At 64.9% G+C, this 57,072-nt stretch carries 50 protein-coding genes and 1 pseudogene (1 of these 51 only partly in view); 28 read left to right on the top strand and 23 right to left on the bottom strand.

Annotated elements, in window-relative coordinates; all coding sequences use genetic code 11:
• The 3 genes in view from AC0L20_RS34935 to AC0L20_RS34925 are tightly spaced (at most 25 nt apart) and all read right to left on the bottom strand, a layout consistent with a single transcriptional unit that may run on beyond the window.
• On the bottom strand, positions 1-700 hold the 5' portion of the coding sequence (locus AC0L20_RS34935) for an MBL fold metallo-hydrolase (RefSeq protein WP_473294977.1). Its footprint begins 260 nt before the window's first position; only the first 700 of its 960 coding nucleotides appear in the window; its start codon is at positions 698-700; its stop codon lies off the left edge, out of view.
• Between the two features lie 25 nt (positions 701-725).
• On the bottom strand, positions 726-953 hold the full coding sequence (locus tag AC0L20_RS34930) for a DUF2783 domain-containing protein (protein ID WP_247396352.1): 228 nt from the start codon (positions 951-953) through the stop codon (positions 726-728).
• 13 nt (positions 954-966) lie between these two features.
• Positions 967-2,595: an FAD-dependent oxidoreductase gene (locus AC0L20_RS34925; RefSeq protein WP_473294976.1), complete on the bottom strand. Its 1,629-nt coding sequence runs from the start codon at positions 2,593-2,595 to the stop codon at positions 967-969.
• Between the two features lie 110 nt (positions 2,596-2,705).
• Between AC0L20_RS34925 and AC0L20_RS34920 the strand changes: the two genes are divergently transcribed.
• The gene (locus tag AC0L20_RS34920) at positions 2,706-3,248 is read left to right on the top strand and encodes a MarR family winged helix-turn-helix transcriptional regulator (RefSeq protein WP_354210684.1); all 543 of its coding nucleotides are present in this window, start codon (positions 2,706-2,708) and stop codon (positions 3,246-3,248) included.
• Here AC0L20_RS34920 and AC0L20_RS34915 read toward each other — a convergent pair whose 3' ends face one another.
• Positions 3,249-4,055: an N-acyl homoserine lactonase family protein gene (locus tag AC0L20_RS34915; protein ID WP_473294975.1), complete on the bottom strand. Its 807-nt coding sequence runs from the start codon at positions 4,053-4,055 to the stop codon at positions 3,249-3,251.
• A 373-nt stretch (positions 4,056-4,428) separates the two neighbouring features.
• On the opposite strand from AC0L20_RS34915, the gene AC0L20_RS34910 reads away from it, so the two are divergent.
• The 6 genes from AC0L20_RS34910 (at position 4,429) to AC0L20_RS34885 (ending at position 11,657) form a co-directional block, all read left to right on the top strand.
• On the top strand, positions 4,429-5,937 hold the full coding sequence (locus AC0L20_RS34910) for a caspase family protein (protein ID WP_473294974.1): 1,509 nt from the start codon (positions 4,429-4,431) through the stop codon (positions 5,935-5,937).
• A 146-nt stretch (positions 5,938-6,083) separates the two neighbouring features.
• Positions 6,084-6,755 carry an OmpA family protein gene (locus tag AC0L20_RS34905; RefSeq protein WP_247363157.1) on the top strand — a complete coding sequence of 224 codons (672 nt, stop codon included), beginning with the start codon at positions 6,084-6,086 and terminating at the stop codon, positions 6,753-6,755.
• A 158-nt stretch (positions 6,756-6,913) separates the two neighbouring features.
• Entirely contained in the window at positions 6,914-7,843 is a 930-nt protein-coding gene (locus AC0L20_RS34900) for an efflux RND transporter periplasmic adaptor subunit (protein WP_456766715.1), read from the top strand.
• Positions 7,843-10,992 (top strand): efflux RND transporter permease subunit, encoded by a 3,150-nt coding sequence (locus AC0L20_RS34895; protein WP_473294973.1) that lies wholly within the window; start codon positions 7,843-7,845, stop codon positions 10,990-10,992. Before AC0L20_RS34900 ends, AC0L20_RS34895 begins: the two co-directional genes overlap by 1 nt.
• A gap of 63 nt (positions 10,993-11,055) precedes the next feature.
• A complete protein-coding gene (locus AC0L20_RS34890; protein ID WP_456766717.1) occupies positions 11,056-11,295 on the top strand; it encodes a DUF433 domain-containing protein in 240 nt (79 codons plus the stop codon).
• Positions 11,292-11,657 (top strand): DUF5615 family PIN-like protein, encoded by a 366-nt coding sequence (locus AC0L20_RS34885; RefSeq protein ID WP_473294972.1) that lies wholly within the window; start codon positions 11,292-11,294, stop codon positions 11,655-11,657. The genes AC0L20_RS34890 and AC0L20_RS34885 overlap by 4 nt, the downstream gene beginning before the upstream one ends.
• A 3-nt stretch (positions 11,658-11,660) precedes the next feature.
• On the opposite strand, the gene AC0L20_RS34880 is transcribed toward AC0L20_RS34885, so the two are convergent.
• Positions 11,661-12,335, bottom strand: a complete 675-nt coding sequence (locus AC0L20_RS34880; RefSeq protein ID WP_007599026.1) for a Crp/Fnr family transcriptional regulator — start codon at positions 12,333-12,335, stop codon at positions 11,661-11,663.
• A gap of 235 nt (positions 12,336-12,570) precedes the next feature.
• On the opposite strand from AC0L20_RS34880, the gene AC0L20_RS34875 reads away from it, so the two are divergent.
• From AC0L20_RS34875 to AC0L20_RS34865, 3 genes are all read left to right on the top strand, one after another.
• A complete protein-coding gene (locus tag AC0L20_RS34875) occupies positions 12,571-14,649 on the top strand; it encodes an AsmA family protein (protein ID WP_473294971.1) in 2,079 nt (692 codons plus the stop codon).
• Between the two features lie 273 nt (positions 14,650-14,922).
• Positions 14,923-17,370 carry an adenylate/guanylate cyclase domain-containing protein gene (locus AC0L20_RS34870; protein ID WP_473294970.1) on the top strand — a complete coding sequence of 816 codons (2,448 nt, stop codon included), beginning with the start codon at positions 14,923-14,925 and terminating at the stop codon, positions 17,368-17,370.
• A 248-nt stretch (positions 17,371-17,618) separates the two neighbouring features.
• Positions 17,619-18,446: a hypothetical protein gene (locus AC0L20_RS34865; RefSeq protein ID WP_473294969.1), complete on the top strand. Its 828-nt coding sequence runs from the start codon at positions 17,619-17,621 to the stop codon at positions 18,444-18,446.
• On the opposite strand, the gene AC0L20_RS34860 is transcribed toward AC0L20_RS34865, so the two are convergent.
• Both AC0L20_RS34860 and AC0L20_RS34855 read right to left on the bottom strand, forming a co-directional pair.
• On the bottom strand, positions 18,447-19,736 hold the full coding sequence (locus AC0L20_RS34860; protein WP_473294968.1) for a Spy/CpxP family protein refolding chaperone: 1,290 nt from the start codon (positions 19,734-19,736) through the stop codon (positions 18,447-18,449). It lies immediately after the preceding gene.
• Between the two features lie 261 nt (positions 19,737-19,997).
• Positions 19,998-21,005 (bottom strand): LysM peptidoglycan-binding domain-containing protein, encoded by a 1,008-nt coding sequence (locus AC0L20_RS34855; RefSeq protein WP_473294967.1) that lies wholly within the window; start codon positions 21,003-21,005, stop codon positions 19,998-20,000.
• A gap of 183 nt (positions 21,006-21,188) precedes the next feature.
• Here AC0L20_RS34855 and AC0L20_RS34850 point away from each other — a divergent pair, with 183 nt between their 5' ends.
• From AC0L20_RS34850 to AC0L20_RS34820, 7 genes are all read left to right on the top strand, one after another.
• Positions 21,189-21,890 carry a hypothetical protein gene (locus AC0L20_RS34850; RefSeq protein WP_473294966.1) on the top strand — a complete coding sequence of 234 codons (702 nt, stop codon included), beginning with the start codon at positions 21,189-21,191 and terminating at the stop codon, positions 21,888-21,890.
• Positions 21,891-22,029: 139 nt separating this feature from the next.
• Positions 22,030-24,693, top strand: a complete 2,664-nt coding sequence (locus AC0L20_RS34845; RefSeq protein WP_473294965.1) for a bifunctional diguanylate cyclase/phosphodiesterase — start codon at positions 22,030-22,032, stop codon at positions 24,691-24,693.
• A gap of 334 nt (positions 24,694-25,027) precedes the next feature.
• Positions 25,028-25,987 carry a helix-turn-helix domain-containing protein gene (locus AC0L20_RS34840; protein WP_473294964.1) on the top strand — a complete coding sequence of 320 codons (960 nt, stop codon included), beginning with the start codon at positions 25,028-25,030 and terminating at the stop codon, positions 25,985-25,987.
• A 98-nt stretch (positions 25,988-26,085) separates the two neighbouring features.
• Positions 26,086-26,376 carry a hypothetical protein gene (locus AC0L20_RS34835; RefSeq protein WP_473294963.1) on the top strand — a complete coding sequence of 97 codons (291 nt, stop codon included), beginning with the start codon at positions 26,086-26,088 and terminating at the stop codon, positions 26,374-26,376.
• Between the two features lie 101 nt (positions 26,377-26,477).
• Complete coding sequence (locus AC0L20_RS34830) at positions 26,478-27,683, top strand: NAD(P)/FAD-dependent oxidoreductase (protein ID WP_473294962.1); 1,206 nt, start codon at positions 26,478-26,480, stop codon at positions 27,681-27,683.
• Positions 27,684-27,775: 92 nt separating this feature from the next.
• Positions 27,776-28,693, top strand: a complete 918-nt coding sequence (locus AC0L20_RS34825) for an MBL fold metallo-hydrolase (RefSeq protein WP_473294961.1) — start codon at positions 27,776-27,778, stop codon at positions 28,691-28,693.
• Between the two features lie 202 nt (positions 28,694-28,895).
• Positions 28,896-29,255, top strand: coding sequence for a hypothetical protein (locus AC0L20_RS34820; RefSeq protein WP_473294960.1), 360 nt, complete (start codon positions 28,896-28,898; stop codon positions 29,253-29,255).
• Between the two features lie 70 nt (positions 29,256-29,325).
• On the opposite strand, the gene AC0L20_RS34815 is transcribed toward AC0L20_RS34820, so the two are convergent.
• Both AC0L20_RS34815 and AC0L20_RS34810 read right to left on the bottom strand, forming a co-directional pair.
• The gene (locus AC0L20_RS34815; protein WP_018456612.1) at positions 29,326-29,448 is read right to left on the bottom strand and encodes a hypothetical protein; all 123 of its coding nucleotides are present in this window, start codon (positions 29,446-29,448) and stop codon (positions 29,326-29,328) included.
• 95 nt (positions 29,449-29,543) lie between these two features.
• A complete protein-coding gene (locus AC0L20_RS34810) occupies positions 29,544-29,720 on the bottom strand; it encodes a hypothetical protein (RefSeq protein WP_473294959.1) in 177 nt (58 codons plus the stop codon).
• A gap of 138 nt (positions 29,721-29,858) precedes the next feature.
• On the opposite strand from AC0L20_RS34810, the gene AC0L20_RS34805 reads away from it, so the two are divergent.
• The 3 genes from AC0L20_RS34805 (at position 29,859) to AC0L20_RS34795 (ending at position 32,456) form a co-directional block, all read left to right on the top strand.
• A complete protein-coding gene (locus AC0L20_RS34805; protein WP_354127119.1) occupies positions 29,859-29,990 on the top strand; it encodes a hypothetical protein in 132 nt (43 codons plus the stop codon).
• Between the two features lie 121 nt (positions 29,991-30,111).
• The gene (locus AC0L20_RS34800; RefSeq protein ID WP_473294958.1) at positions 30,112-31,236 is read left to right on the top strand and encodes a lactonase family protein; all 1,125 of its coding nucleotides are present in this window, start codon (positions 30,112-30,114) and stop codon (positions 31,234-31,236) included.
• Between the two features lie 332 nt (positions 31,237-31,568).
• Positions 31,569-32,456: an efflux RND transporter periplasmic adaptor subunit gene (locus AC0L20_RS34795; RefSeq protein WP_473294957.1), complete on the top strand. Its 888-nt coding sequence runs from the start codon at positions 31,569-31,571 to the stop codon at positions 32,454-32,456.
• Positions 32,457-32,692: 236 nt separating this feature from the next.
• On the opposite strand, the gene AC0L20_RS34790 is transcribed toward AC0L20_RS34795, so the two are convergent.
• Entirely contained in the window at positions 32,693-33,541 is an 849-nt protein-coding gene (locus AC0L20_RS34790; protein WP_473294956.1) for a caspase family protein, read from the bottom strand.
• Positions 33,542-33,966: 425 nt separating this feature from the next.
• Here AC0L20_RS34790 and AC0L20_RS34785 point away from each other — a divergent pair, with 425 nt between their 5' ends.
• From AC0L20_RS34785 to AC0L20_RS34775, 3 genes are all read left to right on the top strand, one after another.
• Positions 33,967-35,694, top strand: a complete 1,728-nt coding sequence (locus tag AC0L20_RS34785) for a hypothetical protein (RefSeq protein WP_473294955.1) — start codon at positions 33,967-33,969, stop codon at positions 35,692-35,694.
• Between the two features lie 193 nt (positions 35,695-35,887).
• Positions 35,888-36,628 carry a thermonuclease family protein gene (locus AC0L20_RS34780; protein ID WP_473294954.1) on the top strand — a complete coding sequence of 247 codons (741 nt, stop codon included), beginning with the start codon at positions 35,888-35,890 and terminating at the stop codon, positions 36,626-36,628.
• Between the two features lie 107 nt (positions 36,629-36,735).
• A complete protein-coding gene (locus AC0L20_RS34775) occupies positions 36,736-37,923 on the top strand; it encodes a pyridoxal-phosphate-dependent aminotransferase family protein (RefSeq protein ID WP_473294953.1) in 1,188 nt (395 codons plus the stop codon).
• 108 nt (positions 37,924-38,031) lie between these two features.
• Here AC0L20_RS34775 and AC0L20_RS34770 read toward each other — a convergent pair whose 3' ends face one another.
• Together AC0L20_RS34770 and AC0L20_RS34765 are read right to left on the bottom strand one after the other, a co-directional pair.
• Entirely contained in the window at positions 38,032-39,144 is a 1,113-nt protein-coding gene (locus AC0L20_RS34770; RefSeq protein ID WP_473294952.1) for a hypothetical protein, read from the bottom strand.
• Entirely contained in the window at positions 39,144-40,580 is a 1,437-nt protein-coding gene (locus tag AC0L20_RS34765; protein ID WP_473294951.1) for an MBOAT family O-acyltransferase, read from the bottom strand. The genes AC0L20_RS34770 and AC0L20_RS34765 overlap by 1 nt, the downstream gene beginning before the upstream one ends.
• Before the next feature lie 333 nt (positions 40,581-40,913).
• Here AC0L20_RS34765 and AC0L20_RS34760 point away from each other — a divergent pair, with 333 nt between their 5' ends.
• Entirely contained in the window at positions 40,914-43,019 is a 2,106-nt protein-coding gene (locus tag AC0L20_RS34760) for a S9 family peptidase (RefSeq protein ID WP_473294950.1), read from the top strand.
• A 193-nt stretch (positions 43,020-43,212) separates the two neighbouring features.
• Here the strand turns inward: AC0L20_RS34760 and AC0L20_RS34755 are convergent, their stop codons facing one another.
• Genes AC0L20_RS34755 through AC0L20_RS34735 form a run of 5 tightly spaced genes read right to left on the bottom strand, consistent with a single transcriptional unit; the run spans position 43,213 to position 48,328 of the window.
• Positions 43,213-43,932, bottom strand: coding sequence for a ribonuclease activity regulator RraA (locus tag AC0L20_RS34755; RefSeq protein WP_473294949.1), 720 nt, complete (start codon positions 43,930-43,932; stop codon positions 43,213-43,215).
• Positions 43,933-43,942: 10 nt separating this feature from the next.
• Positions 43,943-45,682 carry an L-arabinonate dehydratase gene (araD, locus tag AC0L20_RS34750; RefSeq protein ID WP_247284746.1) on the bottom strand — a complete coding sequence of 580 codons (1,740 nt, stop codon included), beginning with the start codon at positions 45,680-45,682 and terminating at the stop codon, positions 43,943-43,945.
• Positions 45,679-46,536 (bottom strand): ABC transporter permease, encoded by an 858-nt coding sequence (locus tag AC0L20_RS34745; protein ID WP_473294948.1) that lies wholly within the window; start codon positions 46,534-46,536, stop codon positions 45,679-45,681. Before AC0L20_RS34745 ends, araD begins: the two co-directional genes overlap by 4 nt.
• A gap of 11 nt (positions 46,537-46,547) precedes the next feature.
• Entirely contained in the window at positions 46,548-47,309 is a 762-nt protein-coding gene (locus tag AC0L20_RS34740) for an ABC transporter ATP-binding protein (protein ID WP_473294947.1), read from the bottom strand.
• A complete protein-coding gene (locus AC0L20_RS34735) occupies positions 47,309-48,328 on the bottom strand; it encodes an ABC transporter substrate-binding protein (RefSeq protein WP_473294946.1) in 1,020 nt (339 codons plus the stop codon). The genes AC0L20_RS34740 and AC0L20_RS34735 overlap by 1 nt, the downstream gene beginning before the upstream one ends.
• A gap of 95 nt (positions 48,329-48,423) precedes the next feature.
• Between AC0L20_RS34735 and AC0L20_RS34730 the strand changes: the two genes are divergently transcribed.
• The 3 genes from AC0L20_RS34730 to AC0L20_RS34720 all read left to right on the top strand — a co-directional run bounded on the left by AC0L20_RS34730 (position 48,424) and on the right by AC0L20_RS34720 (position 53,339).
• A complete protein-coding gene (locus AC0L20_RS34730) occupies positions 48,424-49,140 on the top strand; it encodes a GntR family transcriptional regulator (protein ID WP_473294945.1) in 717 nt (238 codons plus the stop codon).
• Between the two features lie 199 nt (positions 49,141-49,339).
• A complete protein-coding gene (locus tag AC0L20_RS34725) occupies positions 49,340-49,768 on the top strand; it encodes a response regulator (RefSeq protein WP_473294944.1) in 429 nt (142 codons plus the stop codon).
• Complete coding sequence (locus tag AC0L20_RS34720) at positions 49,746-53,339, top strand: PAS domain S-box protein (RefSeq protein WP_473294943.1); 3,594 nt, start codon at positions 49,746-49,748, stop codon at positions 53,337-53,339. The genes AC0L20_RS34725 and AC0L20_RS34720 overlap by 23 nt, the downstream gene beginning before the upstream one ends.
• Before the next feature lie 122 nt (positions 53,340-53,461).
• On the opposite strand, the gene AC0L20_RS34715 is transcribed toward AC0L20_RS34720, so the two are convergent.
• A complete protein-coding gene (locus AC0L20_RS34715; RefSeq protein WP_007604420.1) occupies positions 53,462-54,097 on the bottom strand; it encodes a response regulator transcription factor in 636 nt (211 codons plus the stop codon).
• 185 nt (positions 54,098-54,282) lie between these two features.
• On the opposite strand from AC0L20_RS34715, the gene AC0L20_RS34710 reads away from it, so the two are divergent.
• Positions 54,283-54,537 carry a hypothetical protein gene (locus AC0L20_RS34710; protein ID WP_473294942.1) on the top strand — a complete coding sequence of 85 codons (255 nt, stop codon included), beginning with the start codon at positions 54,283-54,285 and terminating at the stop codon, positions 54,535-54,537.
• Positions 54,538-54,586: 49 nt separating this feature from the next.
• Here the strand turns inward: AC0L20_RS34710 and AC0L20_RS34705 are convergent, their stop codons facing one another.
• From AC0L20_RS34705 to AC0L20_RS34685, 5 genes and pseudogenes are all read right to left on the bottom strand, one after another.
• Positions 54,587-55,090 carry a response regulator gene (locus AC0L20_RS34705; protein ID WP_473294941.1) on the bottom strand — a complete coding sequence of 168 codons (504 nt, stop codon included), beginning with the start codon at positions 55,088-55,090 and terminating at the stop codon, positions 54,587-54,589.
• 140 nt (positions 55,091-55,230) lie between these two features.
• Entirely contained in the window at positions 55,231-55,545 is a 315-nt protein-coding gene (locus AC0L20_RS34700; protein ID WP_456766748.1) for a PilZ domain-containing protein, read from the bottom strand.
• 2 nt (positions 55,546-55,547) lie between these two features.
• Positions 55,548-56,429, bottom strand: a complete 882-nt coding sequence (locus tag AC0L20_RS34695) for a CheR family methyltransferase (RefSeq protein ID WP_473294940.1) — start codon at positions 56,427-56,429, stop codon at positions 55,548-55,550.
• Between the two features lie 60 nt (positions 56,430-56,489).
• Positions 56,490-56,876: a response regulator gene (locus AC0L20_RS34690; protein ID WP_007598955.1), complete on the bottom strand. Its 387-nt coding sequence runs from the start codon at positions 56,874-56,876 to the stop codon at positions 56,490-56,492.
• A gap of 31 nt (positions 56,877-56,907) precedes the next feature.
• Positions 56,908-57,072, bottom strand: a pseudogene (locus AC0L20_RS34685) (chemotaxis protein CheW); the annotation flags it as partial.

Genomic DNA, 57,072 nt, shown 5'->3' with positions numbered 1-57,072 from the left:
CAATGGCTTCGCGCACGGTGGCGACACCCTTCAACGCATCCCCGCGGCCCGGCGCGATCGCCTTGGGATTGAAGTTGCGGATCTCGTTCAGCGTCAGCGGCCATTCGCGCAAATGCGCGTCGCCGCAATAGCAGGCCGAGTGGTATTCGATCAGGTCACCGGAGAACATCACCTCGGCATCGGGCACCCAGGCGACGATGTCGCCGGAGGTGTGGCCGGCGCCAAGCTGCATCAGGCGCACCTCGCGCTTGCCGAGATAGATCGACATCTCGCCTTCGAAGGTCAGAGTCGGCCAGGTCAGGCCGGGAATGCTCGATGCGTCCTGAAACAGGCGCGGAAAGCGGCCATATTCGGAATCCCAATCCTGCTGGCCACGCTCCTCGATCAGACGATAGGTCTCCTGCGAGGCGACGATGCCCTGCGCCTTGTAGGCGGATGCACCGAGCACGCGCACGGCGTGATAATGCGACAGCACGACATATTTGATCGGCTTGTCGGTGACGGTACGGACGCGCTCGATCACCTTATTGGCCATCGCCGGCGTTGACTGCGCGTCAAACACCAGGCAGCCGTCGTCGCCGACGATGATCGCGGTGTTCGGATCGCCCTCCGCCGTGAAGGCGTAGAGATCGGTGCCGATCTCGGAGAAGGTGATCTTCTTCTCGGAAAGATCGCCGGTGGATGCGAAGTTCTTCGCCATCAATTCATCCTTCAAGACTTTGGGGCTATTGTTGTTGCTGTTGTTGCTGCTGCTGGCCGTCGATCATGCGCCGCTTGGCGAGCAGGATCGCCTCCCGCAGCACGTCGATATCGCCGATATGGTTGGCAAGGATCAGCACCAGCGCCGCGTCGAAGTCCGCGCTTTGCTCGTCGGTGAAGCCACGATGCGCCTCCACGATGGCGCGAAAGGCGTCGTCGGGCCGCGCGAAGTTGGAGCTGGTGGAGAGCGGCATGCGAATCCTCAATTCAATTCAAGCCCTGCGCGCGTGACAGCGCTGCCGCGACGCCAGCGCGCGTGGGGTGGCGGAAGCGCGCCGCGACATAGCCGTCCGGCCTGAGTAAGTAGGCTGAGCCGGGCTCCGCGTCATAGCGCTTTGCGGTGAGCCCCGCCGGATCTGCGAGCCCGTCCTCACCGCCGATGCAGATGTCCTTCACACCAACAGGCGCCTCGATCGCCGCGCCATTGCTGAACGACAGCAAGGTGAAGTCCGTTCCACCCTTGCGGAACGCATCCGTCAAATAGGCTTGCTCGCCCGCGCGGGTCGTAACGGGAGCATCGAGCATCGAGCAACCCGGGAGCGGGCCAGCGCTCCACGCATCCGCATCGGGCGACGACAGCGGCGAGTCATAGCTGCACGGCACCGAGAGCCGTCCGCCATTGACCATGCGCTTGCCGAACTCCGTCTCCTTGGCCAGCGACAGCACCGCCTTGCGTAGCCGCGCTTCCTGATGCGAGTTCGGCGCCATGAAGTCGGTCGAGCGGGTGGATTCACGGATGTTCTCGTCGGCCGCCAGGCTGCGCTCGACATGATAACTCTCGAGCAGGCTCGCGGGTGATGCGCCGCGCAGCACGCGGTCGAGCTTCCAGGACAGGTTTTCGGCGTCCTCGAGTCCCGAATTGGCGCCGCGCGCGCCGAACGGCGAGACCTGGTGCGCGGAATCGCCAGCAAAAATCACGCGGCCATGGACGAAGCGATCCATCCGCCGGCACTGGAATTTGTAGAGCGAGATCCACTCGAACTCGAACTTGTCGTGGCCGAGCATGCGCGCAATCCGCGGCCGCACGTTCTCGGGCTTCTTCTCGACGATGGGGTCGGCATAGCGATTGAGCTGAAGGTCGATGCGCCAGACATCGTCAGGCTGTCGGTGCAACAGCGCCGAACGTCCCGCATGAAACGGCGGATCGAACCAGAACCAGCGCTCGGTCGGGAATTCCGCGGTCATCTTGACGTCAGCGATCAGGAACTGGTCCTCGAACACCTGTCCCGCGAAGTCGGCGCCCACCATCTGCCGCAGCGAGGAGCGCGCGCCGTCGCAGGCGACGACATATTGCGCGTGCAGGCGATAGGCGCCCTCCGGCGTCTCGATCGTCAGCGCGACGGAATCGTTGCGGCTCTCCAGCGCCGTCACCTTGTTGCGCCAGCGCAGATTGATCTCGGGCAGATCACCGATGCGGTCGACCAGATAGGCTTCGGCGTAGTACTGCTGGAGGTTGATGAAGGCCGGCCGCTTGTGACCGTCGTCCGGCAGCAGATTGAACTGGTAGAGCTGCTGCTCGCCGTGGAAGATGCGGCCGACGCTCCAGACCACGCCCTTGTCGACCATGCGGTCGCCGACGCCGAGCCGGTCCCAATATTCCAGCGACCGTTTCGAGAAGCAGATCGCGCGGGAGCCCTCGCCAATGCGGTCGGCATCATCCAGAAGGACGACGCGCTGGCCGCGCTGGGCAAGGTCGATCGCCAGCGACAGCCCGACCGGGCCCGCTCCGACGACCACCACGGGATGCTCGGCCGCGCTCGGGCCGGGACGATCCTGATCGGGGTGGCGGCGATAGCCGAACTGGGTTTTGGCCTGATGCGTATCGGCCTTCGCCATGCGCTAACCTCGGCTCTGGTCAGGAGAGGCCTGATCTGCTAGATAGTCTCACGTGCAACTATTTTGGACCGGAGCCGGCCGGCCGTCAACTGGAATTCGGAGCGCTCTCCTTGGCGAGGACATCCAGCGACATCGCGCTGAAGACACGCGAGGCCGATGAGGCTTCAGCGCGGCCAAAAACACGGCTGGACCTGTTCAGGTTCGTGCCGTTCCGCCTCAACCGGCTCGCGGCGGAGGTCAGCGCCGCGCTTTCGGTCGAATATCAAGAACGTCACGGCCTCGACATCCCGGCCTGGCGCGTGATCGCGACGCTCGGCTTCCGCAACGATGCCTGCAGCGCGCAGTACGTCGCGCAATGCACCCGCACGCACAAATCCACCATCAGCCGCGCGGTGACCATGTTGCTGCAACAAGGTTTGATCGAGCGCGTCGAGAACGAAGCCGACCGCCGCGAATTCCGCCTGCGACTGACAAGGAAAGGCCGCACGCTCTACGAGGAGCTGTTTCCGCAATTGCTGCGAAGGGAAGACGAGATCCTCGCCTGCCTCTCCGCGCAGGAACGCAAACAGCTGTCGACGCTGCTCGGCAAGATCGAACAGAGCCTCGATTTGATCCAGACCAGCGAAGAGGCCGACGCCAAGCAGGCGTATTGATCACTTTGCAAACGATCGCGACGGCGGCAAATGCAGCGCCCAGACATCGCCCTCGTCGCCGGCGCGCGGATAGATCTCGGTCACGATCGGATCGTGGCCGGGAATGAACCGGTCGGGATGGCCGGCGAGACGCTCGATCGTCTCCCAGCCGGCCGCCATGTCGCCGACGTTGTAGACGATCGGGAAAGGGCTCCTGCGCTGGAGATTGGCGTAATAATGCGCGGCATCGGACGCCAGCACCACGGGGCCGCGCGCGGTCTCGACCCTCACCACCTGCAAGCCGTCGGAATGGCCGCCGACACGGTGCACGGTGACGCCGGGCGCGACCTCGCCGTCGCCGGAATAGAAATTGACGCGCTCGCCATAGACATGGCGGACCATCTGGGTGACGTGCTCGACCGAGAACGGATGTCGCAGCAGTCCGTTGCACATGCAGCGCCCCGTCGCGTAGGCCATCTCGCGCTCCTGGATATGGAAGCGCGCGTTCGGGAAGCGGTCGAGATTGCCGGCGTGGTCGTAATGCAGATGCGTCACGATGATGTCGCGAATGCTCGACGCCGCGACACCAAAGCGCTCCAGCGCGTCGACCGGGTTGAGCGTCAGCTTGCGGGCCCGCGCGGACGCTTCCTCGGCATTGAAGCCGGTATCGACCAGGATGTCGCGGCCGTTGCCGCGGATCAGCCAGACGAAATAGTCGAGATCCTGCGCCGCGCTGTCATGCGGGTCGGGCGCGAGGAAGTTCATTTGGGGCGTGCGAGGCGACATCGTCGCATAGCGCAGTGCGTAGATTTCGTAGGCGTTTCCCATGATTTTGATCTTGCTCTTTTGTGGATGCACCTTGAGGGGCGATCGACCGCACCAAGCCATCGTCCACCGCAAAGGTCAAACACCTGAGGTTGCGAAGGAGGCCCGTCCGCAATGTGAGACCAATCACATTGTTGTCGCCATGGCTGCCCTAATGTGCAGCCGCAATGACAACCAGAATGCATCGCGTGCAATCGTGACCGCCCGTTTATTCCCCCCGCAACATGCCCATGCGTCGCGGTCAATTGTCGCGATAGCGCCGAATCCGCAAGCGGTTGACGCCCTCCTTCCCCGGTTTGATAATGCACATTGCGTAAGTTAAGGTCGCCGCGGCGCAAGCTGGAAACGGCGCCTTTTTGGCTGGATCGCGCTAATTATGAAAATTCGCTTGTTTTTCGTTCTGTCCTTGCTCGTGTCGCTCATCCCGACCGCTCCGTCACTTGCGGCCGGCGATCGCTTTGCGCTGGTCATCGGCAACGCCAAATACCCGGACGCCGACGCGCCCCTGAAGGAACCGCTCAACGACGCGCGCGACGTCGCCGACGAGCTCAAGCGCGACGGCTTTTCCGTCGAGACCGGTGAGAACCTGACCGGTGACGGCATGCGCCGCGCCTTCGACAAGCTTTACGGCAAGATCAAGCCGGGGTCGGTGGCACTGGTGTTCTTCAGCGGCTTCGGCATCCAGTCCGCGCGGCAGAGCTATTTGCTGCCGATCGATGCGCAGATCTGGACCGAATCCGACGTGCGGCGCGACGGCATCAGCCTCGAAACCGTGCTCGGCGAGCTCAACACCCGCGGCGCCGGCGTCAAGATCGCGCTGGTCGACGCCTCCAGGCGCAATCCGTTCGAGCGCCGGTTCCGCAGCTTCTCGGCCGGCCTGACCCCCGTCATCGCGCCGAACGGCACGCTGGTGATGTATTCGGCGGCGCTGGCCTCGGTGGTCTCGGACGCCGGCGGCGAGCACAGCCTGTTCGTCCAGGAACTCCTCAAGGAAATCCGCGTCCCCGACCTGATGGCCGAGGAGACGCTGAACCGCACCAAGATGGGCGTCACCCGTGCCTCCCGGGGCGAGCAGGTGCCGTGGATCTCCTCGTCGCTGGCCGAGGATTTCTCGTTCATTCCAGGGGCCGGCGGGTCGCGCCCAACAACGGCTCCGCCTCCCGCGCCGCCGCCGGTCGTCGCCAACAACCCGCCGCCGGCCCCGCCCGCGCCACCGCCACCTGTGCTGCCGAAACCGGCCGACACAGTGGCCGCGCCCGCTCCGTCACCGAAGCCGCAGGTCGAGGCTGCCTTGCCACCGGCACCGCCGCCGCCACCACCGCCTGTGCTACCGGCCGATCCCGTCACCGCTCCGAGCATGGAAAGCGGGCCGAGTGCCGCCGTCCTGGCCGAGGACCCCACCATCAAGGGGCTGACCGCCAAGATCGCGGCCAATCCGGATGACGTGAACGCGCTTTACCGGCGCGGTCAGGTCTATGCCAGCAAGGGCGCCTACAGCCTGGCCATCAAGGATTTTGACGAGACGCTCCGGATCAACCCGAAGGACGTCGAGGCGCTGAACAACCGCTGCTGGACCCGCACCGTCGTCGGCGACCTCCAGGGCGCGCTGAAGGATTGCAACGAGGCCCTGCGGCTGCGGCCGAACTTCGTCGACGCGCTGGACAGCCGGGGGCTCGTCAATCTGAAATCGGGAGCGGTGAAGAACGCCATCGCCGATTTCGAGGCCGCCCTGAGGATCAATCCGCGCCTGACCTCCTCGCTGTTCGGACGCGGGATCGCCAAGCAGCGCAACGGCTCGGCGCAGGAAGGTGCGCTCGACATCGCCAATGCCAAGGCGATGGACCCGAACATTGTTCAGGAATTCGCAAGCTACGGAGTGCGTTGATATTTTTTTGAATCGGGGCCGATGTGCCTCGAACCCGCGACGGCCCGGCGAAGACTAATTGAACGGATGCCGCCGCCCGCCTTTTCGGGGCGGCTTACTGCAGGATTTTCGAACCGCGCCAGCTGGCTGCGCAGGAGGGACTGGCTATGAGATTGGCTGCAAAGGGACTTACCGCAATCCTGTCCATCATCACCGTCGGCGCCGCGCTGTCGCTGACGATCCCGCTGGCATTCGCCGGCGACGACGGCAACAGCAAGAACGTCACCGAGGACGAGATCGTCCGCGCGCTGGCGCCGCCGCCGAAAAAGCCCCTGACGCGCGGCCTCTCGATCGCTCCGCAGGCCGATCCCGCACCGAGTGCGGCTGAGTCCAAGCTGATCCAGTCCGTGCGCGGCCGCTCGACGCGCTCGCTTTCGTCGGTCGAGCGTGAAGAAATCGCGTCGGCGGCCAAGGACAAGCCGAACATCGATCTGGAAATCACGTTCGACTACAACTCGGCCAATATCAGCGCAAAATCGCTTGCCTCGGTCCAGGCGCTCGGCCGCGCGCTGACCAGCCCCGACCTGAAGGGCTCGACCTTCGTGGTCGCCGGCCACACGGACGCCGCCGGCGGCGAGAGCTACAACCAGGATCTGTCGGAGCGCCGCGCGGATTCGATCAAGCGCTATTTGGTCGACAAATACAGCATCTCCGCGACCGACCTCGTCACGGTCGGCTACGGCAAGAGCAAGCTGAAGGACCCGGCCCAGCCGATGGCCGAGGTCAATCGTCGCGTGCAGGTCGTCAACATGGAAAACAAGACCACCGCATCGAAGTGAGCACGACGTAATCCTTTGAAGTGACAAGTCGTGATGTGGTGTAAAGTCTCGCTTCCAGCGCGCGTCCCGCAGCCTTGCGGGACGCTGCTTCATTTCAGGGAAACGCTCTCCATGGGCCGCGCGCGGATGGCCGTGAGCCAGGCCAGGACGATCCGGCGATGAACCTCTCCCAATATCTCAAGCCGGCCGGAACAGTGGTCTTCGTCGTCGCACTCGGCGTCGGCTATTATCTGTTCGAGCACCGGCATCGCGCCGAGCCTAAGGAAACGCCGAGCGAGGCGCTGGTCATCGTGACCAAGTCGACCAATGCCTGCTTCTCCGACCTGGTCCGGGTGACCGGCTTCTTCGTGCCGCGCCGCGAAGCCGTGGTCGTCGCCGACCAGGAGGGATCCAGGGTCACCGACCTCTTCGTCACCGAGGGCACCCTCGTTACCGACAATCAGGAGCTGGCGCGTCTGACCGCACCGCCCCAGATCCCGGGCCAGCCGCCGCGGCCCGGCCCGCAAGGACCGGTTTCGCTGAAAGCCTCTGCTCCCGGCCTCGTCACCGAGGTCCGCACCATCGTCGGCGCGCCGGCCTCGCCGCAGGCCGGCCCGATGTTCCGTATCGCCGTCAACAACGAGATCGAGCTGGATGCGCAGGTGCCCGCGGTGCACATGGCCAAGCTCAGCTCCGGCGCGACCGTTCGCATCAGCCGCGACGACGCGCCCGATCTGATCGGCCGGGTCAGGCTGGTCGCGCCCGAAATCGATCGCGCCACCCAGCTCGGCCGCGTGCGCATCAGCGTCACCAACAATCCCTCGCTGAAAGTCGGCGTGTTCGCCCGCGCCTCGATCGACGCCAAGCGAAGCTGCGGCGTCGCGGTTCCAAAGACCGCGATCGACCATCTCACCGTGCAGGTCGTCAAGGGCAACATTGTCGAGACGCGCAAGGTACGGGTCGGGCTGTCGTCGGACAGCGCGACGGAAATCCTGGAAGGCCTCAACGTCGGCGAGATCGTCGTCGCCGACGCCGGCTCTTCGCTGCATGACGGCGACCAGATCAAGACCATGTTCGCCGATGAACTCGATCGCACGCGGGTACGCTGATGGCTCTCAATATCTCGGCATGGTCGATTCGCAATCCGCTGCCGTCGGTCGTATTTTCCATCATCCTCCTGATCCTCGGCTGGGTGTCGTTCACCAAGCTCGCAGTGACGCGGCTACCCTCGGCCGACATTCCCGTGATTTCGGTCGCGGTATCGCAGTTCGGCGCGGCCCCCGCCGAGCTCGAATCCCAGGTCACCAAGACGGTTGAAGACGCCGTCTCCGGTGTCGAAGGCGTCAGGCACATCACCTCGCAGATCACCGACGGCCTGTCGGTGACGACCATCCAGTTCGCCCTGGAAACCAACACCGACCGCGCGCTCAACGACGTCAAGGACGCGGTGACGCGCGTGCGCTCCAACCTGCCGCAGAACGTCACCGAGCCGCTGATCCAGCGCGTCGACGTCATCGGCCTGCCGATCGTCACCTACGCCGCGATCTCGCCCGGCAAGACGCCGGAGCAGCTCTCCTATTTCGTCGACGACGTGGTCAAGCGCGCGCTACAGGGCGTGCGCGGCGTTGCCCAGGTCGAGCGCATCGGCGGTGTCGAGCGCGAGATCCTGGTCTCGCTCGATCCCGACCGCCTGCAGTCGATGGGGCTGACGGCCGTCAATGTCAGCCAGAGCCTGCGCGGCACCAATGTCGACGTCGCCGGCGGCCGCGCCGAGATCGGCAAGAACGACCAGGCGATCCGCACCCTCGCCGGCGCCAAGACGCTGAGCGACCTCGCCGGCACCATGATTCCGCTGTTCGGCGGCGGCGAGGTCCGGCTCGACGATCTCGGCACCGTGACCGACACCATCGCCGACCGCCGCACCTTCGCCCGCTTCAACGGCGAGCCGATCGTCGCGCTCGGCATCAAGCGCTCAAAGGGTGCCAGCGACGTGAAGGTCGCCGAGGCCGTGCAGAAGCGCATCGACACGCTCAAGGCCACCTATCCCGACGTCGACCTGAAGGTGATCGACACCTCGGTCGAATATACCAATGGCAATTACCACGCGGCGATCTCGACCCTGTTCGAAGGCGCCATCCTCGCCGTCGTCATCGTGCTGTTGTTCCTGCGCGACCTGCGCGCCACCATCATCGCCGCGATCTCGCTGCCGCTGTCGATCTTCCCGGCATTCTGGGCGATGGACCTGCTCGGCTTCTCGCTCAACCTCGTCAGCTTCCTCGCCATCACGCTGTCGACGGGTATTCTGGTCGACGACGCCATCGTCGAGATCGAGAACATCGTCAGGCACATGAACATGGGCAAATCGCCCTATCGTGCCGCCCTGGAAGCCGCCGACGAGATCGGCCTCGCGGTGATCGCGATCTCGCTGACGATCATCGCGATCTTCGCACCCGCGAGCTTCATGTCGGGCATCGCCGGACAGTTCTTCAAGCAGTTCGGCATCACCGTCTCGGTGCAGGTGTTCTTCTCGCTGCTCGCGGCGCGCTTCGTCACGCCGGTGCTCGCCGCCTACTTCCTCAAACATGGCAATCACCAAGAGCCGCCGCCCGGCCGCGTGCTGCGGTCCTATCACAGGCTCGTGGCTTGGTCGGTGAAGCACTATTTCATCACGGTGCTGGCCGGCTTCGGCGTCTTCGCCGCCTCGATCTGGAGCATCACGCTGCTGCCGCAGGGTTTCCTGCCGGCGCAGGACAGCTCACGCTCGCTGGTTGCCCTCGAGTTGCCGCCGGGCACCCAGCTCGCCTACACCGAAAAAGTCACCGAGGACATCGTGGCGCGCCTGCGCAAGCGGCCCGAGGTGAAGAGCATCTTCGTCGACGGCGGCCGCGTTCCACCAGGGACCCAGGAAGTCCGGCGCGCCGCCTTGATCATCAACTACACGCCGAAGGACAGCCGCGACATCACCCAGCGCGAGCTCGAGTTCTCGATCAGCCAGGAGCTGGAGAACATTCCAGACATCCGCTTCTGGTTCCTCGACGAGAACGGCCTGCGCGCAATCTCGCTGGTCGTGACCGGCGCAGACGCCAACATCGTCAACAACGTCGCCAGCGAACTCGCGACGCAGATGAAGCGGATTCCCACCATCTCCAACGTGATCTCGGAGACCACGCTGGAGCGGCCCGAGCTGCGCGTCGAACCGCGCGCCGATCTCGCCGCACGGCTCGGCGTCTCGACCGAAAGCCTGTCGCAGACCATCCGCGTCGCCACCATCGGCGACGTCGGCCCCGCGCTCGCCAAGTTCGACGTCGGCGACCGTCTGGTGCCGATCCGCGTGCAGCTCGAGGATGCCGCGCGCGGCAATCTGAAGACGCTCGAACAGTTGCGCGTGCCGCTCGGCGAGCACGGCGAGAAGGGCGGCGTGCCGCTCTCCGTTATCGCCGACGTCAAGCTCGACCAGGGTCCGACCAGCATCAACCGTTACGATCGCGAGCGACAGGCGACCGTCGCGGCCGATCTCGTCGGCTCCGCCGCGCTCGGCGACGCCACCAAGAAGATCTACGACCTGCCGGTCATGAAGAGCCGGCCGAAGGGCGTGAAGGTCTCCCCCTCGGGCGATGCCGAAAGCCTGAACGAACTGTCCGAAGGTTTTGCCACCGCGATCACGGCGGGCCTGATGATGGTCTACGCCGTGCTGGTGCTGCTGTTCGGCACCTTCCTGCAGCCGATCACCATCCTGTTCTCGCTGCCGCTCTCGATCGGCGGCGCGATCGCGGCCCTGCTGATCACCGGCAAGCAGCTCACGACACCAGTGTGGATCGGCATCCTGATGCTGATGGGCATCGTCACCAAGAACGCGATCATGCTGGTGGAATTCGCCATCGAGTCCATTCACGCCGGCACGCCGCGCGAAGAAGCCATGATCGACGCGGGCATGAAACGCGCACGCCCGATCGTGATGACCACGATCGCGATGGCCGCGGGCATGATGCCAAGCGCGCTCGCGGTCGGCGCCGGCGGCGAGTTCCGCTCGCCGATGGCGCTCGCGGTGATCGGCGGCCTGATCTTCTCGACCATCCTGTCGCTGGTGTTCGTGCCCGCGATGTTCATGGTGATGGACGATCTCGGCGCCCTGATCTGGCGCTTCGCCAAGCGGCTGGTCGTGCACAGCGAAGATGCGGAGGGCGCCGGTCATCACGGAGCTGCGCCGGCCGAAGCGATGCCGGGACCGAAGAACATCGTGCACCCTGCAGCGGAGTAGGTTCCGGGCGAGCCGGCTGAGGGCGCACTGGCGAAGGTCGTCGGCAGGCGCTATGTTGCTCTGATGGCTTTGGCACGTATCACGATCGACCCAACGGTTTGCACCGGCAAGCCCTGCATTCGCGGGTTGCGGTTTCCGGTCGCACGGTTACTCGGCCTGCTGGCAGCCGGTGAAACTCGCGAATCCGTTTTGAACGACTACCCCTATCTCGAACGCGAAGATATCGATGAGGCATTGCGCTACGCGGCCTTCCTCGCAGAGGACGAAGCCGTCGAGCTGCACCCCGCCGTCGCGGCGAAGTGAAATTCCTCGTCGATATGCCGCTCTCGCCAGTGTTGTCGCACTGGCTGACAGAGAGGGGGCATGATGCCGTCCACGCCTCTGAGATAGGCCTTCATGCCGCGAGCGATGTCGAGATCATCGATCGCGCCAGGAGGGAGGTGCGCACGGTCGTCACGGCAGACCTCGACTATCCTCGCCTCATTGCAACCGCGGGCAACGATAGCCCCAGCCTCATTCTGTTCCGAGGCGGCGACTGGACAGAGGCGGGCGTCCGAACACGACTGGCAGAGGTTTTATCCGCCCTGACCGACGATGAGATACAGGGCAGCATCATTACCATCGACCGGGATCGCGTCCGCCGGCGCAGACTCCCGATCACTTAACTCCTACTCGTTGCGCGCGATCGCCGTCAGCTTGGTCATGTTCCGCAGCAGGATGCGGCCGCGCTGGAGATCGAGGATCGCTTCCTTGCGCCAGGCCTGAAGCTGGCGGTTGACACTCTCGCGGGCGGCGCCGACGAAGACGCCGAGTTGCTCCTGCGAGATGTGCACCTCCGAGCCGAAATCGGCGGCGAGCGCGCAGAGGCGCCGCGCGAGGCGAACCGGCAGCGGCTGGAGCATCGACTCTTCCATGCGCTCGCTCTGCCAGCGGATGCGCTGGCACAGCAGCGCGATGATCTTGATCCCGACCTTCGGCTCGCGTTCGAGGAAAGCGAGAAAGTCTTCGCGCCGCAGCACGAACAGCTCGCTGGCTTCGCCCGCGGTCGCGTCCGCAGTGCGGCTCTGGCCGTCCAGCACCGCAACCTCGCCGAACAGGTCGCCCGGCCCCATGAAGTTCAGCGTGAGGCGGCTGCCGTCGGAGGCGCCGGTCTCGATACGGACCTGCCCTCGCCGCACGCCGAACAGCGCATCGCCCGCGTCGCCCTTCTGGAACAGCACCTCGCCATTCCCCAGATGCTGGGTGTGGCAGAGATTCGCCAGCCGCTGGAGTTCGTCTGCGCCGAGATCGGCGAACATCGCATTCATCTTGAGGATGACCGCAAATTCGGCCTGCTTGCTCATTTCAATGTCCTTGTGAATTTCGTTGGCAAATCGCTTGGAACCATCAACATCAGGATCGCGTAAAACCGCGCCGGGGAAGTGTGCCATAAGTCACATAACTTTGCAGCACCCCCAGACTATTTTTACGTGCTTGGAGCCGCTTCCCGTCCCGGGATAAACTCAGGCGCAAAGGACGGGTGGAAATGACGGTCATGTGCCGGATTCGACGCCGATCGCTCGCCGCTGGAAAATCGACATGAGAGCCGTGAAATTCGCCGGCGCGGCGGTGGCCGCGATCGTCATCGTGATCGCACTCCTGCTGGTGGTCGGGATCCCCTCGGGCTTCCTGACGTCGACGATTGCCTCGCGGGTCGAGAGCGCGACCGGCTATCGCCTGTCGATCGACGGCACCATCAGAATCAGTTTGTGGCCGACGCTGAACGTGACGCTGAACGACCTCACGCTTGCCGACCCCAAGGACCGCAGCGGCATCACCCGCCTGGCCATCGACAGCGTGCAGGCCGACATGTCGCTCGCGAGCGTCTGGTCGGGCCGGCCGAAGATCAGCGAGCTCGTCGTCACCCATCCCGTGCTCTACCAGCCGCTGCTGCGTGAGCGCCTGCCGAATGCCGGCGGCACGTCGAAGCCGGTCGCGCTCGATACCGACGGCGCCGCCATCGAACGCATCAAGGTCACCGATGGCGAGATCGCATTCGCGCGGGTGCGCGATCGCGTCGAGAGCCGCATCAGCGCCATCAATGCCGATGCGATCGTCGGCCGCGACCGCAAGATCAGCATCACCGGCACCGCACGGGTCGGCGAGCATCCGACCAAGTTCGACATCAAGGCGACCACGCCGGCGCCGCCGGCCGACCGGCCGACCATTCCGGTGGATTTCGCCATCGACATGCCGGACGTGCTGAAGTCCCGGCTCGCGGGCCATGCCGAGATGCGGCTGAGCGGCGATGTCGTGATGATCAACGGCGTAAGCGGCACGCTCGGCGATGGCGCGTTCAACGGCTGGGCCTCGGTCGATATCGCGAGCAAGCCTCTGGTCAAGGTCGATCTCGACTTCCAGCGGCTCGCGATCCCGCTGGCGAAATCGCCGGAAGGCGCGTCCGGGCAACCCTGGAGCGATGCGCCGATCGACGTGTCCGGGCTCAACTATGTCGATGCGCAAATCAGGATCTCCGCGCATGAGGCGGTGATCGGCGAGGCACGCCTCGCGCCGCTGGCGGTCGATGCAAAACTCGCCGGCGGCGTGCTGAAGGCCGGCACCGCCAATCTCGGCGCCTATGGCGGCCAAGTCTCGGGCGAATTGATCCTGGATGCGACCAGCGGCGCGCCGAGCTTTGCCATGCATTCCGACCTCGCCGGCGTGCGCGCGCTGCCGCTGCTGCAGGGCCTCGCCGAATTCGACCGGATCGACGGCAAGCTGCAGGCCAAGCTCGCGCTGCGCAGCGCCGGCACCAGCCAGCGCGCGCTGATGGCGAACATGCAAGGGACGGCCTTCGTCAATTTCCAGGACGGCGCCATTCGCGGCATCAACGTCGCGCAGATGATCCGCTCGCTGACCTCGGGCACGTTGTCCGGCTGGCAGGCAAACCAGGACAACGGTCGGGAGCAGAGCACGGATTTGTCGCAGCTCTCGGCGTCGTTCCGGATCGACAAGGGCCAGGCGGTGACCACCGATCTCAACCTGACCGGACCGCTGGTCCGCGTCACCGGCGCCGGCACGATCGCACTCGACACCAAGATGATGGGCTTTCGCGTCGAGCCGAAGCTGGTGATGACGACCGAAGGCCAGGGCCGCGCCGCCGAGCCGGTCGGCTTCGGCATCCCCGTGATGATCCAGGGCACCTGGTCGCAGCCGCGAATCTATCCCGACATGGCCGGCATGCTGGACAATCCGGACGCCGCCTATGCCAAGCTGCGCGAGATGGGCAAGGGGTTGTTCGGCGCTGATGGGGCCGGGCTCGGCAATATTCTGGGAAGCCTTGGCCTCGGGGGAGCCAGCGCGCCGGGTGGCGGCAATGCGACCGGCAATGCCAATCCGCAAACCCAGCAGCCCGGACAGAACAATTTGCTCGGCGGCCCCCTGGGCGAGGCGCTCGGCAATCTGATCCAGCAGGGACTTTCCGGTGGCGCGGGAAACGGCACTGGGACTGCCACCGGCACAGGCACTGCCACCGGCCGCAGCCGCAGCCTGCCTGCAGCGCCATCCACACTGATGCCGCAAGCTTCGCCGGCGTCCCCCGGCCTGGAGGACCCGCCGGCGGCGCAGCAGGACAGCCAACCGATGAACGACGTGCTGCGGCAGCTCTTTAATCGATGATTGCAGGACCAAAGCGCTGGACTCCCAGCCCTCCCTTGCCAAGGCTACCCCCTTACATCGGCTGGCCCGGCGGCGGCTTCCCCCAAACGGATGAGACTGCGACAATTCACCATGCTTCCGCCTGCCCCGACGCCCACATCGGGTAACCACACCGGCCGGTCAGGCGGCCCCGACCAGTCCCTTCACAGTCCGTTGGACCAAATTGTGCTAGAAGGCTCGCAGGGTCCGTGCGGCCCGTAGCGCCGGCGCCGATGGCGGCGCGAGAGGATCGGGATGGCAGGAGCGAACGACAAGACACGGTTTCTGCGCGAAGGTCTGTTCGCCAAATACGTCGTCTCTCTCGTCGGCCTCGTCGTGTTCGTGCTCGCCGTCAACGGCGCGATGGAGAGCTGGATCTCCTACCGCGCCACCAAAACACAGCTGACCGACGGTCTCGAGGACAAGGCGCAGGCCGCCGCGCGGCGGATCGAGCAGTCGATCTCCGAGCTCGAGCGCCAGATCAGCTGGGTGACGACGGCCAGCCGCGACACGCTCGAGAAGCGTCGCGCCGACTACGCCCAGCTCTTGCAGCAGGTCTCGGTCGTCACTCAGCTGTTCCAGCTCAACGGCGACGGCCGCGAGGTGCTGCGCGTCTCGCGCCAGTCGACCACGACCGGCAGCAACGCCGACCTCTCCCGCGACATGCGCTTCACCGACACCGTCGCCCGCGGCGTCAGCTACGCGCCGGCCTGGTTCTCCGACCGAACGCCGTTCATGTCGATCTCGGTGGCGCATTCCGGTTTCAACGCCGGCGTCACCGTGGCCGAGCTCGATCTCAGCTTTCTCTCCGAGTACCTCTCCGACGCCCAGGTCGGCAAAGCCGCCTTCGCCTATGTCGTCGATCCGCGCGGCCGCGTGCTGGCGACGTCGTCGAAGGGCCCCGAGATCGGCAAGGATTTGTCGAAGCTGCCGCAGGTCGCGGCTGCGGTCGCACCGGGCCACGCGCCCGACAGTTCGGGCACCGACTTCAACGGCCATGCGGTGATGAGCGCGGCGAGCACCGTGCCGAAGCTCGGCTGGAGCGTGATGTTCGAGCAGCCGACCACGCAGGCCTTGATGCCGATCCGCGACCAGCTGGTGCGCATTGCGCTTTTGATCGGCATGGGCCTGCTGGTCGCGATCCTCGCCGGCACGCTTCTGGCGCGCCGCATGATCATTCCGATCACGGCGCTACGCGACGGCGCGCACAAGCTCGGCGAGGGTGATTTCAGCCATCGCATCGAGGTGCACACCGCCGACGAGCTGGAAGATCTCGCCGGCCAGTTCAACCGCATGGCCAGCCAGATCCAGGAGACCTATTCGGACCTGGAGACCAAGGTCGAGGAGCGCACCCGCGATCTCGCGCAATCGATCAACGAGCTCAAGGTGCTGGAAGAGGTCGGCCGCGCGGTCGCCGCCTCGCTCGATCTCAACGCCGTGCTGCCGACGATCGCCGCGCGCGCGATCGAGATCACCCATGCCGACGCCGTGCTGATCTACGGCTATGACGCCGAGGTGCGCCGCTTCAATCTGGTCGAGGCCAACGGCATCGACAAATCCGCCGACGGCGCCCATGTCACGATCGACGAAGGACAAGATATCCTGAGCGATGCGGCCGGGAGCGGCGAGCCGATCGCGATCGCCGATCTCGAACAGGCCTCCGAGCAGCCGCTGCGCGATGTCGCGATCGCGGCCGGCTTCCATTCGGTGCTGGTGGTGCCGCTGGTGGACCAGCAGGGCACGCTCGGCTCGCTGGTGGTGCTGCGCCGCGCCAGCGGCGAGTTCGCCGCCAGCATCATCGGCCTGATGCGCACCTTTGCGAACCAGGCCGTGCTGGCGATGCGCAATGCGCGGCTGTTCACCGAGGTCGACCACAAGGGCCGCGAGCTCGCGGCGGCCCACGAAACCGTGCAGCAGCAGGCCGCCAAGCTCCAGGAGCAGACCGAGCAGCTGCGCAACTGGAATCGCTCGCTGGAAGAGCGGGTCGAGAAACAACTCGGCGAGATCGGCCGCATCAAGCGGCTCGAGCGTTTCCTCGCCCCGCAGGTCGCGCAGCTGATCGCCTCGTCCGATGGCCACGACGCGCTGCTCGACAGCCACCGCCGCGAGGTCACCGTCGTGTTCTGCGATTTGCGCGGCTTCACCTCGTTCACGGAGGCGACCGAGCCGGAAGAGGCGATGAACGTGCTGCGCGAATATCACGCCGCGCTCGGCGAGCTGATCCACCGCTATGAAGGCACGCTCGACCGCTTTGCCGGGGACGGCGTGATGATCCTGTTCAACGCGCCGATTCAATTTGCCGACCACACCAAGCGCGCGGTGAAGATGGCCGTCGAGATGCGCGATGTGATTGGCCAATTGACCGAGAAGTGGAAGAACCGCGGCCACTCGCTCGGCTTCGGTGTCGGCGTCGCCATGGGCTACGCCACGCTCGGCCAGATCGGCTTCGAGCAGCGGCTCGAATATGCCGCGATCGGCAGCGTCACCAATCTCTCCTCCCGCCTCTGCGACGAAGCCAAGGCCGGCCAGGTCGTCGTCAGCCGCCGCGTCTACGGCATGGTCGAGCCCTGGGTCGAAGCCCGCGCGCTCGACGATCTCGTGCTCAAGGGTTTCAACCACCCCGTGCTCGCGATGGAGATCCTGTCGTGGCGCGAGGAGGTGGACAATGTGGTGGATGCCGCGGCGGCAAGGCGGCGCGGGTAGCCCAAACAAAAACTGCGAAAACAACCCCATGCACAGTAGCCGGGGCCTGCAAAATCAATGGGTTACGCGGGTACGGAATTGGCTGGAGGCGGTTTGACTCGTCGGGCAAAACACCGGCAGGATGGTATTATCCCCACGAACCACATCTCTCGTCCTCGCGACTAACGATCGCCTCCGCGTTGAGGCGAAAGTTCGGATGGAGCTGACCTGTGGCGCTTGCCTTGCCGTCGCGTGCGTATGATTTGCAGATGCTGGACCGGCCCGCCGATCGCGCGCGTGATCATGGCTGGGTCTACGGCCTGCCGCCGGGCATCACGAGCGAGCAATGGCCGCTCGATCCAGTCACCGGGTTTCCGCTGATGCACGGCTTCACCTTGAAGCTGCCGGAGGATTATCGCGTGCATGGCGAGGACATCGTCGCGGTGTCGTTCTTTGCCACGCCGCCCGATCACAACGACGGCGGGGCACCCGACGATCCCGAGATGCGCGAGGCCGTGCTGGCGCGACCAGCGCATCCGCGGCTTTCGCGTATGACCGACATCCTTGATTACGAGTATGCCGCGCTGCTGCTGACGAAGCATGAGTACGAGGGCCCGTTCGCAACGCCGCCCGCGCCGCTTCCGCTTGCGACAGTGGAGCGGCCGCGCTGGCTCGATGTCGGCGGCGCCAGCGCTTTCTTCGAATCCGCCCCGCCCTTCGCGCAGAAGATGTTCGCCGGCCCTCCGCGGGGTGACCTGGCGGAGAATCTCGCGATCGCCTTGATGCCGCGCGCGACCGATCCCAATGCCGGCAAGGCCCCGCAGGACCCGCACTTCCCGCGCAACCCGCCGAGCGACTATCAGTCCTACTACTTCTTTGTCGACGGCGTCCCGAGCACCGAAAATTTCCGCTCGCATGACTGGGGCAAGGACCACGCTCACAACCACCTCGGCGGCACCATGCGGCCCTGCCAGGCCGTGCCGGAGATGAGCCCGTTCTACATCGAGTTCGAGGAATATTTCGGCGGCTACAATTTCGGCAGCGGCAACGCGCAGCTCGACTTCAAGGACATGAAGTTCGAGTGGGCGTGCGGGTGATCACGCCCCGCGCTTCGGCCCCATCGCCTCGAACCCCGCCTTCTGCTCGTCGCTCAAATCCGCCTCGAAATCGTCGAGCGCGTCACTAACGCCGTTCACCGCCTGCAGCATCATCTCCAGCCGCGCCTTCACCGCCGTGAGGCGTGCCTGTGGTGTCGGTGCGGCCTGTGACGGACAGGCGCTGAGCGTTTCCATGGTGCGCAGCGTGGTGTCCTGGAGCACGTCGAGACGCGCGCGGGCGGTGTCGTCGAGCTTGAGGGTGGAGGCGATCTCGGCCGCGGGCCATTGCTGCTGAATGAGCTGCTCGTATTGGCGCTGCAGCTTCTCGTCGTAGCGGGGATCGCTGTCCGCCTGGCAGGCCGATGCCGCCTGGGGATTCTTTTGCTGGATCGACGCGAGCGCGGCGCGGCGCTCCTTGGCCAGGCCGTCGAGCTTGGCCTTCTGGTCGTCGTCGAGGAGATCGACGAATTTTGCGAGCGACGGCGCGACCGCGTCCGTCGCCTTGATCATGGCCTCGATGCGCTCGCGCATCAGGCCGAGGCGCTCGATGGCCGTCGCGGGGACCTGCGTCGGACAGGCGGCGCGGATGGTGTCGCGCGCGGATGCCCAGGCGGCGGCGAGCTCGTCGAGCGCTGTGCGCTGCAATTCATTCGGTTGCACGATGGCGGCGATGCGATTGACCGGCAGGCCGCCGGTGTCGCTGGCATCGCAGACCGTCTCCGCGGTCGGGACTCGCCGTCCGCGCCGGCCGTGCGGCGCGGTGTAGGCGGCAAGCTCCGTGGCCGCATAGGGCGCGAAGATCGCGGCATAGATGTCGCCATAGCCATAGAGCGAGAGGCTGGTCGTATCGCCGAGGATGATTGCGGTGGTGAGATCGTCATGCGCGAACGGCCAGAACACCGGGCCGACCCAGCCGTAGCTGCCGTCGGGATGGCGCCACCAGCCCTGCGGACGGCGGCCGCCGCGCCAGCCCGACAGCGCAGCTTGCGCCGTCATCGCGGCACGAAGCACGTAAGGATTCGCAGGCTGGCCGCGCTCTGAGCCGCGAGGATCTTGCGACCTCAACCCTGCGGAGCGGTATCGGCTGCCCCGCACCGCCATGCGGGCATGGCGCAAGCGCGACATGCCGATCATGTGGCCGACGGCAAAGCGCGCGACACCGAGCGGGCCGCCGCGGAAGCCGAACTGCGCCTCGGCGCGACCTGGCAACAGCACCGCCAGAATCACGAGGGTTGCGCCTGATAGCGCCAGCCCCAGCCTTGGCCTGAGCCCCAAGCGTGATCTCGACATGACCACTGACCTGTCCACCTTGGCCCTCCTCCGGCGCCAAGCGCGCATCGCGTCGCATCCCAATGACGCGCGAGGGAACCAAATGTTCCGGAAGCGCACAGGGCAAAGCGTCGCGGAGTGCGGGAGTGCCAACTGGGTGCGTCCTCGCGGAGAGAGCCCCTCACCCCGCCCTCTCCCCGTAAGAACGGGGCGAGGGAGAACAACAGCGCTCTTGGCTGCAAGAATGCACAAGAATGCAGGCGCCGCGGCGAAGCGTCGCCCTCACTCCGTCTTCTGCGGCACCACAAAAGTCTGACCGGGATAGATCAGATTGGGATTGTGGATCTTGGCGCGGTTGGCGTTGTAGATCACGGCAAAGCGGGCGCCGTCGCCGTAAGCGAGCCGGCTGAGCGCCCACAGGCTGTCGCCGCGGGAGATCACCCGGCTGCCGCCTGTTTCCGCCGATGCACCGCTGATGGCGTCCGCCGGCGAGGCCGATGCGACGGTCGTGGCCGCGGGCGCCCGCGCCATGACCCCCGACCCGCCCTTTGGTTTCGGTGCGCCCATCAATCTCGGCCGGGCCGCAGGCCTGTCCGATAAAGATGCCACGACATCCGACTTGTCGTCGGGCTTCTCGGCCTTCGCTTCCTGCTTCGTCTCTTGCCGCGCGACCGGTGCAGGGCGCGCGGGCGGCGGCGCGGCTTGGGCGATCACCACCGGCATGCTGCGGCCGGATTGCGTGACGGTGCCGTCAGGTGATTTCGCCCGCAGGGTCAGCTCATAGGAACCGGCGGGAAGCTGCGGCGGCGTCATCACGAATTGGCCCGAGGCATCCGCCACCACACTGTCGAGCGGCTTGCCGTCGCGCAGCAGCTCGACCTTGGCGCCCGGCGTCGCCTGGCCCGCGATCACCGCCGCCTCGCCGTGATCGTCGACGCGCGCGACGTCGAAACGGGGGCCGCTATCGGCAACCGCCGGCGGCGGCTTGACCGGTGCAAGATCGGCCAGCGCGGCCGTGACCTGCTTCTGGGTTTCAGCCAATGCACCCGCCTTCGGCTCGGGGGCCGGCGGCGGAGATGCAGCTGGTGCCGGCGGCGCGACCGCGGCGAGCTTGGGCTCTTCCGGCTTGGGTTCGACCTTGGGCTCGACCTTGGGTTCCGGCTTGGCGGCGATGTCGGTCTTCGCCCCCATCGGCAGCAGGCGACGCAGCTCGGTGGGGCCGATCACCAGCACGGTGCCGCCCACCGCGAGCACACAGAATGCAATGAAGGCCTTGGATGCGGTCACCATCGGAAACGAACCTTGATCAGGAAGAACTTTGCAAATCAATGGAGCCGGCAAGTTGCGCCGTTTTGGCCACGGCAGCAAGACGGTCGATAGGATGATGAGCCGGCACGGAGATGAACCGACGCACCCCCGCCGGTGTCAAATGCTCAAGGCCGCATCGCGGCATTTTTCTCGAGGAATTGTCCCGTGAACGCATTTTGCCGTCCCGCACAATTGCTTGTTGGGCTGGTGCTTGCCCTGACAATGGCCGCAACTCCAGGGCTCGCCGCGTCCGGCCCGCCGCCGGATTACATCCTCACCGACAATGCCGATCTCGCCTTCACCTCTCCCGACGGCGCCACTGGGATCGAGCAGTACATGAAGGACGGCGGGGATTTCGACGTCAAATGGCAGGCCTGGGCGAGGCGTGGCGAACAGATGACGGAGCTCAAGCCCGAGCAGGGTTACGGCGCCGGCTTCCGCTTCACGCCCGACTCGCAATGGCTGGTGCGGATGCAGAAGACCGGCTCCGGCGAGCAGGACCTCTATCTCTACCATGCCGAGAAGGGTGCTTTCGTCAGCGCGACGAAGACCTCGCTCAGCGATTTGGCCTGGGCCTATTTCCACAGCCGGCCGGACACCGGGAAGATGAAGCTCGACTACCACATCTCGGCCAATCTCGTGAAAGGCACCGAACAGGCCTATCGCGGCCTCGGCGTGCACTGGCCGGACAACCGTTACCTCGTGATCTCGCTGTCGGGCGAAATGGACAAGCATCCGAAGAACGTCGCCGTGAAGGGATTGGCAGACTGGCGCTGCCGCTATGATCTCAAGACCGGGACCTTCGACGTGCCGGCGATGTTCGCCAGGACCAATGCGGAAGCGCTGAGGTGGGAGATCCGACGCTGAGGGAACCATGGGCCACCGCGACTTCAGACAAGCGATGGAACCAACCCTCTGATTACGCTCCGATTCATGTTTTCCTAACCCTTACTGGTAACGTGGCCTTGTCGGTTTTGCCGCATCTTGCATCCCACGGGAGGGCTGCATGGGCACATCGATCCGATGGAGCGCGCGCATGCGCGCGTTGCTGCGCCGTTGGCGCGGCGCGCCGCTGACATGGCTGATCGCAGGCGGCTTCGTGCTGATGGCCGCAATGGCGATCGGCACCGCGCTCACCGTCGACCGCTTCCGGCAGAACGCGATCGAAAGCGGACGCGACAGCCTTGAGAGCGCGGTCCGATTGCTCGCCCGCCATTTCGACCGCGAGTTCGAGGACTTCGCGGTGCTGCAGAAGAGCATCATCGCCGAGCTCGAAAGCCACGGCATCGAATCCGCCGATGTCTTCCGCAGCGAGATGGGCACGCTCGCTGTGCACGAAGTGCTGCGCGCCAAGGCCAGCGGCTGGTCCGACGTCGCCGGTGCCAATTTGTTCGATGCCAAGGGCGTGCTGATCAACTCGTCGCGGCGCTGGCCGGTCGCCGATGTTTCGGTCTCCGACCGCGGCTATTTCGATCGCCTCAAGAACGATCCGGCCTCGCAGGAGGAGGTCGAGGTGGTGCCCGGACGGTTGGGCAGCGGACCGGCGATCGTGTTCGCCCGCCGCGTCTCCGGTCCTCACGGCGAATTCCTTGGGCTGGTCTCGCGCGCGATCGCACCCGACCAGCTCGAATCCTTCTTCGCCTCGAGCGGGCTCGGCGAGGACTCCTCGATCGCGATGCACCACCAGAACGGCCAGTTGCTCGCGCGCATTCCGCATGTGGACGCGATGATCGGGCAGAATTTCCGCAACGGCACGCCCGAGCAGATGGCCGTGTTCGAGCGCACCTTCGTCACGACCCAGCTCGCAAGCCCGATCGACGGCAAGGATCGCATCGTCGCTGCACGCCTCCTGGCCGGCGAGCCGCTGGTGGTGGTCGCGACCAAGTCGCTGGATGCGACGCTGGCGTCATGGCACACCCAAACCAAATTCTTCGTGGCCGTCGCCGTGCTCTCGATCGGCCTGCTCGTGCTCACGCTCTATTTGATCTTCCGCCAGATGACCCGTCGGCTCGCCGTGGAGAAGCACCAGCTCGACACCGCGATGAACACGATGACGCAGGGTCTCCTGATGTTCGATCAGGACGAGCGGCTGATCGTCTGCAACCGGCGCTACATCGAGATGTACGGACTGTCGGCAGACGTGGTGAAGCCCGGCGCGTATTTCCGCGAGGTGATCCAGCATCGCCAGGACACCGGTTCGTTCCATGGCGACGTCGATGCCTATTGCGACGACATTTTGGGCAATGCCGGGCAGACGCAGAGCACGATCGTCGAGACCTCGGATGGCCGCCTGATCGAGATCAAGAACCAGCCCGGTGCCGCCGGCGGCTGGCTCGCGACCCATGACGACGTCACCGAGCGCATCCGCGCCGACGAGCGCATCGCGCATATGGCGCATTACGACGCGCTGACCGACCTGCCCAACCGCGTGCTGATGCGCGGCCATCTGGAGCGGCGCGTCGCGGAGCTTGCCCAGGGCAAGCCGTTCGCGATCCTCTATATCGACGTCGACGAGTTCAAGGGCGTCAACGATTCGCTCGGACACGAGGTCGGCGACGAGTTGCTGCGCCAGGTCGCAAACCGCCTGCGCGCCTGCGTCAGCGGCAACGACATGGTCGCACGGCTGGGCGGAGACGAATTCGCCATCGTCAAGGCCGGCACAAGCGATGTGGCCGAGCTGACGGCGCTGGCTGAGCAGATCCTCAAGGCGCTGCGCGCGCCCGTAAACTACAATGGCCAGGAAATCCCGACCGATGCCAGTATCGGCATCGCGATCGCGCCCGACCACGGCGACAATCCCGACGATCTGCTCAAGCGCGCGGACCTCGCGATGTATGCGGCGAAATCCGAGGGCCGCCGCACCTTCCGTGTCTTCGCGCCCGAATACGACGCCAAGGCGCGGCTGCGCCGCCAGCTCGAGTTCGATCTGCGCCAGGCGCTGGCCCGCGGCGAATTCGAGGTGCACTACCAGCCGCTGGTCGATCTCGCGGCCAACGTCGTCACCGGCTGCGAAGCGCTGCTGCGCTGGCACCATCCGGAGCGTGGCATGGTCTCGCCAGCCGACTTCATCCCGGTTGCGGAAGAGACCGGATTGATCGGCGAGATCGGCGAATGGGTGCTGAGGCAGGCCTGCACCGAGGCCGCCTCCTGGCCCGGCGATATCCACATCGCGGTCAACGTCTCACCGGTACAATTCCGCTCGCGGACATTGGCGCTGAAGGTCGCCGCCGCCCTCGCCGAGTCGGGTCTCGCCCCCGGACGGCTCGAGCTCGAGATCACCGAGACTGTCCTGATCCGCGACGACCAGGAGGCGCTGACGATCCTGCAGCAGCTGCGCGAGCTCGGCGTACGCATCGCACTCGACGATTTCGGCACCGGCTATTCGTCGCTGAGCTATTTGCATCGCTTCCCGTTCGACAAGATCAAGATCGACCGCAGCTTCATCTGCGACATCGGCGAACCCGAGGATTCCTCGCCGATCGTGCAGGCGGTGGTGCACATGGCCGCCGCCCGCCACATGGTGACGACCGCGGAAGGCGTCGAGACCGAAGCCCAGCGCAAAGTGCTGCTCCAGCTCGGATGCAGCCAGATGCAGGGCTGGCTGTTCAGCCCGGCCGTGCCGGCGACGAAACTGAAGCAGCTGTTGTCGGCACAGGCGGCCGCAGCCTAGCAGCGCCCGGGTCATCCGGTCCCCTCCTTTTGGAGGATTTCCGGACGAGGCTTGTCCGCTTCGAAATCCGGCCATCCCGCGCCACAAGCGTGCCCGATCGCGACATCGATGTGACGGCCGTGTGGCGGCCTGCCCCCCTTTTCTCACAAGCACTTCTCCTCCCCGCCCGCTCACCGTGCGTTCGCGAAAGCGCGGGCCGGCTTGGAGCAGGATCGGACAAAGCATGCCGGGTTCAGGAAATACGCACCGCAACCGCGGCGCATAGAACACGCGCCGTTCCGTACAAATGCGGACGACTGATCGAAAGCCCGAGTTGATCAGCAGGAGCCACATCATGACCGGGAACACTGCACTCATGCGCAATCCCTCGCACAAGGGCTTGCCGCCCGCACCCGACGCACAGCCTGACGACCGCTCGACGTCCGAGCGGCGCGCCGCCGACGGGGAGATGGCGCGCGTGCTCAGGACCCAGCCGTTTCGCATGGCGCTGGACTCCTCCGGTGCCGGTATCGCGCACTGGAAGCATGATCCGCTGCACGACGTTGTCGAGCCCATGCGCCATCACGTGATCATGGCGCATAAAGGCGTGATGCAGCGCATGGAGCGGCGCTCGGGAAAATCGATCGCGATCGGCACGTTTCGTCCGGGGGTCGTGAACATCGTTCCAGAAGGGTCGAGCTCCCGATGGGACATTCCGAAGCCCGTCGACGTCGTGCAGCTCTACCTTCCCGACGCAACGCTGCAGCGCATCGCCGGCGAGGCCGGGACCGCCGGGACCGCCGAATTGATCGAGCGAACGGCGCATCCCGACACGATCACGTCCCGACTGCTCCTGAGCGCGGCGGATTCGCTGGAAAGCCATGGCATCCTTGATACGCTGTTCCGGCATCAGCTCACGGATCTTCTGGCCACGCGCCTTTTGGCTGCGCATGCGGGATCGCCGACCACGTTCCAGCCGACCATGGGCGGATTGGCGCCGAAGGTCCTGCTCCGTGCGATCGAACGATTGCGCTCAGACAGTGAAGCGGACGTCTCGCTCGATGCGCTGGCGTCCGATGCCGGACTGTCGCGCTTCCATTTCTGCCGGTCCTTCAAGGAGAGCACCGGGCTGTCACCACATGCCTGGCTGCGCCAGCACCGGCTCGAGCAGGCCATGAACATGCTGCGGGACAGCGACGAATCGATCGTCTCGGTCGCCGCGGCGCTTGGTTATTCCTCGCAGACCGCCTTCGCCGCGGCATTCAAGAAGCTGACGGGCGAGACGCCGAGCGATTGGCGCAGGCGCATGCGTTAGCAGCAATCTCTCGACAGCGACGGCAATCGCGCTGGGGCAACGGCAAATCGGGTCAGCTACATCATCTCCATGTCCAGACCAATCGAGGGAGACCAAAGATGACCTGGAAAAACTTCGTCAGCCGACGGCTGATGTCGTCACGCCGCCGAAGCCTCGCGACCGCGACCTTGTACGGACTCTCGCTGGCCGTTCGCTTCACGTCGGCGACGGGCGAGGAAGTGGAAATTCCGGCCTACACCCTGCACCCGGCACGGCCGCCCGTTTCCATCGTGATCCGAAATGGCGCCGGCCTTCCCTATCAGGACTGGGGTCGAAATGAGCCTCAGCCCGTCGTCTTGGGCTACGGCCAGCCGCCGAGATCGGTGATGGCACGCTGCATCGGGCCCTAAGCCAGCGATCCAACCCACCCACGCGCCGACGCCGGACGCTGCCCTCAACGCAGCAGCGCGGTCGTGCGCGATCTTTCGAACAGCAACCAAGGAGAAAATCCATGCGACTCGTCATCATCGGCGCCGGCTTCGCCGGCATGTACGCCGCCCTTTCCGCAGCGCGGCTGCGCGACATCCGGGGCGTCTCGCCACAAGATCTGCAGATCGCGCTCGTCTCACTGGAGCCGACGCTGGTGGTCCGTCCGCGGCTCTACGAGCCGAAGCCGGAAACTCTGACGGCCCCGCTGCTCGAGGTCCTCGAGGCGATCGACGTCGACTACATCCAGGGGAGCGCCGAGACGATCAACACCGAGGCCCGAACGGTGCAGATCACGCCATCGAAGGGCGCGCGAAAGACGCTGTCCTACGACCGCCTGGTCGTGACCACCGGCAGCCGGCTGTTCCGTCCGAACATTCCGGGCCTCGCCGAGCACGGCTTCAGCGTCGATTCGCTCGACGATGCCGTTGCACTCGACAAGCATCTGCACGGTCTCGCGAAGCGGCCCGCCGTGAACGGACGCGACACCGTCGTCGTCGCCGGCGGCGGCTTCACCGGGATCGAAGCGGCCACCGAAATGCCGACGCGGCTGCGCGAAATCCTGGGCCCCAATGCCAGGACGCGCGTCGTCATCGTCGATCGCAACACTGCGATCGCACCCGACATGGGTGCAGGCGCCCGCCCCGTCATCGAGGAAGCCTTGCGCAAGGTCGGCGTCGAGACACGGCTCGGTGCCGGCGTCGCCGCGCTCGACGAGAGCGGCGTCACCTTGTCCAGCGGTGAGCACATTGAAACCGAGACGATGATCTGGGCAGCGGGCATGCGTGCAGCGCCGCTGGCCGGGCAGATTCCCGCCGAGCGCGACAATTTCGGACGGTTGCTGGTCGATCGCTGCTTGCAGGTGCCAGGCGTTCAGGGTGTCTTCGCTGCCGGCGACGCAGCACGCGCCGCCTGCGACGACGAGGGCAATTACGCACTGATGTCGTGCCAGCACGCCACGCGAATGGGCGCCTTTGCCGGCAACAATGCCGCGGCCGAATTGCTCGGCGTTCCGACCAGGCCCTACCACCAGAAGGCCTACGTCACCTGCCTCGACCTCGGCGAAGCCGGCGCGCTGTTCACACGCGGATGGGAGCGCAAGGTCGAGCTGGTCGCCGACGTCGCCAAGAAGACCAAGCGTGAGATCAACACCGTCTGGATCTATCCGCCGAAGGCGGAGCGCGCCCTGGCGCTCGCGTCGGCCGATCCGGAACGCGTGACCGACGTCTAGCGCACCAAGGCGATCACGGGCTGCGCTCTCCCCGGCGGCGCGGTCTGCTCAACCACCAGCCGGAAGCCTCTACCCTCGAACAGGAGACCAACATGAATCTGCACAACACCTCATATCCCGTGTCATCGGGACCCGAAGAGCTCGTTCCGTCGCGCTACGCGCTGAAGATCGGCGAGATCGACGTGCTGGTGGTCAGCGACGGCGTGCTGCCGCTGCCGACCAAGATGCTCGCGCACAACGCCGACCCGGCCGTGCGGGCGACCTGGCTGCACGACATGTTCCTGCCGCAGGATGCTTTCGACTGGGCGCTGAACGCCGTCATGGTTCGCAGCGGCGGCAAGACCATCCTCATCGACGCCGGACTGGGCTCGGACCCGAACCTGAACTTGCCGCGCGCCGGGCAGTTGATCAGGCGACTGGCGGCCGCGGGCATCGATCTTTCGGCGGTAACCGATCTGGTGCTCACCCATCTGCACATGGACCACATTGGCGGCCTGCTGGTCGACGGCGTGAAGCAGCAGCTGCGCAAGGACCTGCGGATCCACGTCGCGGCCGCTGAGGTCAAGTTCTGGGAAGCGCCTGATTTCTCCCGCACTGCCATGCCGGAAGGGTTTCCGGACGCGCTGCGATCGACCGCCAAGCAGTTCCTGAAGGAGTACGGCCCTCAGCTGCGGCTGTTCGATGATGAGCAAGAGATTGCGCCTGGCGTCGTCGCCCGTCGCACCGGCGGTCACACCCCCGGACACAGCGTGGTTCGCATGGCGTCCGGCGACGACGCGCTGACATTCGCCGGCGATGCGGTGTTTGCCGTCGGGTTCGAGCAACCCGACTGGTTTAACGGTTTCGAGCACGACCCCGAGGAGGCCGCGCGTGTTCGCGTTCGTCTCTTGCGACAGCTTGCCGAGACCGGCGAGATGCTGGTGGCGACGCACTTGCCGTTCCCGTCCGTGGGCCGAGTGGCTGCCGACGGCGACGCCTTCCGTTGGGTACCGGTGTTCTGGGACTACTGACCGCTTGCCGGGTTAGAGCCGAAGCAGGGCGCGGACTCGATAGGTCCGCGCCCTCCAAAATAGGATCAAACATCGACCCTCGCGGTTATCGCCCCGCTGAGACGGCTGGAACCGGTCGGCGGCGCCAGCCAGCATTGCGTCACGTGCCGCGCAGGCGGCTCCTCGTCTGCGCTCGTGCGCGCGCGAGATCGAGCGAGGCTATATGACGATCGCGGCATTCAGGATGGTCACTCTCGTAGCGGTTGCTGCCATGATCGGCCCATCCGTGCAGGCCCGCGACGACGGTCGCTATGCGAACTCTCCCCTCAAGGGCTGGTTCGAGAGCCTGCACAGCAAGGGCGGCGGTCCCTGCTGCGCCGACGCCGACGGCACCGCCCTGGACGATGTCGACTGGGACACGAGCAACGGACATTATCGCGTGCGACTCCTGGGCGACTGGATCGAGGTGCCCGACGACACCGTGATCACCGAGCCGAACCGCGCCGGCCGCACCATGGTCTGGCCGTATTACGTCAACGGCCGCGCCAAGATCCGCTGCTTCATGCCGGGCAGCATGATTTGAGATTTTGAATTCTGATGTCCCGGCTCGGCCCAGCATACGATGATGCGCCGCTGAACCGGCCGGCGCGGGCTCACTTGACCTGCTTGGCCGCGTGGATCTCGACGAACTCTGAGTCGGGATGGGCGACGATCGTGGCGAACATGATGCCACTGATGATGAGCGACCAGGCGGTGTCCCAATAAATCCAAAACACGTGCCAGCCTCCGTTTCGATCTGCTCCGCCCGCGGGATCAGGGTAACGGCAAGGCGAGGCTGCCGTTCCCAGTGCGCGGCGGCGCGGGCGAGGTGCTATTTTGGTTTGGTCGGCGCGGAGCTGGGATCGGTTTGGCCGGTGTGGCGCTTTGCCACGACGTCCTCGTCGCGATCGCCCTGATGCGGGCGCGGCGGCAGCTTGGGCTGGCCGGCCTGACCGCCATGCTTGCCGCCCATGTCGGGCTTACCTTCGAGATCGTTTTCACGGGGCATGCCGGTTCAATGCGCTCGCGCGGTATTGGTTCGCTTCGGCTGTGAACGAGTTCATAGGATCGCCGCGATTTGCAGTGCACGATCGCCAGGCCCGCCCCCGGGAGCATTCTCATTCATGTGACTGACGGATTCGGCCTGATGCGGAAACGACTCGTCGCCTGGACGATCCTGACCTGCGCGTTGCTCGCGGTCACCGTGTGGACCGTGCTCGGGCCGCCCCACACCCCGCCCGGGCCCCATCTGCCCTCCCGCACAGCGGCGATACGGTAGGTCTCCCACCGATACCATTTCGGCATCGATCGATCCCAATTGGAGTTTGGCGCGGCGGGGCGGCTGCCGCTATCCTCGCCGGCAAAACGACAAATGCCGCACCGGCATCCAGGAGGACCCCATGCTGAGACCGACCCGACGCATCAGATCCGGCGTACCCCGCGCCGCGATCGCCACCACGCTTGCTTTCCTCACTCTCATTTCTGGAGTCCGCGCCGGCATGGCCGAGACCTTCGCCTATGTCGGCAATGCCGACAGCAACGACATCAGCGTGTTCAAGATGGCCGAGAACGGCGAGATGACGCCCGTGCAGACGGCCGCCTTCACCGGCGTCGAAAAGCCGGGATCCTCGACGCCGCTCGCGATCACGCCCGATCATCGCGTGCTGATCGCCGGTGTCCGCTCGCAGCCGTTTCTCGCGGTGAGCTTTGCGATCGATCCCAAGACGGGCCAGCTCAGCCATCTCGGCAACGGCCCACTCGCCGACAGCATGGCCAATATCGCCATCGACCGTAGCGGCAAATTCCTGTTCAGCGCCTCCTATGGCGGCAACAAGGTCGCGCTGAATCCGCTGCTCGCCAACGGCGTCACAGGCGAGCCGAAGCAGGTGATCCCGACCGGGCTGAACGCGCACGCCTTCCTGCCCTCGCCCGACAACCGCTTCGCGTTCGCGACCAATCTCGGCTCCGACCAGATCCTGGCCTTCGCGTTCGATGCCACGACCGGCACGCTCACGCCGAGCGATCCGCCGGCTCACAAGGTGCCGGAGAAATCGGGGCCGCGGCATTTCGTATTCCACCCCAACGGCAAGTTCGTCTATCTCCTCCACGAGCTGAACGGCGACGTCGCGGCGTTCGCCTATGAGGCCAAGGGCGGCGCATGGGACGAGATCCAGCGCACCAGCGCGCTGCCCGAAGGATTTACCGGAAAGCCCTGGGCCGCCGACATCCACATCACCCCCGACGGCCGTTTCCTCTACACCTCCGAGCGTACCACCAGCACGCTCACCGCCTACAAGGTCGATGCGACAAATGGCAAGCTGACCACGGTCGGCAGCGTGCCGACCGAGAAGCAGCCGCGCGGCTTCCACATCGATCCCGGCGGGCGCTACCTTGCCGCAGTGGGCGAGCTCTCCGACAGCATGACGGTCTATGCCATCGACCAGAGCAGCGGCGCGCTCACCAAGCTGAAATCCTACGCCACCGGCAAGAAGCCGAACTGGGTGGAGTTCTTGAGCCTGCCGTGAGGGGGCTCCCTTTGGAGACTGCGGGACGAGTTCGGCCTGCATGGTTCGAGACGCCCGCTTTGGCGGGCTCCTCACCATGAGGGTCTGATATCGCGCCGCCAAGCCTGACCTCATCCTGAGGGCCCGCCGCAGGCGGGCGTCTCGAAGGATGGCCGCCGGGACGGTGGAAGACAACGAACCTTGGCGCCGGTCCCGAAGACTAAATCAACGGGCGGCATCGCGCCGCCCGTGCTGCGGCGGCATTCTCATCCGGCCGGCCCTGATGTGCCATTGGCTCGCAGCGATCGCTTCTGCTAACGATGAGGCCGCCAAGGCCCCAACCGGAATGACCCATGCGTTCATTGCCTGCGCGTTCTGTTTCCAGACATCTCGTTGCGCTCGCCGGACTGCTGTTGCTGTCGGCCCAGCCCGCTGCCGCCGCCGATGACGACGCGCCCAAGGGGCCGGCGGTCACGGTGCTGAAGGTCGCAAAATCCTGTTTCTCCGACATCGTCGAGGGCACCGGCACGATCATCGCGCGCGAGGCAAGCTCGGTGCGGCCGGAGCGGCCCGGCCTGAAGGTGACGGAGGTGCTGGCGGAAGCCGGCGACACCACCACCGCCGGCCAGGTGCTGGCGCGGCTGGCACTGCCTGAGGGCGGCACGCTTCAGGTCACCGCCCCCGTGGCAGGCGTGATCGCGACGTCGACCGCGCAGATCGGCAATCTCGCCTCCGCCAAGGGCGAGGCGCTGTTCACGATCGTGGCGCGCAGCGAGTACGATCTCGTCGCCCTGGTCGCGACCAGCGATATGCGCAAGCTCGCGGTCAACCAGGTGGCGACCGTGCGCATCGCCGGCGCGGGCGACATCGACGGCAAGGTGCGCCGCATCGGCCCGACGGTCGAGCCGAACATCCAGCAGGGCATGGTCTATATCGGCATTTCCTCGCAGAAGCGGCTGTTGCTGAATGCGAGCGGCCGCGCGCTGATCAAGTCGGGCCAGAGCTGCAACGTCGCGGTGCCGCTGACTTCGGTGCAGTATTCCTCCGCCGGCACCGTCGTGCAGGTGATCCGCCGCAACCGCGTCGAGACCAAGCGCGTCGAGGTCGGACTGATGTCGGGCGGCAATATCGAGATCCGCGACGGCCTCAACGAAGGCGATATCGTCGTCGCCCGCGCCGGCGCGCTGCTGCGCGAAGGCGACCCGGTGCGCACGGTGATGGCCGCGGAAGCGGCGAAGTAATCGCCACGATCGTCATTGCGAGGAGCAAAGCGACGAAGCAATCCAGAATCTTTCCGCGGGAAGATTCTGGATTGCTTCGCTACGCTCGCAATGACGGTGGAGAGGCAGATGTGCGCTGAGCACGTCAATCGTAGGGTGGATTAGCCGAAGGCGTAATCCACCTCTTTGCTTTCCATGCTGACGAGAGAAGTGGTGGATTACGCTTCGCTAATCCACCCTACCAGCGCTAAGAAAAACTAGCCGCCGGCTTCGCCGAAATGGACGTCCTCGAGCAGCGAGGAGGAGACGGTCGGGACCTGGTCGCCTTCGCTGGCGCGGGAGATGGCAAGGCGGGTCTTGTTGAAGACGCTCTCGGCGCTGCCCTGCGCATTGAAGTTGTTGAGGAACTCGCTGACCAGCACGCTGTGCTCGCCCTTGCCGTCGTCGACGACCTTGCCGGGCGAAGCCGAGGAGAGGATCAGCGCATTGTCGGTCGCGCTGATCGGCGCGAGGCCGTGGCTGTAGGAGCGGAAGCGGCGCTCATAGGGATTGCGGCGGGAGGCGTCGACCACGACGAGCTTGGCCTTGGCGCCCTGCTCCTTCATCATGTCGAGCACGCCCTCGATGGAGACGCCGTGACGGCGGACATCGCTTTCCTTCCAGATCACGGCATCGACCGGCAGCATGTAGCTCTCGCGGCCGGCCTGCACGCCGTAGCCGCCGAAGAACAGCATGACGACGGTGTCGCGCTTGATCCGGGACTTCAGGCGATTGACGGCGCGAACCATGTCGTCCTTGGTGGCGTCTTCCACCATGTCGACGTCAAAACCGTTCTTGCGCAGCGACGAGGACAGCGCGCGGGCGTCGTTGATCGACTGCGTCAGCGGCGCGCTGGCGTCGGGGTAGTGTCCATTGCCGATGACGAGGGCGAGACGCGAGGCCTGGCCGATCGAGCCGGTGACCTGGTCGGTCGAAACGGCCTTGGCGGCATCGAGCGCCCGCATGTTGAGGGCAGCATGGGCGCCGATCACGAGCGAGACCGTGCCGATGAGGGCTGCGGCCACCGCGATCGTGCGTCGGGAAATGTCGAGCTGCGTTACATTCATCTCGCGTCATTCCTGTCAGTGCCAAAGACCAGCCAAGCACGCGCACACTGTTTGAGTAGCGCGAGAGCGTCGTTGGGTTTGAGGGATTGGCCGGGGGTGTGCCCCCGAATTGCGCGCAATTTGCGGCGCCGCACCAAACAAACCCTTAACCGGATATCGCCTCCCCCGCAATAGATCGCCGAGAATTTGAGCTAAGTCACTGGAAGTACGAGCTAATTTGCACCGCCAAAAGTGTGATTTTTTTGCGTCCCCGTAGCCTTCCGGAGCCTGATTATGCAGGCTTCGTGCCGGCTTTTTCTGTGACTGTCATCACATTTGTATTTCCTGCGAATCCGGGTAGCTTTTTCAACGACTTGCAGGGGGTGGCACGCGGCTGGGAGCGTGCCGGCCGGCCCCCCGGCCAATTCCCGCGACCAGGTTATTTCATGAGCTTTCAATATTTTGCCGGCGCCGCCTGCCGGGCGCTGACGGCGCGGAAGGACGGCCCCTCGCTTTACGACGTCTGCGATCCCGTACTGTCCGTTGCGGCCAGCGGCGATCCGCATCTGGCCAAGTTCTACAAGACCGCGCTCGGCAATCCCGCATTGCGGGTATTGCTCCGCCGGGCGGGGCTGCCCGAACTGCGCGACGAAGGCAAACTGGCCCGGCTGCGCCAGGCGCTGGTGCGCGCCCGCGACGAGGCCGAGCCCGATTGGGCGGCGGTCGGCCAGCCCGTTGCCGATCTCGTCGACAGCATCGCGCTGGATCATCCCAAGCCGCCGCCGGCCATGTTCACCGGCGCCATGCCGCAACAATCGCAGATCGACGGCGTGATCCGCGACTGCGCCCAGCATCTGCTGGGCTCGTACCGCAAAAATGGCTTTCTGCCGACCTACGCCGCGTTCAACCTGATCGGCGATCCCGATTTCCGCGGGCGCGAGCTGACCATGGCGCTCACGGGCCTCAACGCGCGGGGCTACAAGAACTCCTCGCTCCTGTTCAACCTCGCCCGCGTCTTCATCGCGCGATCGCCGGCGCGCGCGGTCGTCAATCCGCCCTGGCGAGGGGTTGCCGAACCGATGTGGGAGCCGGTGCAGATCCGCCACCGCTCGGCCTATTACGACGCGTTCTTCATCGAGGCGCTGTTGAGTTACGTCGAGACCGGGCTGGCCTCGCTGGCCGACAAGATCGCGGCGGAACGCGCGGTCGCGGACATGGTCGATTTCTGCGTCAACATCAGCCGCGAAGAGGTCGAGGGCGTCGACGGGGCGCGGTTCAACGTCATCACCGCGCTCGCGCCGGCGCCGCATCCGCGCTTCTCCCGCTACTTCGCCCAGATCAAGCAGGACCTCGGTTTCGGCGTCTACGTGCCGGATTGCGACACCACGGCGTGCTCGATCTCCGCGGCGACGCAAGCCGGCTGCACCGATCCGATCCTCGACCAGCCGCTGCTGGATTTCTATGCCGGCTATCAGGTGCGCGCCGGCGTCAACGAGCCGCGCGTGACCGTGCCGCTCAACGACAATATCGACTATGAAGGCGGGGTTGCGACCTGGATCGACAATCTCAAGGGCGAGCGGCCCTATGGCAACGATCTCGATCCGACGCTGAATCTCGACATTCTCGAGGTCAGCTTCCGCAACCTCGCGCGCTGGAAAGTATTGGAGACACCGGCGCGGCTTGCCACCGTTCATCGCATCATCGGCTTCCAGAAGCGACTGGCGGCGAGCGGCGCCTTCGCCAATCCGCGCTCGCACATCTATTATCTGCCGGAGCTCTACAGCGCCTATTTCGGCCGCTGCTATGCTGCGTTCCTGGCGCTGCCGCTGGCGGCGCAGGCGATCATCGATCCCGACGGCGATTTCGATTTCATCCGCCACCGCGTGCTCTCCTACGTCAAGGGCGAACTGATGGCCGCCGAGATGAACGTGTTCGACGCAGCGCTCGCCCTGATCGCGCTCGGCCATCTCGGCGCCGACCCTCGCGCCTTTGCGCCGGCGCTGAACGTGATCGTCGCGAGCCTCGGCGAAGGCGGGCGCCGCGGCCCGTTCCGCGCCTATGAATGGAACAAGATGAAGACGCCGACGCGGATTCTGGTCGGCGGTCCGGAGGTCACGTCGGCGTTCGTGCTGATGGGGCTGGCGGTGGCCAAGCGGGCGATGGCGCGGGGATAGGTTTCGTAGGGTGGGTTAGCCCTGCGGCTGCGCGAAGCGCAGTCCGCTCGGCGTAACCCACCACTTCTGCCGCCGTGAAGACGAAAGATGACGGGAAGTTGAAAGCCCAACTGCCAGGCATATGCTGGCCGGGCGGACAAAAGCCGACCACAATTGCGAGGTCTATCGCAGTTTTCATCACACGCGGACCGGCATGTTGCGAAAATTCCTGATTGCGCTGTCATTGCTTGGCTTCTCCTTGCCCGGTTTGCCGTCGCCGGCTGAGGCCGCCGACATCACCGGCACCGCAAAGGTTCGCGCCGGCGACGCCGTGATGATCGGCAACACACGGATCAGGCTCGGCGGCATCGACGCGCCCGCGGTCGACCAGCTCTGCCTCAACAACAAGGGCGAGCGCTGGACCTGCGGCATCGCGGCCCGCGACGAGCTCGCCAAATACGCCGACGGCAAGAACTGGGTCTGCCATGCGAGGTCGATCGATCGGCGCGGCCGCACCGTGGCGCGCTGCGATGTCGGCGGCGAGGACATCCAGAAATGGCTGGTGCGCGCGGGCTGGGCGCTGGCCTACACCCGCATGTCGCACGACTATGAGGCGGACGAGAAGGCCGCGCGGGAGGCCAAGGCCGGCATGTGGCAGGGCGCCTTCATCGCGCCCTGGGACTGGCGCGTCCGCAACAAGAAGACCACCATCCTCGGCGCCACCAAGCCGCCCGACGGCGCGCATGCGATCCTGCTCGCTTCGGCCTCGGGCCCGATCGCTCCCTCGCCGGACTGCACCATCAAGGGCAACGTCAACTCCGCCGGCGAATGCATCTATCACCGGCCGACCAGCCGCTGGTATGCGCAGATCAAGATGAAGATCAGCAAGGGCACGCGCTGGTTCTGCTCGGTGGAGGAAGCCGAAGATGCGGGCTGCCGCGAGACTAAGAGATAACCCACGTCAGACCTGCGTTTTCCGGCCTTTTCTTGCACCGCAGCGCCGCGTAAAAGTGTGAATCAGCGACCCACCATCCTGTTCTCAGGCAACAAGGACCTACAGCAATGACCGTTCGCGCGGGCCGGGAATTTCTGGCCATCCCCGGGCCCACCAATATGCCCGACGAGGTGCTGCGGGCGATGCATCGTCCGGCAATCGACATCTACTCCAAACAGATGACCGATCTGACCGAGAGCCTGCTCAGCGACATCTCGAAACTGTTTGCGACCAAGGGCAAGTCCTACATCTACATCGCCAACGGTCACGGCGCCTGGGAAGCAGCATTGAGCAACGTGCTGTCGCGCGGCGACAAGGTGCTGGTGCTCGAAAGCGGACGGTTCGCAATCGGCTGGGGCCATGCCGCCGCGCTGATGGGTGCCGAGGTCGAGGTGCTCAAGGGCGACTGGCGCCGCGCGGTGCGGCCGCACGAAGTCGAGGAGCGCCTGCGCCGCGACAAGGAGCATACGATTAAGGCCGTCGTCGTCGTCCAGGTCGACACGGCCTCAGGCGTGCAGAACGACATCGAGGCGATCGGCAAGGCGATCAAGGCGAGCGGCCATCCGGCGCTGTACATGGTCGACACTGTCGCCTCGCTCGGCTGCATGCCGTTCGAAATGGACAAATGGGGCATCGACGTTGCGATGTCGGGCTCGCAAAAGGGCCTGATGACGCCGCCCGGGCTCGGCTTCGTCGCGGCCAACGCGCGTGCGCTCGAGGTCCAGAAGACCGCCAATATGAGCACGCCTTATTGGAGCTGGAGCGAGCGCGAGGGCAGCGAGCATTATCGCAAATATGCCGGCACCGCGCCGGTGCATCTGCTGTTCGCGCTGCGCCAGGCGATCGACCTGCTGCACGAGGAAGGGCTGGAGAACGCCTTCCGCCGCCACAGCCTGCTCGGCGAAGCCGCGCGCCGCGCCGTCGGCGCGTGGTCGGAAGGCCAGGTGCTCGGCTTCAACGTCGCGGAAGCCAGCGAACGCTCCAATACCGTCACCACGGTGACCATGAGCAACGGCCACGATCCGGCAATCCTGCAACGCTATTGCAAGGAGAAGTGCGGCGTGGTGCTCGGCACCGGCATCGGCGATCTCTCGGGGCAGGCCTTCCGCATCGCCCATATGGGCCACGTCAACGCCCCGATGCTGCTCGGCACGTTGGGGGTGATCGAGGTCGGGCTGAACGCGCTGAAGATCCCGCACGGCAAAGGCGGGCTCGAAGCGGCGGTCGCCTATCTCGGCGAAGAGGTGGCGGCGTAGGCGTCTTTTTTTCTTCTCCCCTTCTGGGAGCAATCTTGTAGCCCGGGTGAGCGAAGCGACACCCGGGATTCTTGCATGAGGCCCCGCATGTCGCTTCGCTCATGCGGGCTACGGCAGCTGCGGGATCCGATACGATTCGACCTGCGCCTTCAACTCATTCAGCGACGCAAGCGGCGCTTTGGGATCGACCCGATATTCCCCGTGCGCCAGCCACGCCAGCACCTTCGCATCGACGACCGGCGAATGGTGGATGACGTCACCGTAATTGTCGAGGTTGTGCGTCACGTCCTTGATTGACCGAAAATCGTACAGGCGCACATTGGGAAGCTGCGTCAGGCGCTGCGCCATGACGGCGGTGAGATCGGTGACGATCTTCAGCGTCGCAGGCGAAGCGTCGCGCATCGCGACGAATTGCAGGATCGAATAAGGCGGGAAGTAGATGTCGAAGGTCACGTCCGGATGGCGCGCGATCAGGCCGACGGCGTCACGCTCGAAATGCCGGACCATCGCGTCGTAACGATAGCCTTCGCCGAGAAAACGGCTGCGTACGGGATCGGTGATATAGGCGAAGGCCGCGAGCGTCCTTTCCGCATTGTAGGCGCGCGCGACGTCGATATCGCGCGGCAACGCATAGATATCGTCGACGTCTTCAAGCGCAAACTTGACGGGCAGAAAAGGCGCGGCCCGGGTCAGCGGCTGCCGCAGCGGCGGAACCGACCGCAGCAATGCGAACAGGGATTCCTTCGCCATCGCAGCGCTGAACAGATAGGACGCGATGCCTTTAGCCGTCCCGCGGTAGAGATCGGCGGAGAGATAAGGATCGGTCTCGATGTCGGCCGCATCGACGAAGATGAAATCGTCCATTGCCCAGATCACGCGCTTTGCACCGCGGTCGATGGCCTGCTCGAGCACAAACCCCTGCTGGCGCGAATTGGAGCCGGTCATCGCCAGCTTGAGCGAGTGCACGCCAAGCGCATGGTCGATGTCACTCTGACGGAAATGGATCGCCAGCGAGGTGCCCATGAAGGCGGCGTCGAACGGCTGGCTGCGGATCAGCCCGGCATTCTGCACCCGCGTGTCCTCGGAATAGAACGGCGCGACGAGGCGCGAGGGGCGAAACAGTTGCAGGGGATCGATGACATAGGTGAGCGCAGCCGCGCCCAGCACGCACGCGATGCTCGCGAGGAGAAGACGCCCTGGATGTGTGAACGCGCCTTGCATCAGAACCGAAAATAGATGAATTCGCTGTGGCTCTGGATTCCCAAAATCCCGAACGCAAGCACCAGCGACGCACCATAAAGCACCAGCGGCCGCATCCGTCCGGCCATCAGGCCCTCGCCGACCCTGCGATTGGCGTGGTCATACCCCATGATGCCTTGCGTGTTCGGCGCCAGCCACACCAGCGCGGCATAAATTGCGACCATCACTGACGCCGCAATCTCTTCGCGGCCGAACACGATGTTGCCGGGATCGGCCATCGCATTCAGGACCCGCATGGCCCAATCGACTCGTTCGGCACGGAAGAAGACCCAGGCGACAACGACGGCGAGAAATGTCAGCACCGCCCCGACGACGCGGGTTGGGCGCGCCAGCAACTTCGGAACATTCGGCACCAGCGCGTTGAAAGCGTGATTGATGCAGAGATAGGCGCCATGCAGCGCGCCCCAGACGACGAACGTCCAGGCCGCGCCGTGCCAGAGCCCGCCGAGCAGCATCGTGAGCAGCAAGTTGACATAGCGCAGCACGCGGCCGCGACGGTTGCCGCCGAGCGGGATGTAGAGATAATCGCGCAGGAAGTGCGACAGCGTCATGTGCCAGCGCCGCCAGAACTCGACGATGCTGGTGGCCTTGTAGGGCGAGTTGAAATTGACCGGCAGGAAGATGCCGAACATCAGCGATATCCCGATCGCCATATCGGAATAGCCGGAGAAGTCGAAATAGAGCTGGAACGTATAGGCGAGTGCACCGAGCCAGGCCTGGTCGAAGCTCGGCGCGCGCGCATCGAAGGCGAGCGCGACCAGCGGCTGGATGCCGTCGGCGAGGCACGTCTTCTTGAACAGGCCGATCGCGAAGATGATGAGGCCGCACAGGATCAGATGCCCATGCGGATGCTTGGTTTCCTCCCGTTCGAATTGCGGGATCATGTCCTTGTGGTGGAGGATCGGTCCCGCGATCAGATGCGGAAAATATGTCACGAACAGCGCGTAGTGCGGCAGCGCGTAGGCCGCGACCTGGCCGCGCCAGGCATCGACCAGGAACGCGATCTGGGTGAAGGTGTAGAAGGAGATGCCGACCGGCAGCAGGATGTGGACCGCAAAATGCGTGCCAGCCAATGCATTGACGTTCTCGGCGACGAAGCCGGCATATTTGAAGATGCCAAGCACCAGGAGGTCGCCGGCGACGCCGAGGGCAAGGGCCGCCTTGCGTTGCGGCGAAGTGAGCTTCGCTACGATGAGAAGGTGGCCTATGCCGTAGTTGAACGCGATCGATATCAGCAACAGGGCCACGAACTGCCAATTGCCGATGGCATAGAAGGTGAGCGAGGCCACCGCCAGCCAGATCACCGGCGCCAGATTGCTGCGCCGCCCGAGCCAGAAATAGCCCGCCAGCGCGGCGGGCAAGAACAGCAGGATGAACGGGTAGGAATTGAACAGCATCAGGCTGGACCGGCGGCGGGGATTAGGAAGCCTAAAGCATAGAAGGGACCGATCAACAACCCGGCGACTGGCGCTATTCTGGCGCGGTCCTTGGCGCAGTGGCGCTGGCAATTCGTGGAATCGGGACGATATAAGGCAGGACGCATCTTCTCCCTCTCCCCGCCTGCGGGGAGAGGGTTGGGGTGAGGGGGAGTCTCCACGAGGACGGTGACAGCGAGACTCGCGGAGAGCCCCCCTCACCCGGATTGCATCTTCGATGCAATCCGACCTCTCCCCGCAAGCGGGGCGAGGTGAAGAAGAAGCCGCGCGCGAACGTGACATGATGAGGATCGAGTGACCCAAGCCAAAACACCATCCCAGCCCCCCGTCGCCCCGCGCCGGCCGCATTCCTTCACGCGGCATGGGATCACCGTGACCGACGACTATGCCTGGCTGAAGGACGAGAAATGGCAGGAGGTGCTGCGCGACCCCGCAGTGCTCGATCCCGACATCCGCAAATATCTCGACGCAGAAAATGGCTACACCGAGAGCCTGCTCGGCCATACCGCAGCCCTCCAGAAGACGCTCGTGCGCGAGATGCGGGGGCGGATCAAGGAGGACGATTCCAGCGTGCCGTCGCCCGATGGTCCCTTCGCCTATTTCCGAAAATTCCGCGAAGGCGGTCAGCACGAGCTGTTCGGCCGCATGCCGCGCGATGGCGGCGAGGGCCACATCGTGCTCGACGGCGATGCGCTCGCCAAGGACCATGAATACTTCAAATTCGGCGGCAGCCGGCACTCGAACGACCACAGGCTGCAGGCCTGGAGCGCCGACACCAAGGGCTCGGAATACTTTTCGATCCGCGTGCGCGACTGGGCGACCGGCAAGGACCTTGACGACGTCGTCGAGGAGACTGACGGCGGCGTGGTCTGGAGCAAGGACGCCACGTCGTTCTTCTACGTGAAGCTCGACGACAATCATCGGCCCATGCAGGTGTGGCGGCATAAACTCGGCACTCGTCAGGTCGACGACACGCTGGTCTACGAAGAGCAGGATTCAGGCTGGTTCACCCATCTGCAAGAGAGCACCAGCGGCCGCTTCTGCGTCATCGCGGGCGGCGACCACGAGACCTCCGAGCAGCGGCTGATCGACCTCGCCCATCCTGACGCACCGCCGCGCCTCGTCGCGGCACGCGAGGAGGGCGTGCAATACTCGCTGGCCGACCGTGGCGACGAACTCTTCATCCTCACCAACGCCGACGACGCCATCGACTTCAAGATCGTCACCGCGCCGCTCGCCTCACCCGTGCGCAAGAACTGGCGCGATCTGATCCCGTATCGTCCCGGCATCTACATCATCGATCTCGATCTCTATGCCGGCCACATGGTGCGGCTGGAGCGCGCCAATGCGCTGCCGTCGATCGTGATCCGCGACCTCGCGACCAAGGAAGAGCACGCCATCGCGTTCGACGAAGCGGCCTATTCGCTCGACACGATGGGCTCCTACGAGTTCGAGACGACGAATTTGCGCTTTTCCTATTCGTCGATGACGACACCGTCGGAAGTCTACGATTACGATATGGTCAAGCGCACGCGCACCCTGCGCAAGCGGCAGGAGATTCCGTCCGGCCACGATGCGGCCGACTACGTCACGACGCGGATCATGGCGAAGGCGCAGGACGGCGCCGAGGTGCCGGTCTCGATCCTCCATCGTCGCGGGCTCACGCTCGATGGCGCGGCACCGCTGCTGCTCTACGGCTACGGCTCCTACGGCATGGCGATGCCGGCTTCGTTCAGCGCCAACCGCCTGTCGCTGGTCGATCGCGGCTTCGTCTACGCCATCGCCCATATCCGCGGCGGCGCCGACAAGGGCTGGGGCTGGTACCTCGACGGCAAGCGCGAGAAGAAGACGAATTCGTTCGACGATTTCTCAGCCAGCGCCCGCGCACTGATCGATACGAAGTACACCAGCGCAAAGCGCATCGTCGGCCACGGCGGCTCGGCCGGCGGCATGCTGATGGGCGCGGTCGCCAACCGCGCCGGCGAATTGTTCGCCGGCATCGTCGCCGAAGTGCCGTTCGTCGACGTGCTCAACACCATGCTCGACGACACGCTGCCGCTGACGCCGCCGGAATGGCCGGAATGGGGCAACCCGATCGAGAGCGAAAAGGATTTCCGCACGATCCTGTCGTATTCGCCCTACGACAACGTCGCGGCGAAAGACTATCCCGCGATCCTGGCGATGGGCGGGTTGACCGATCCGCGCGTCACCTATTGGGAGCCCGCCAAATGGATCGCGCGCCTGCGCGCGACCATGAGTGGCGGCGGCCCGGTCCTGCTCCGCACCAACATGGGCGCCGGCCATGGCGGCGCCTCGGGACGCTTCAACCGGCTCGATGAAGTCGCGATCGTCTATGCGTTCGCGCTGTGGGCGGCCGGGATGGCGGAGGCCGGGGTGTAGGCGCTCATATGCCTCTCCATCGTCGTCCTGGCGAAAGCCAGGACCCATACCGCGTGATCTATCCGATAAAGATCGGTGTCAGTACCGCGCGAAAACACGACGACTCCGAGTCTTCGCCAAACTCCTCCCTGGGGTAATGGGTCCTGGCTTTCGCCAGGACGACGGCGGAAATTGTGGGACGAGTTGTCGGCCTTTACCTTCCGTTCGCCTTCCGCCATGCGGCGAAGTCGGTCAGCGTCTGCGGGTCCGTCGCCGGATAGAGACCGAAAATGCCGCGGCCCTTGTTGACTTCTTCGGTGACGAAGTCCTCGAACGCGGTCATCTCGAAGGTCTCGTTGGCGATCTCCTCGGCGAGATGCGCGGGGATCACGATCACGCCGTCGCTATCGCCGAGAATGACGTCGCCTGGAAACACCGGCGCGTCGCCGCAGCCAATGGGAGCGTTGATCTCGATGGCGTGATGCAGCGTCAGATTGGTCGGTGCGCTCGGGCGGTGGTGGTAGGCGGGGATCCCCAGCTTGGCGATCTCGGCCGAGTCGCGAAAACCGCCGTCGGTGACGACGCCGGCGACGCCGCGCTTCATCAAGCGCGTGACCAGGATCGCGCCGGCTGAAGCTGCTCGCGCGTCCTTGCGGCTGTCCATCACCAGCACGCTGCCTGGCGGGCAATCCTCGACGGCCTTGCGCTGCGGATGGGAACGATCCTTGAAGACCTCGATGGTGTTGAGATCCTCGCGCGCCGGCATATAGCGCAGGGTGAAGGCCTCACCGACCATGGTCGGCTGACCGGCACTGAGCGGGTGCACATCCTGGATCATCTGGATGCGCAGGCCGCGCTTGAACAACGCGGTTGCGACGGTGGCGGTGGAAACGGATTTGAGCTTGTTGCGGGTGGCTTCGGTAAGTTTGGTCATGTCACGCTCTCTAGTAAATCGAGGGCTCGCCGATCGGCGCGCCGAAATCGGTCTCGAGGAAGTCGAAGTCGCAGCCGTCATTGGCTTGCTTGATGTGCTTGGTGAACATCCAGCCATAGCCGCGCTCGAAGCGGCGCTCGGGCTGCTTCCAGGCGGCGCGGCGCTTGTCGAGCTCGGCCTCTGACACATCGAGATTGATGGTGCGCGCGGCGACGTCGAGCGTGATGCGGTCGCCGTTCCGCACCAGCGCCAGCGGTCCGCCGACATAGGATTCGGGGGCGACGTGCAAAATGCAGGCGCCGTAGCTGGTGCCGCTCATGCGCGCATCGGAGATCCGCACCATGTCGCGCACGCCCTGCTTCACGAGCTTGGTCGGGATCGGCAGCATGCCCCATTCCGGCATGCCCGGTCCGCCCTGCGGCCCCGCATTGCGCAAGATGAGAATGTGGTCTTCGGTGACGTCGAGATCGGGATCGTCGACCGCCTTCTTCATCGACGGATAGTCGTCGAACACCAGCGCAGGCCCGGTATGCTTGAGGAAGCGCGGCGCGCAGGCGGAGGGTTTTATGACGCAGCCGTCGGGCGCGAGATTGCCCTTGAGCACGGCGAGCGCGCCTTCCTTGTAGATGGGATTGTCGATCGAGCGGATCACGTCGTCGTTGTGAACCTCGGCGCCATCGATGTTCTCGCCCACGGTCTTGCCGGTGACGGTGATGCAGTCGAGATGCAGATGTGGCTTGATCTGGCCCATCAATGCCGGCAAGCCGCCGGCATAGAAGAAGTCCTCCATCAGATAGGCATCGCCGCTCGGCCGCACATTGGCGATGACGGGCACCTTGCGGCTCGCAATCTCGAAATCGTCGAGGCCAATGTCGAGACCGGCGCGGCGAGCCTGCGCGATCAGATGGATGATGGCGTTGGTCGAACAGCCCATCGCCATCGCCACTGCGATCGCGTTCTCGAACGCCTTGCGGGTCTGGATCGTCTTCGGCGTCAGATCTTCCCAGACCATCTCGACGATGCGGCGGCCGCATTCGGAGGCCATCCGGATATGGTTGGCATCAGCGGCGGGAATCGAGGAGGCGCCCGGCAGCGTCATGCCGATCGCCTCGGCAATCGCGGTCATGGTGGAAGCCGTACCCATGGTCATGCAGGTGCCGTAGCTGCGCGCGATGCCGGCTTCGATGTCGAGCCAGTCCTTGTCGGAGATCTTGCCGGCGCGGCGCTCGTCCCAGTATTTCCAGCCGTCCGAGCCAGAGCCGAGCGTCTTGCCCTTCCAATTGCCGCGCAGCATCGGACCTGCCGGCAGATAGATCGCCGGGATGTTCATCGAGGTGGCGCCCAGCAGCAGCGCGGGCGTGGTCTTGTCGCAGCCGCCCATCAGCACCACGCCGTCGACCGGATGGCTGCGCAGCAGCTCCTCGGCGTCCATCGCCAGCAGATTGCGATAGAGCATCGTGGTCGGCTTCAATAGCGATTCGGACAGCGACAGCGCCGGCAGCTCCAGCGGCAGGCCGCCGGCCATCAGGATGCCGCGCTTGACGTCGTCGACGCGCGACTTGAAGTGCATGTGGCATGGCTGCGCGTCCGACCAGGTGTTGAGGATCGCGATCATCGGGCGGTCCTTCCACTCCTCCGGCGCGTAGCCCATCTGCATGGTGCGGGAGCGGTGGCCGAACGAGCGGAGATCGTCCGGTGCGAACCAGCGCGCGCTGCGGAGCTGGTCGGGCGTTAGTTTCTTCTTGGTCATGATTGGGTGCCCCATTTCTGCACGGTGTTCCGCTCGATGGCGCGGAAGATCAGGTTCTCGACAAAAAGCCCGATGATGATCACCGTCAAGAGGCCGGCGAAGACCGCAGGTATGTCGAGCAGGTTGCGGTTTTCGAAGATGAACCAGCCGAGCCCGCCCTGCCCGGACGATACGCCGAACACCAGCTCGGCGGCGATCAGCGTGCGCCAGGCAAAGGCCCAGCCGATCTTGAGGCCGGTCAGGATCGAGCCGAACGCCGCGGGGATGAGGATTTTCGCTACGTAAGGCAATCCGCGCAGGCCGTAATTGCGACCGACCATGCGCAGCGTGTTGGACACGCTCTTGAAGCCAGAATGGGTGTTGAGCGCGACTGGCCACAGCACCGAATGGATCAGCACAAACACCAGACTGCCGTTACCGAGACCGAACCAGATCAAAGCGAGCGGCAACAGCGCGATCGCCGGCAGCGGATTGAACATCGCCGTGACAGTCTCGAGGAAATCGGTGCCGATCCGCGTCGAGATCGCGAGCACGGTGAAGATCGCGGCGAGCGCGATGCCGGCCGAATAGCCCATAAACAGCACTTTCAGCGAAGCCCAGGCCCGCAGGGGAATCGTGCCGTCCTTGACGCGATCGTAGAGCGTGAGGATCGTGTCGTGCAGCGTCGGAAATAGCAGGGGATTGTCGAGGGTCAGGCCGTAGGCCTCCCAGACCGCCGCAAGGAACAGGATGATGACGGTCTTGCGGACAAAACCATCGTTCCACAACAGCTCGAGCACGCTCAGCTTGCGCTCGACTTCGGCTGCGCTGCCGGCGACCGGCGCCTCACGCAGCAGGATTCTGGCTTCGCCCATGAGAGGCTCCCTCAATGCGCCGTGGCTTCGGAGGCGAACAGGAGATCGTGAATCTCCTTCTCGAGCCGGCCGGCACTGCCATCGCCATTGGAGACCTTGTCGACGTCGACCACCTCGGCCTTGACGCGGCCGGGATGCGGCGACAGCAGCAGGATGCGGTTGCCGATGCGGATCGCTTCCGCAATCGAGTGGGTCACGAACAGCACGGTGAATTTGGTCTCGCTCCAGAGCTGGAGCAGCTCGTCCTGACAGGTTCGCCGCGTCAGCGCGTCGAGCGCGGCGAACGGCTCGTCCATCAGCAGGATGTCGGGCTCCATCGCCATGCCGCGCGCGATCGCGACGCGCTGCTTCATGCCGCCGGAGAGCGTGTGCGGATAGGCATCGACCACGCGTGTCAGCCCGACCTTCTCGATATAGGCCCGCGCCCGCACTTCTGCGTCCTTGCGGGACAGTTTTCGCGCGGTCAGCAGCGGGAACATCACGTTGGCAAGCACGCTCTTCCAGGGCAGCAGTTGATCGAACTCCTGGAAGATCATCATGCGATCAGCGCCGGGACCGTGGATCTCGCGGTCGTTGATGGTCATGCGGCCCTCGCTCGGCGCCATGTAGCCGCCGACGGCCTTGAGCAGGGTCGACTTGCCGCAGCCGGACGGCCCGAGCAGCACGAAGCGATCGGACCTGTCGACGGTGAAGCTCACCCTTTCCGTGGCGGTGACGACGGCGCTGGAGGTCTTGTAGCGCAGCGTCACGGAGCTGACGTCGAGCAGCGCCATCAGCTGCCCTTCAGGTCGTGGGCGACGGGGAGATAGTAATCGGTCCAGGCCTTGGGCTGGGTCTTCAGCGTCCCGGTCTTGAACAGATGCGCGGCGAACTTCATCGTGCCCTGCGGTTCGAGATTCCACTCCATCATGCCTGGCTCCTTCAGGAGATCGAGCAGCTCTTCCACCGAGGTCTTGTCGCCGGTGATCTCCTTGTAGATCTCGACCGCCTGTCTGGTGTTGCTGCGGATCAGATCCTGCGCTTCCTTGGTCGCATCGCGCACGGCCTGGATGATTTTCGGGTTGGCATCGGCAAACTTCGTGGTGGTGAAGAACTGTGCCTGGCTGAGCGGGCCGCCCATCACGTCAGGCGACGACAGCACGACATGCGCGCCCGGCACGTTCTTCAGCTCGAGGAAGGTGAACGGCGGGATCGAGAAATGGGTGTGCACCTCGTGCTTGGCGTTGGACAGCGCCGCATAGGCATCGGGATGGCCGAGCTGCACCGTGTTGACGTCCAGCTTCGACCATTGGTCGGCACCAAAAGCCTCGGCGGCGGCGATCTGGAGCACGATCGCCTGGGTCGAGACTTTCACCGTCGGCACGGCGATCTTGTCGCCGGGGCCGAAATCCCTGATCGACTTGATGTTGGCGTCGCGGCTGATCAGCGTCATCGGCTGCGCCGAGGTCGCGACGATGCCCTTGACGCCGCCGCGGGTGCGGTCCCACAGCAACAAAAGATTGCCGGTGCCGGTGTTGAGAATATCGACGCCGCCCGCGAGCAATGCATCGGTCTGCGCACCGCCGCCGGAGAAGGTGACCCATTTGGTGGTGACACCCGCGACCCCAAGCTGAGCTGCGTGCTTTTCGATCAGCTTCTGCTTTTCCATGATGTGGCTCGGCATGTAGAAAATGCCGGGCTGGCGCGACAGCGAGATCTCGGATTTTTGCTGCGCGTTCGCGGACGAAACCGTCAGCGCCGTGGCGGCGATCAGGGCGACGGCCCTGAGGCCACACTGCAATTGCTTGATCATTGTTGTTCGTTTCCTCCGGTCGCCATTGACGAGCGATCTTACTGATGCACTAATGCATTAGTGCATCAAAGGCAAGGCCGGCCGGAGCCCTTCGCATGGAAACAGCCCACCCCGCATCCCGCGGCGCTGCCCGCCCCGGTACGCGGCTCGACCGGGCTCGGCAGGCCGCACCGCAAGTGTTCGAGCGGCTGCGCAACGCCATTCTGGCGCTCGAACTGCCGCCAGGCTCGCCGCTGTCGCGCACCGATCTCGCCGCGCAATTCGGCGTCAGCTCGACGCCGATCCGCGACGCCTTGATGCGGCTGGAGGAAGAAGGGCTGGTCGACGTGTTTCCGCAGCACGCCACCGTCGTCAGCCGGGTCGACGTCGGTCGGGCCGAGCAGGCCCATTTCCTGCGCCAGGCACTGGAACTCGAAATCGTCCGGCTGCTCGCGGAGCAACATGACGACGCTCTGGTCACCCGCCTCGACCATACGATCGCGCTCCAGCAGCAATTCGCCAAGGCCGGTGACTTCGAGAGCTTCATCGCCGGCGACAATGATTTTCACGCGCAGCTTTATGCCGCGGCCGGCAAGCAGGAACTCTGGACGCTGGTGCGCAGCCGCAGCGGACATATCGACCGGCTGCGCCGGCTGCATCTGCCCTCACCGGGCAAGGCCCAGAACATCGTCCGCCACCACAAGCTGATCACGCGCGCGATCGAGGCCCGCGACGCCGATGCTGCGCAACAGCATCTGCGCAAGCATCTGTCGGGCACGCTGAGCGAGCTCGATAAGATCCGGAGCCACTATCCGGAATATTTGACCGACTAAGCCTATGGCGCGCGGTCGTCGCGAGCACTTGTGCACGTCACCGTGCATAAGTTGACGCAGCCAATTCGCCTTTCGCGAGCAATCGTCGGATCGATGGCGAAGTGCTTGCAGGCCGGATGCAATCCGCGCAACAATTTCAGAGTTGATGGTTTGATTTGCGGTCGCTGGGAAACCCCATCCGGCCCGGAGGATACCAGAAGTGGCCAACATCCTGATCGTGGATGACGACCCGGCCGTGCAGATGACGATTCGGCTGCTCCTGGAGAGGGCCGGTCATCACATCACCGTCGCCGGGGACGGCCGCAAGGGACTTGCGCTGTTCGAAGCCGGCGAGTTCGACCTGCTGTTTCTCGACATCTTCATGCCCGGCATGGACGGCCTGGAGACGATGCGCCACATCCGGGCGCTGCAGCCGGCGATTCCGATCGTCGTCATTTCCGGCCGTTCGTTCACCCCGGACGCCCATGCGGAGCCGGACTTCCTCAAGATGGCGACCAAGCTCGGCGCGGTGGCGAGCCTGCAGAAGCCGTTCCGGGCCGACGCGCTGCTCGCCGCGGTCGCTGGCTGCCTGGACGCGGCGCGGACGGCATCGGTGAGGAATCCGGATGTCAGCACCGGCCGCCGATGACAAGAACCTTCATTCTGTTCCAACCGAACACGGGCGCCATTCAGGAAGCGGTGCAAATTTCGCCATGACGCTCGCTACGCGGCTCGCTATCGCGATGATCCTGCTGGTGGCGGTCACCGTGGCCGCGGTCGGCTGGCTCGGCTATCGCAACATCACCCAGGCCGTCATTCCGCGGGTCCTGGAACGGATCGAAGCCCAGTCGAGCCTGCTGGCCACCCATCTTGAATCCTACGTTGCCGGCGCCCGTGGCGATCTGCTCGGTTATCGCTCCGCCGCTGCCATCAATGGCCTGATCCGCGCCCATGTCGGTGGAGGCATCGATGCCGTCGACGGCGTTTCGGAGCAGACCTGGCGCGAGCGCATCGCAGCGCGGTTCGCAGCCGAGATCGACGCGAAACCGAGCTACGGGCAATTTCGAATCATCGGCCTTGACGACGACCAGCGCGAACTGGTCCGCGTCGATCGCGCCGGCCCGAACGGAGCAGCACGGATTGTTCCGAACGGCGAACTCGAACGCAAGAGCGAACGAACCTACTTCCAGGAGACGATTCGACTGGCGCCGGGCGACATCTATGTTTCGCCCATCGATCTCGCCACCCGGCAGGGAGGAACCACGGACCCTCACATTCCGACGTTGCGCGTCGCAACGCCGCTGTTCACGCCTGATAGCAAGCCGTTCGGCATCATCATCGCCAATATCGACATGCGTCCCGCGCTCGACCGCGTTCGTTCGACCGCGAGTGCAGGAGGAGACATCTATGTCGTCAATTCGCGTGGCGACTATCTCGTCCATCCCGATCGCGCGCGGGAATTCGGTACATTGCACGGCAACGGCAACGATTGGCGCCGTGACTTTCCTTTCTTTGCAGCCCGGACCGGCCTGCCGCAAGGATCCACCCAGCTTACGAGCGACCAAGCGGGCCGGCCGAGCGGAGCGGCGATTGCACCGGCACTGCTTGCTGGCAAGGAGTGGTTGGCTATCATCGAGACGGCCCCCGCATCCGTGTTCAGCCGCGTTCCGGCGGCCATTCAAAAAACCTCCTCGCTGGTGGGGCTGCTTGCCATCCTTGCCGCAGCCTTGCTTGCGGTGCTGCTGGCGCGCTCATTGACGCGGCCGATCGGGCGTTTGACCGCAGCGGTGGAGGCGATCGGCAGCGGACGGCGCGCCGATATTCCCGTCGATGCGAGCGGAGAGACAGGCGTGCTGGCGCGGGCATTTGCCCAGATGGTCGAAGAAACGAGAGCGAAGACAGCCGCTCTTGAACGCGAGATCGAGGAGCATCGCCGCACCGAGGCCGCGCGAAGCCATCATGAAGCGCGCGAGCGCTTGTTCAGCGCCGCCGTCGAATCCTCCGACGACGCGATCGTGATGCAATCGCTCGACGCCGTCATCACCGGCTGGAATGCCGCCGCCGAACGCCTCTACGGCTATTCGGCGGATGAGGCGATCGGGAAATCCACCTCGATCATCGTCCCGCCCGACCGACGCGAGCAAGGCAAGGACTATTTGCAGCGGCTCGCCCGAGGTGAAGCGATCGAACGCTTCGAGACGGTGCGCCTCCGCAAGGATGGCGCACCGGTCGAAATCTCACTCAGCCTGTCGCCGATCAGGGGCCCGTCGGGCGAGATCATCGGCGCCTCCGGCACCGCGCGCAGTCTGACCGAGGCGCGGCGGGCCGAGCGGGCGCTGCAACAGCAGCTCGAGGAACGGCGGCAGATCTTCGAGACCTCTCAGGATCTGATCATGGTGATGGACGCGCGCGGCCACATCGCGCAGATCAGTCCGAGCAGCGAGGCCATTATCGGCTACCGGCCGGAGCAGATGATCGGCCGCAGCGGCGCCGATTTCATTCATCCCGGCCATCTCGACCAGTCGCGCGACGAGATGCGCGCGCTCAGGCGCGGCGAGCGGCTGAAGCTTGCCGACACCCGCTGCTTCCACAAGGACGGTCGCGAGGTGTGGCTCTCCTGGCTCGGCAGCTGGTCCGACCATGCCCAGCGCTACTTCTTTGTCGGCCGCGACATGACGGAGGCGAGGCTTGCACAGGAGTCCTTGCGGGAGAGCGAACAGCTTGCGCGCAACATCGTCGAGACCTCGCTCGACGCTTTCACCCAGACCGACCAGGCCGGTGCCATCCTGAGTTGGAACTCGCAAGCCGAGAAGCTCTTCGGATGGACGCGTGAGGAAGCAATCGGCAAGAATGCGATCGAGCTTTTCGTCGCCCCCAGTGAGCGCGAAAGCGTCAGGGCCAGACTGAAGCTCTTTCTCGAGTCCGAGCAGCAATCGCTGGCCAATCCACGGCGCGAACTTTTGGTACGGCGGCGCGACGGCAAGGAATTCAGGGCCGAGCTCAGCGTCACGGCGCTCCGGCGACGCGAAGGTGTCCTCTTCAATTCGTTCTACCGCGACCTGACCGACAAGATCGCGGCCGACGAGCGCATCCGCCAGGCCGAGAAGATGGAGGCGGTCGGCCAGCTCACCGGCGGCGTGGCGCACGACTTCAACAACATCCTCACCGTGATCACCGGGACGATTGAGATCCTGGCCGACGCGGTGGCCAAGGAGCCGGAGCTCGCCGCGATCACGAAGATGATCGACGAGGCCGCCGGGCGTGGCGCCGAGCTGACGCAGCACCTGCTGGCGTTTGCGCGCAAGCAGCCGCTCCAGCCGCGCGAAATCGACGTCAACGCGCTGATCATCGACACCGCGAAACTGTTGCGGCCGACGCTGGGCGAGCAGATCCACATCGAATCGGTGTTCGAGGACGAGAACTGCGTCGCGATCGTCGATCCCAGCCAGCTCACCACCGCGATCCTCAACCTCGCGCTCAATGCCCGCGATGCCATGCCCGGTGGCGGCAAGCTGATCGTGGAGACGGGGGCGGCCTATCTCGACGAGGTCTATGCCAGCGTCAACGACGTCCCCCCGGGTCACTACGTGATGATTGCCGTGAGCGACACCGGCAGCGGAATTCCCGCCAACATGCTGGCCAGGGTGTTCGACCCCTTCTTCACCTCGAAGGGACCGGGCAAGGGCACCGGACTCGGGCTTTCGATGGTCTACGGCTTCATCAAGCAGTCCGCGGGCCATATCAAGATCTACAGCGAAGAAGACCACGGCACCACGATCAAGATGTATCTGCCGCCCGGCAAGACGCCGACGTTGGTCGGCGACAGCGTGACGCCGGCGAGCATTGAGGGCGGACACGAAACGATCCTTGTGGTCGAGGACGACCGGCTGGTGCGCGACTACGTGCTGGCGCAGCTGCATTCGCTCGGTTACGTCACCTTGCAGGCTGCGAACGCCGCGGAGGCGCTCGCAATCGTCGCCGCCGGAAAGCCGTTCGACCTCCTGTTCACTGACGTCATCATGCCCGGCAAGATGAACGGACGTCAGCTCGCCGACGAACTGCAGAGAACGCGTCCCGATCTCCGGGTGCTCTACACGTCCGGCTATACCGAGAACGCGATCATCCATCACGGCCGGCTGGATTCGGGCGTTCTGCTGCTGGCGAAGCCCTATCGCAAATCGGATCTGGCCCGGACCATCCGCAAGGCGCTGAGCAGTTGATAGCGCATCGGGCTGGGTGAGAACCCGTAGCCCGGGGGAGCGAAGCGATACCCGGGAACACTCCGAGCCAAGTCCCGGATGTCGCTTCGCTCATCCGGGCTACGACATGTCACCCACGGAATTTACGACGCGCGCTGGGCCGCGGTCATTACGATCCGGATCAGATCGGCGGCATTGCGCGCGCCAAGCTTCTTCATGATGTTGGCGCGATGGTCCTCGATGGTACGCGGGCTGATGCCCAGCGTGCGGCCGGCCTCCTTGTTGGAGGCGCCGGCGGCAAACTGCTCGAGCACCTCCCGCTCCCTGCGCGTCAACGGCTCGCGCCCGGGGAAATGCAGCGAGCCGAACTTCGGCGCCGCGTTCTCCGACTGCCTGCGTGCATAAGCACCGATCGCCTCGTCGAGCCGGCCGACGATCTCGCTGCCGCGGAACGGCTTCTCGATGAAGTCGAGCGCGCCGCTCTTGATGGCCCCCACCGCCATCGCGATATCGCCCTGTCCGGAGATCATGAAGATCGGTGCCGGATAGTCCTCGCCGTGCAGCTCATTGAGAATATCGAGGCCTGATTTTCCGGGAATGTGCACGTCGAGCAGGACCGCTGCAGGTGTGCGGCTTCGCGCGACGGAGAGCAATGCTGCACCGTCCGCAAAACAGATCACCTCATAGCCCGCCGCCTTCAACACCATCGACAAGGTGTCGCGAACGGCAGCGTCGTCGTCGACCACGAAGATTTCACCGCGAGAGCTTTGTTCGGCCATGTGCCACACATCCGGTTGGCATGAAGGACTCGCGTCCGCCCCAACCGTTATGGCGTTCGGCGCGGATTCGGCCCACCGTATTTGTACGGGACATGGACTTAACGCACAAGTAGCGGCGAGGCGCCTAATTGCAGGGGACGGAGAATATCCATGCTAATTTGGCCGCTATGCCGCCTCTCGTGGCAATGCCCGAGGTCGAGAGCCGTAAGCTGATTGCGGCTGACCTTCGCATGCTGATCTCGCAGATCGAGACCGGCATGCGCCGGACCGCCACAGCCATGGAGCAAGAACACGGGAGCGATCCGGAAGGTTCCGTCGACGTCTTCGTGCTCGACGATGTCACACCGCGGTGCGCCACGGCGATCGACGCGCTCGACGCCTGCCGGGCCGGCCTTGGCCACGCCCTGGAACGCCTGTCGGAAGCCGGTAGCACGGTGTAGATCGCGATCGCGGCGACGCGGCGACCGCATTCTTTCATCGCATGGCGGCTCAGGCGCGGTGCCGCTCCACGATGGCGTCGGTGGCGACACCACCCCAGGTGTGGATCGCCGGCAGGCCCATCGCGGTCTTGCCAAGATTGGCGAGGCTGATGCGCAACGCGGCGAGATCCAGCGGCTTGGGCAGGCTCTGGAGCTCGATCCCGACGGAACGGGCGAAGCTGCGGGCGGCGCTGCGGCGCTTGCCGTCCATGCCGCTGATGACGATCACGGCGCCGCCAAATTTCGCCTTCGCCATCTCGCCCAGCACGTCGACACCGTCGCCATCCTCCAGCACGAGATCGAGTGTCACGCAGTCGAAGCGCGCGGCGCGGAGCTTTTCGATCGCTTCGGCCACGGACGGCGCCACGGTGACTTCGTGGCCGGCCTGCTTGGCCGCGACCGTGATCAGGCTGCGCTGCGTGGCGTCGTCATCGACCACCAGAAGCTGAAGTGCACGCCGCTCGGCGCCGTCGGGCAGGTTTGACGGGAGAGGTGAGAAAGAGCTTCTGGGCATTGCGGTATCCTGAGATTGAGACCGGCAATGGATACACGGTTCGCGCTGAGGCGACGTAAAGCCGCGACGGCAAATTCAGTCGGTTGTTTCAGCAAATGTGAACCAACCTCGCGGAACACGGCAACGAGACCAGGTGAAGATCACGCCGCCTCGTCACGGCCACCGGCGGCCCGCTTCTTCCGGTTCTTGCCACGCAGGAATTGGATGTCCATTTCGACGCCGTTGACGCGCACCAGTTCGCAGCGGCGGTAGGCAAGGCCGGTGGACGACAGCAGCAGGAAGAACTCTTTGAGGTTCAGGCCCTGAATCGAGCCTTCCACCGTCAGGATGGCGTCGGTGTCGGAGATCGCGTTGAGCTTGCAGTCACGGCGCCAAGTGCCGTCGATGGCCATGATGCAGACATCATAGCCGCGACTGAACGTCACGCGTTCCACGCCCTTGCCATCCTCGGCCATGTCTATCGTCCTGCCATGACCGCTACGCGCGGCGCGGCGCCGGCAAGAGCCGGCTTGGCGGCCGCGGCACGCGGGTCGTTCGGCTTGTAGAGACCGCGCTTCTCCGGAATCGGCTTGAACGTGTCGGTCAGTCCGACCACCGTTTCGGCGGCGCCCAGCACCAGGAAGCCATCTCCCTCGATCTGGCGAGCCAGGCGGTTGAAGATGTTGATCTTGGTGTCCTGGTCGAAATAGATCAGCACGTTGCGGCAGAAGATGACGTCGAAGGTGCCGAGCTGAGCGAAATCGTGCAGCAGATTGAGCTGCCGGTGCTGGATCATCGCCCGCAGTTCGGGATTGATCTGCCAGGTCTCGCCGGTCTGCTTGAAATATTTCATCAGCATCTGAATCGGCAAGCCACGCTGCACTTCGAACTGGCTGTAGATGCCGGCCTTGGCCTTCTCGAGCACCTCCTGCGACAGGTCGGTCGCGATGATCTCGACGCGCCAGCCGGTCAGGGCCGCCCCCATCTCCTTCAGGCTCATCGCCAGCGAATAGGGCTCCTGCCCGGTCGAGCCGGCGGCGCACCAGATGCGCACGCTTCGGCGGCCGGCGCGCGCCTTGATGATCTCCGGCATGATGGTCTCACGGAAATGATCGAACGGGACCTTGTCGCGAAAGAAGAAGGTCTCGTTGGTGGTCATCGCCTCGACCACGCTGGTGACGAGCGCGCCCGAGCCAGCGCCTTGCAGCTTCTGCACGAGCTCGCCGATGCCGGAGATCCCGGCCTTGCGCGCCAGCGGCAACAGCCGGCTTTCAATCAGATATTGCTTGTCTGCGGACAGATCGAGCCCGGAATGATCCCTCAGGAACTTACGCAGATACTCATACTCGGTCGGGGTCACTGATAGGCCTCTCGGAAGCTGTACTGGGAACACTCTGGCCGGAACACTCCGCCAGATAACTCAGACCATGGCTTGTCCGACCGGGATCAAGCCGACTTCAGCGAATTTGTCGGCGATGATGTCTTTATCGAAGGGCTTCATGATGTACTCGTTGGCGCCGCCGCTGAGCGCCTGAGCGATATGAGCCACGTTGTTTTCGGTGGTGCAGAACACGACCTTGGGCTGGTCGCCGCCGGGCAGTCGGCGCATGTGGCCCATGAACTCGAAGCCGTCCATCACCGGCATGTTCCAGTCCAGCAGCACAGCGTCGGGCAGCTTGTGCTGACAGACCTCGAGCGCCTTGGAGCCGTCCTCGGCCTCCGTGACTTCGAATTCCAGGCCTTCCAGGATCCGGCGTGCGATCTTGCGCACGACGCTGGAATCATCGACCACCAAACACGTCTTCATTTCGGTTCTCCGGCTTCGATGTTTTCGGGGCTCACGCAGCCATTTGCACTTCGGTCTTGAGCTCGAGGACGCGATCGACGTCGAGGACGACCATGAGCTGGCCGTCGAGACGGTGGACACCGCCGGCGAGCTTGGCCATGCGGGGGTCGAGATTGACGGGGTTTTCTTCCATGCCGTCCTCGGCGAGCCGCAGCAC

The sequence above is a fragment of the Bradyrhizobium sp. Kon58 genome (assembly GCF_055807455.1).
Note: the sequence above shows the minus strand (reverse complement) of the source record. Positions and strands in the feature narration are given on the sequence as shown.

What these genes read in the sequence shown, in the direction of transcription:
- AC0L20_RS34930 (WP_247396352.1), bottom strand. Translation starts at nt 953, where the DNA reads ATGCCGCTCTCCACCAGCTCCAACTTCGCGCGGCCCGACGACGCCTTT.
- AC0L20_RS34925 (WP_473294976.1), bottom strand. Translation starts at nt 2,595, where the DNA reads ATGGCGAAGGCCGATACGCATCAGGCCAAAACCCAGTTCGGCTATCGC.
- AC0L20_RS34915 (WP_473294975.1), bottom strand. Translation starts at nt 4,055, where the DNA reads ATGGGAAACGCCTACGAAATCTACGCACTGCGCTATGCGACGATGTCG.
- AC0L20_RS34910 (WP_473294974.1), top strand. Translation starts at nt 4,429, where the DNA reads ATGAAAATTCGCTTGTTTTTCGTTCTGTCCTTGCTCGTGTCGCTCATC.
- AC0L20_RS34905 (WP_247363157.1), top strand. Translation starts at nt 6,084, where the DNA reads ATGAGATTGGCTGCAAAGGGACTTACCGCAATCCTGTCCATCATCACC.
- AC0L20_RS34900 (WP_456766715.1), top strand. Translation starts at nt 6,914, where the DNA reads ATGAACCTCTCCCAATATCTCAAGCCGGCCGGAACAGTGGTCTTCGTC.
- AC0L20_RS34895 (WP_473294973.1), top strand. Translation starts at nt 7,843, where the DNA reads ATGGCTCTCAATATCTCGGCATGGTCGATTCGCAATCCGCTGCCGTCG.
- AC0L20_RS34890 (WP_456766717.1), top strand. Translation starts at nt 11,056, where the DNA reads ATGGCTTTGGCACGTATCACGATCGACCCAACGGTTTGCACCGGCAAG.
- AC0L20_RS34880 (WP_007599026.1), bottom strand. Translation starts at nt 12,335, where the DNA reads ATGAGCAAGCAGGCCGAATTTGCGGTCATCCTCAAGATGAATGCGATG.
- AC0L20_RS34875 (WP_473294971.1), top strand. Translation starts at nt 12,571, where the DNA reads ATGAGAGCCGTGAAATTCGCCGGCGCGGCGGTGGCCGCGATCGTCATC.
- AC0L20_RS34870 (WP_473294970.1), top strand. Translation starts at nt 14,923, where the DNA reads ATGGCAGGAGCGAACGACAAGACACGGTTTCTGCGCGAAGGTCTGTTC.
- AC0L20_RS34865 (WP_473294969.1), top strand. Translation starts at nt 17,619, where the DNA reads ATGCTGGACCGGCCCGCCGATCGCGCGCGTGATCATGGCTGGGTCTAC.
- AC0L20_RS34860 (WP_473294968.1), bottom strand. Translation starts at nt 19,736, where the DNA reads ATGTCGAGATCACGCTTGGGGCTCAGGCCAAGGCTGGGGCTGGCGCTA.
- AC0L20_RS34855 (WP_473294967.1), bottom strand. Translation starts at nt 21,005, where the DNA reads ATGGTGACCGCATCCAAGGCCTTCATTGCATTCTGTGTGCTCGCGGTG.
- AC0L20_RS34845 (WP_473294965.1), top strand. Translation starts at nt 22,030, where the DNA reads ATGGGCACATCGATCCGATGGAGCGCGCGCATGCGCGCGTTGCTGCGC.
- AC0L20_RS34840 (WP_473294964.1), top strand. Translation starts at nt 25,028, where the DNA reads ATGACCGGGAACACTGCACTCATGCGCAATCCCTCGCACAAGGGCTTG.
- AC0L20_RS34835 (WP_473294963.1), top strand. Translation starts at nt 26,086, where the DNA reads ATGACCTGGAAAAACTTCGTCAGCCGACGGCTGATGTCGTCACGCCGC.
- AC0L20_RS34830 (WP_473294962.1), top strand. Translation starts at nt 26,478, where the DNA reads ATGCGACTCGTCATCATCGGCGCCGGCTTCGCCGGCATGTACGCCGCC.
- AC0L20_RS34825 (WP_473294961.1), top strand. Translation starts at nt 27,776, where the DNA reads ATGAATCTGCACAACACCTCATATCCCGTGTCATCGGGACCCGAAGAG.
- AC0L20_RS34820 (WP_473294960.1), top strand. Translation starts at nt 28,896, where the DNA reads ATGACGATCGCGGCATTCAGGATGGTCACTCTCGTAGCGGTTGCTGCC.
- AC0L20_RS34810 (WP_473294959.1), bottom strand. Translation starts at nt 29,720, where the DNA reads ATGCCCCGTGAAAACGATCTCGAAGGTAAGCCCGACATGGGCGGCAAG.
- AC0L20_RS34805 (WP_354127119.1), top strand. Translation starts at nt 29,859, where the DNA reads ATGCGGAAACGACTCGTCGCCTGGACGATCCTGACCTGCGCGTTGCTC.
- AC0L20_RS34800 (WP_473294958.1), top strand. Translation starts at nt 30,112, where the DNA reads ATGCTGAGACCGACCCGACGCATCAGATCCGGCGTACCCCGCGCCGCG.
- AC0L20_RS34795 (WP_473294957.1), top strand. Translation starts at nt 31,569, where the DNA reads ATGCGTTCATTGCCTGCGCGTTCTGTTTCCAGACATCTCGTTGCGCTC.
- AC0L20_RS34790 (WP_473294956.1), bottom strand. Translation starts at nt 33,541, where the DNA reads ATGAATGTAACGCAGCTCGACATTTCCCGACGCACGATCGCGGTGGCC.
- AC0L20_RS34785 (WP_473294955.1), top strand. Translation starts at nt 33,967, where the DNA reads ATGAGCTTTCAATATTTTGCCGGCGCCGCCTGCCGGGCGCTGACGGCG.
- AC0L20_RS34780 (WP_473294954.1), top strand. Translation starts at nt 35,888, where the DNA reads ATGTTGCGAAAATTCCTGATTGCGCTGTCATTGCTTGGCTTCTCCTTG.
- AC0L20_RS34775 (WP_473294953.1), top strand. Translation starts at nt 36,736, where the DNA reads ATGACCGTTCGCGCGGGCCGGGAATTTCTGGCCATCCCCGGGCCCACC.
- AC0L20_RS34770 (WP_473294952.1), bottom strand. Translation starts at nt 39,144, where the DNA reads ATGCAAGGCGCGTTCACACATCCAGGGCGTCTTCTCCTCGCGAGCATC.
- AC0L20_RS34765 (WP_473294951.1), bottom strand. Translation starts at nt 40,580, where the DNA reads ATGCTGTTCAATTCCTACCCGTTCATCCTGCTGTTCTTGCCCGCCGCG.
- AC0L20_RS34755 (WP_473294949.1), bottom strand. Translation starts at nt 43,932, where the DNA reads ATGACCAAACTTACCGAAGCCACCCGCAACAAGCTCAAATCCGTTTCC.
- araD (WP_247284746.1), bottom strand. Translation starts at nt 45,682, where the DNA reads ATGACCAAGAAGAAACTAACGCCCGACCAGCTCCGCAGCGCGCGCTGG.
- AC0L20_RS34745 (WP_473294948.1), bottom strand. Translation starts at nt 46,536, where the DNA reads ATGGGCGAAGCCAGAATCCTGCTGCGTGAGGCGCCGGTCGCCGGCAGC.
- AC0L20_RS34740 (WP_473294947.1), bottom strand. Translation starts at nt 47,309, where the DNA reads ATGGCGCTGCTCGACGTCAGCTCCGTGACGCTGCGCTACAAGACCTCC.
- AC0L20_RS34735 (WP_473294946.1), bottom strand. Translation starts at nt 48,328, where the DNA reads ATGATCAAGCAATTGCAGTGTGGCCTCAGGGCCGTCGCCCTGATCGCC.
- AC0L20_RS34730 (WP_473294945.1), top strand. Translation starts at nt 48,424, where the DNA reads ATGGAAACAGCCCACCCCGCATCCCGCGGCGCTGCCCGCCCCGGTACG.
- AC0L20_RS34720 (WP_473294943.1), top strand. Translation starts at nt 49,746, where the DNA reads ATGTCAGCACCGGCCGCCGATGACAAGAACCTTCATTCTGTTCCAACC.
- AC0L20_RS34715 (WP_007604420.1), bottom strand. Translation starts at nt 54,097, where the DNA reads ATGGCCGAACAAAGCTCTCGCGGTGAAATCTTCGTGGTCGACGACGAC.
- AC0L20_RS34710 (WP_473294942.1), top strand. Translation starts at nt 54,283, where the DNA reads ATGCCCGAGGTCGAGAGCCGTAAGCTGATTGCGGCTGACCTTCGCATG.
- AC0L20_RS34705 (WP_473294941.1), bottom strand. Translation starts at nt 55,090, where the DNA reads ATGCCCAGAAGCTCTTTCTCACCTCTCCCGTCAAACCTGCCCGACGGC.
- AC0L20_RS34700 (WP_456766748.1), bottom strand. Translation starts at nt 55,545, where the DNA reads ATGGCCGAGGATGGCAAGGGCGTGGAACGCGTGACGTTCAGTCGCGGC.
- AC0L20_RS34690 (WP_007598955.1), bottom strand. Translation starts at nt 56,876, where the DNA reads ATGAAGACGTGTTTGGTGGTCGATGATTCCAGCGTCGTGCGCAAGATC.